Genomic DNA, 57671 nt, shown 5'->3' with positions numbered 1-57671 from the left:
GCCCGGAAGCCCAGATCGCATACTTGTCGTGACGACGAAATCACATGGCGTACACAGAACCACGGAGGGTCGATCGCGGTGCTAGGGTCCGTCAACTAGTCCGGTTTGCACCACCTCCCAGGCATCGTGGCGTTACTTCGCCGTCCGGCACGGTCGCCTGCCCGCAGCCGGCAGCCCATCGGCACGACGGCACACGAAGGACACATCCACAACATGATCTTGAACGGGTCATGACCCGCACCCTCATCGTCACCGCGGTGAACGCCGAGGCGGACGCGGTGTGCGCCGGTCTGATGGGGAGCTGGTCGCGCAGCCGCGCACGCACCCCGTCCGGCCCCGGGGGGCTCGTCTCTCCGGACTGGGACCGGCAGCTGCTGACCACCTCGACCCTCGGCCCGTATGTCGGCCGGCGGCGTGGCCCGGTGACCGTGCTCGCGGCCGGTCCGGCCGGTGCGGCGGCCGCCGCCGGAACCGCGGTGGCGCTGTCCGTCGCGAGCGCGGCGGGCGAGCCGTTCGGGCTGGTCATCGCGATGGGGGTCGCGGGCGGGTTCCGCGGCTGGGCCGAGATCGGCGACCTGGTCATCGCCGACCAGATGGTCGCGGCCGACCTGGGCGCCGAGTCCGGGCTCGACGAGCCGGCCGAAGTCATCCCCCCGGTCAGGATCAGTGAGATGGACCGCAACCTGGGATTCCATCCCGCCGGAGCACCGGCGGCCCAGCCGGGTCCACCGGCCAGCTCGGCTCCGACCGGCGCGTTCCTGACCATGGATGACCTGGGGCTGGGATCGTCGACGGTGCGGCCCGACCCGGGCCTGGTGCGGCGGATGACATCGGTGCTGGGCGTCACTGGGCGCAGAATTGTCAGCGGCACCGTCATCACCGTGTCGACCGTCACCGGAACCGAGCGGCGGGCCGCCACCTTCACGGCGCGGCTGGATCCGATCGCGGAGGCGATGGAAGGCCACGCTGTGGGCGTCGCGGCCGGGGCCTTCGGAGTGCCGGTGATCGAGATCCGGGCGATCAGCAATCTGGTCGGGCGGCGGGACCGGGCGTCCTGGAACATGCAGGCGGCGCTGGGCAGCCTTCGCACAGCGGCCGCGGCGCTCGTCGCGCACCCGGAGGGCCTGGTGCCCGTCGTGGACGCCGAGTAGGACGGACCCAGCAGCGCTGGACCCGTCGGCGACGGGTCCAGCGGCCCGACGGGCCTGACGGACCCGGCAGGGGAACAACGGGGCAGGGGAACAACGGGCAGGACGGATCGAGGAGGCTCGGCATGGGTACGTCATCCGCCGCGGCAACGGCCAGTTCCGCGGGCAGCTCACCGGCCGCCGACACGCTGGCCCTCGCGATCTCCCCCTGCCCGAACGACACCTTCGCCTTCCACGCGCTGATCCACGGCCTGGTGCCCGCGGCGCCCGCGGTGTCGACGACCTTCGCCGACATCGATGTGCTGAACGCCCGCGCCGCCCAGGGCCTGGACGACCTGGTCAAGGTGTCGTACGCGGCGCTGCCGTGGCTGCTCGACAAGTACAGCCTGCTCAGGGCGGGCAGCGCGCTGGGCCGCGGGTGTGGTCCGCTCGTCCTGACCGCGGGGCGGACGGACCTGCGCGGCGCCTCGGTCGTCATCCCGGGCACCCGCACCACGGCCTACCTGCTGTTCCGGCTGTGGGCGGAGAAGCTCGGCGTCGGCTCGATCGAGGTCCTGCCCTTCGATCAGATCATGCCCGCGGTGCGCGACGGTCGGTTCGACGCGGGGCTCGTCATCCACGAGTCTCGTTTCACCTACCCGTCCTACGGTCTGACGGCGGTGGCCGATCTCGGCGACTGGTGGGAGGGCCACACCGGGCTGCCGATTCCGCTCGGCGGCATCCTGGGCCGCCGCGGGCTGGACCCGGCCGCGCTCTCGGAGCTGGTCCGGGCGAGCGTCGCGGCCGCCTTCGCCGACCGGTCCGCGAGCGCCTCCTTCGTGATCGAACACGCGCAGGAGATGGCACCGGACGTCGTCAACGCGCACATCGAGCTCTATGTGAACGACTTCTCGCTCGATCTCGGTGACGAGGGCATGGCCGCGGTCGGTGAGCTTCTCGGGCGGGCGGTGGCCGCCGGCCTCGTGCCCGCGCTCCCGCCCGGGTCCCTCGACACGTGGCCCCCGCGAATCTGACCCGGCTGTCCGCTCCGGTGCGACACTGGCGTTCATGCCGGAGCTTCCCGAGGTCGAGGCGTTGGCGGCCTTCCTGCGGGAGACCGCTGCCGACCTGACCGTGGCTCGCGTCGAGCCGGTCGCGGTGAACGCCCTGAAGACGTTCGACCCACCCTTCTCCACGCTGGTCGGCGCGGCGCTGGTGACCGTGCAGCGGCACGGCAAGTTCCTCGACCTCGTGTTCGCCGCGGCCGACGGCGAGCGGCTCGACCTGGTCACCCATCTCGCCCGCGCCGGGTGGCTGCAGTGGAAGGCGAAGCAGCCGCGGACCCCGGCCAGGCCCGGCCGGGGTCCGCTGGCACTGCGCGTGGTCTTCACCGACGGTTCCGGTTTCGACCTCACCGAGGCCGGCACGCAGAAGCGGCTGGCCGTCTACCTGGTGCGCGACCCCGCGCAGGTCGACGGCATCAGCCGGCTCGGCGTCGATCCGCTCTCCCCCGAGTTCACCCGGGACGTCCTCGCCGCGTTGCTCGCCGAGTCGGGGCGGGCGCAGATCAAGGGCGTCATCACCGACCAGTCGAAGATCGCCGGGGTGGGCAACGCCTACTCGGACGAGGCCCTCTGGGTCGCCCGGCTCTCGCCGTTCCGGCCCGCCACGGCGCTGACCGCCACGGAGGTCGACCAGCTGCACGCGGCCGTCACCGGGATGCTGCGCGACGCAGCGGACGCCGCCCGCGGCCTCGCCGCCGCCGACCTCAAGGCGGAGAAGAAGCTGGGGCTGAAGGTGCATGGCCAGACCGGGCTACCCTGCCCGCGGTGCGCGGACACCATCCGGGAGGTCTCCTTCTCCGACCGCTCGCTGCAGTACTGCCCGACCTGCCAGACAGATGGACGTCCGCTGGCCGACCGGCGGTTGTCGAAGCTGCTCAAGTAGCGTGACGGCCCATCAACTGTTCGCCGCGACGGGTGGCAGGATGGCGCTGTGAGTCCCCAGCAGATACCAACTGTCACCGTGCCGGAGCTTCCCGTCCAGCTGCCCGCCGAGGGTGGCCCGCTGCTCGTCGACGTGCGTGAGCCGGACGAATGGGCCGCCGGTCACATCGACGGCGCGATCCACATCCCCATGGGCGACTTCCTGGCTCGTATCAACGAGGTCCCCCAGGATCGGGATGTCGTCGTCGTCTGCCGCTCCGGGCGGCGGTCCGCCGAGGTCACCGCTTACCTGGCCCGTGGCGGGTGGCAGGCGCGCAACCTCGAGGACGGAATGCTCGCCTGGCAGGCCGCCGGGCGCCCGATGATCAGTGAGACATCCCTCGCGCCCACCGTTCGCTAGCACCGGGGGCCGGCCACCCCACACGGGGCGGCCGGCGACCGGCGACCGGCGTGGGCGACGACGTCCGTTATGCAGCCAGCCGTCCGTTCTGCGCAACGACGTTCGTTCCCGGCCACGACGTTCGTTCCCGGGCTATGACGTCTGTTCCACCCGGACGACGTAGTCCTCGATCACCGGATTGGCGAGCAGCGTCGACGCGAGGTGCTCGATGCGGGCGAGCACCTCGGCGTCGGCCTCACCGTCCAGGTCGAGCTCGAACCGCTTGCCCTGGCGAACCCCGCTGATCCCGCTCACGCCGAGCCGGGGCAGCGCGGTAAGCACCGCCTGGCCCTGCGGGTCAAGGATCTCCGGCTTGAGCATCACATCCACCACAACCCTGGTCACACTCGCGGACCCTACCGGCTTCGGGCGGTGCGCCCATGACGCTGGTTAGGCTCACCGAGTGTCCCCCTGGAGAACATCCACCCTGGTCGTCGGCTTCGACCTGGACATGACGCTGCTGGACGCCCGGCGCGGGATCGTCGCGGCCTTCGCCGCGCTGGCCGCCGAGACCGGCGTCACGATCGACGGCGAGGCCGCGGTCCGGCGGCTCGGCCCACCGCTCGAAGAGGAGCTCGCCCGCTGGTTCCCCGCGGACGAGGTGGCGCGTCAGGCGGTCCGCTATCGCGAGCTTTATCCGGTGCACGCGGTCCCGGTATCCGTCGCGATGCCGCACGCGGCGGCGGCCGTCGCGGCCGTGCGGGCGGCCGGCGGGCGGGCCGTGGTGGTCACCGCCAAGAGCGGTCCGCTGGCCGAGGCCAGCCTGGCGCACATCGGGCTCACCGTGGACGACGTCGCGGGGTGGCTGTTCGCGGAGGCCAAGGGCGAGGCGATCCGCGAGCACGGAGTCGACGTCTTCGTCGGCGACCACGTCGGGGACGTCCGCGGGGCACACAGCGGCGGTGCGACGGCGGTGGCGGTCGCAACCGGCCCCTGCCCGCCCGACGAGCTCTCCGCGGCCGGCGCGCACGTCGTGCTGGACGACCTGGCCACCTTCCCGGCCTGGCTCGACGGCGAGATCCTGCAGCGACGTCTGGAAGCGCTGCGGACGCGGCTGGAGGAGCTCGGCTCGGTGCTGGTCGCCTTCTCCGGCGGCGCCGACTCGGCGCTGCTGCTGGCCGCGGCGGTGCGTGCGCTGGGGCCCGCCTCGGTGGTCGCCGCCACCGCCGTCTCCGCTTCGCTGCCGGCGAACGAGCTGTCCGCGGCCCGCCGGTTCGCCGCCGACCTCGGCGTTCGCCACCTCCTGCCGCGAACCGACGAGATGAGCAACCCGGCGTACCGGGCCAACGACGCCAACCGCTGCTATTTCTGCAAGTCTGAGCTGATTGCCACGCTCGCCCCGCTGGCCACCGAGCTGGGTCTGGCACACGTGGTGACCGGCACGAACGCCGATGACGCGGTCGCCGGGTTCCGTCCCGGTATCAGCGCCGCCGCGAGCCGGGGAGCGCGTACCCCGCTGCTCGACGCCGGCCTGACGAAGGCCCAGGTCCGTGCGGCGTCCCGGCAGTGGGAGCTGCCCACCTGGGACAAGCCGGCGGCGGCCTGCCTGGCAAGCCGGATCGCCTACGGGGTGCAGGTCAGCCCGGCCCGGTTGGCAAGAGTCGAGCGGGCCGAGTCGGCCCTGCGCCTGGCCATCGCCGAGGCGGGCCTGAAGATCCGCGACCTGCGGGTGCGTGATCTGGGTGAGCTGGCCCGGATCGAGGTCGATCCCGAGCGCACCGCCGAGTTGGCGGCCCACCCCGAGCTGCTGGCCCTGGTGGTCGACGCCGGGTTCGCTCGCGCGGAGGTGGATCCGCGCGGATTCCGCTCCGGTTCGATGAACGAGCTGCTCTCGCCGGGCGGATAGTCCGCGCCCGGACTGCCGGGCGCCGTGGAGACTGTGCGGTGCTGTGCACCGGCTGTGCGGTGCTGCCCGGCGGCTGTGCGCCGGCTGCACGGCGGCTGTGCGGCGCAGGCGCCTCGTGAGGTCAGAAGATCGGCGCGCCCTCGCCCTTCTGGCGGGCGCCCCGTTCCACGTGCTCCCGATAGGCGGCCGCCTCCTCGGCGGAAACGGTGAGACCGTCGGCGTGCCGCATCGCCTCGGGATCAACGGGACCGCCACTGGCGTGCGCCTTCGCATCCCGACGACGGCTGTCCTCGGCCTCGGAGAATGCGCCGGCGTCACGGAAGTCGAGGTCGTGGCCAAGCTTCGGCATCACAATCACACTCCTCAAAAAGATCGGACGGATCCAGCCCGCCCTACGCCCGGCGTCCTGCCCCGGGCACGCCTTCCGTAACGTCGACAGGGGCAGGAAGAACCGATTAATGCGGTCAATTCGTCGGTATTCCGCGATCCCACACACGTCGGACCTGCAGGTACGTCCCAGTGCCTCCAGCAGGGGCGGCCCGGCCGCTCCGACCACGCAGTGTCATCGTCCGCGAAGCGACTACACCTGGCGCAGAGGCCCGATAGCCTGGGACTTCGTCACCGCGCGTCAACCCACCGATCCGCAACGCAGAACGAGGTCGCCCGTGCCCACCGGCAAAGTCAAGTGGTTCGACGTTGACAGGGGTTTCGGTTTTCTCAGCCGTGACGACGGCGACGATGTCTTCGTCCACAAGGCGGCCCTGCCAGCCGGCGTCGACCGGCTCAAGCCCGGCGACCGGGTCGAGTTCGGCGTGGCCGCCGGGCGCCGCGGGGACCAGGCCCTGTCGGTACGGATTCTGGCCGCTCCCCCGTCCGTCGCCAAGGCCGCCGCGAACGCGGCTCGGCGCAGCCCGGACGAACTGCACAGCATGGTCGAAGACATGATCAAGATCCTGGACGACGTCCAGCGCGATCTCCGCCGGGGCCGCTATCCGGACCGGAGGGCGGCGCAGAAGGTCGCCAAGGTCGTCCACGCGGTGGCCAACGAGCTCGAACGCTGACAACCTGCCGACTGGCCGGCCAGGCACGTAACCTGCCGGCTGGCCGGCCAGGCACGCCAGGCACGCCAGGCCGTCGAGGCCGACCTGGCCGCCACGCTGGGTCAGGTGCGGGGGCCTGGCCCAGCCCGAATGCTCCGGCCGGTTCATCGGCTCCGGGCGCGGACGTCAGCGCGCCGGGGCGAAGGGGTCGTCCGGCGGCGTGATGGTCACCCGCCGCCGGCATTCCGTGCAGACCCCGGCAGCGGCGCCGGGCTCCTCGTCCGACGGGGCGAGGTAGGCCAGCGGCACCCGGCCGCCGCACCACGGGCAGTCAAGCCACGGGCCGTGGGTGTCGATCATCCGCACGCTCTCCCACTTCCGGGGCCTGGCCGGCCGCCAACGGCATCGGCTTCCGGGACGGACCGCCCCGAGCAGTCAGCCGCGGTCCGGATCGTCCCGAACCGGGCTGCCCATGGTTTCACGCCCGCGCACCGTTGATCACGCCCTGCCCCGCAGGACACCGTGGTCTCCCGCAGGACACCGCGGTCCGCCACGGCGGACGATCCGTCACAGCGCGGCCGTGCGGCACAGATACGCCCTGGCAGGCGGCGCGCGCGACGGGGCACCGGCGAACCTGTCGGATCAACGACTACGAGATTCCGGCAGACCGCCCATCTGGTCGTGTATCGACGACAGTGACGGCAGTTCCGTCCACTCCACGCGGACGGTGCCCCGCCGCGTAGTCGGAAAATCCGGCCATAGCTTCGGGCCGGCCGGAGCCGCCCACGTGTTGGTGCAGACTGCGGACAGACCATAGACGCCGCTACCCCGGCACCGAAGGTGGAACGTCATAGTGGATCACAACGGGGAACACGCCCCGGCGGCGCGCGGACAACCGGAAGGCCTGACGCCTCCCGGCGAGACCCTGCACCCGCACGAGCCCCGAGTGATCGGCCCGTACCGCCTGCTGCGCCGCCTCGGCGCGGGTGGCATGGGCACGGTCTACCTCTCCGAGACCGCGGGCAGGCGGGTCGCCGTCAAGATTGTCCGACCTGACCTCGCGGCCGACGAGGAGTTCCGTCGACGGTTCCGCCAGGAGGTCGACGCCGCCCGCCGAGTCGCGCCATTCTGCACCGCCGAGGTGCTCGACGCTGATCCCGACGCCGCAGCCCCCTACCTGGTGACCGAGTTCATCGACGGTGTCCGGCTGGACCACGCCGTGGAGAACGGCCCGATCAGCGGGTCGACCCTCACCGGGCTCGCCGTCGGCGTGGCGACGGCGCTCACCGCCATTCACAGCGCCGGCCTCGTGCATCGCGACCTCAAGCCGAGCAACGTCCTGCTGTCGATGTCCGGCCCACGGGTCATCGACTTCGGCATCGCGCAGGCCTTGGAGGGGGCGAAGGCCAAGCCGACCGCCTGGGGCTTCGGCTCCGCTGGCTGGATGGCACCCGAGCAGGTCAACGGTCAGCCGATCGGGCCGGAGGCGGACGTCTTCACCTGGGGCATCCTGGTGGCCTTCGCGGGCACCGGCCGCCATCCGTTCGGTACCGGAACCGACCTCGAGCTGAGCACCCGCATCGTCGGCCGGGAGCCGGATCTCGTCGGGCTCTCACCGAGCCTGAAACCCCTGGTGGCCGCCGCCCTCGCCAAGAACCCCGACGCCCGGCCGAGCGCGCGCGACCTGCTGTTGAGCCTCATCGCGCTACCGCCCACGCAGCCTTCGGAGAGCGGCGAGGACCGGGCGTGGCGGCCGAGCCCCACCGCCGTCGACGAGGCCGAGGAACTGCTGCACCTGACGCAGGGCGTGAGCCTGCCGAACGTGTCGCTGCGCCGGGCCGAACCGGCGGAGTCCATCGACAGGCGGATCGGGGTGGGCCCGGGTGCCCCGCCCCCACCGCCACCGCCACGCGGTCGAGGGGACCGCTGGCGGGCCGCGCGCCCGGGCAGGTGGCAACCACCCGTGGCCCGGCCACCCAGCCAGTTGGGACCGCATGGCCGACCGAGCGGCGCGGCCGCCGGCGCCGCTCGTCCGAACGCCGGCGCGGCGCCGGCCGGCCCGCCGCAGCCGGGGGGGCTGCCGGTTCCCGTCCCGGCCGGGGCGCCGTCGTTCTCCGGAGCCGCAGGCGCGGGGCAGCCCGCCGGAGGCTGGCCCGCGGCACGCTCACCGGGCGGTGGTCCACACCATCCTCCCGGCCTTGACGCGTTTCCTGATCAGTCACGTCCGCCGCGCTTCACCCCGCAGCGCATCCTCGGGTTCGCCGCCGTAGCCCTCGTCGTGGTCCTCGCGGCGTGGTTCATCAGCTCGATCACCGGTGCCGACTCCGACGGCGGGGCGAATGACCTCCGGTCCGGAGACCGGAGCGAGTCCGCCCAGGCGCCGACCGCGCCCAGGACGGCGAAGGTGGGTTCACCGGTCCGCGACGACCAGCTGGAATTTCGCGCAAACAAGATCAAATGTGGTGAACATCAGATCGGCGAATCGTTTCTCGCGCGCCGAGCCACTGGGCAGTTCTGCCTGGTGGATATCACGGTCACAAACAGGGGAACGACCGCCCGTCTGTTGGAAAGCTCGAAGCAGTATCTGACAACATCGGCCGGTGAACGCCATTCCGCCGATTTTGTTGCGCGGTTCTACCCGAGCCTGAACGGCGGTATCTGGGACACCATCAAACCCGGCGACACGGTCACCGGCACGTTTGTCTTCGACATCCCGGCCGACGAGAAGGCGAAGTCGCTGGAGCTACACGAACGGCCCGAGAGCCTCGGCGTCGTGATCACCCCCTGACGCCACCGCCGCCGGCTGGCCCAAGCACCTCCCTGTCCGGCTTCAGGTCCGTCCGGCCGTGGGGTCTGCCACACCGCAGGTTACGGTGATCTCCGCGAGGGAAAGTCGACCATCACGTCCCGCAGACGGGCGCAGCAGGCATACCGCCGGGCCAGGCAGATCGGGGACATGAGTGGAAACGCAGCCAACCGCTGCTGTGCAGGGCAGCCGATCGGCATCCGGCCCGCTGCCACGGGGAGCCGGCGTCCTGGTCGCGGTTCTCCTCGCGTTTCTGGCCAGCGGCTGCGGCGAGGTACTCGACGTCGCCTCGGGAACACCCACCACCTCCGCCACCCCAGGCACGGCCGGCTTCGGTGACGAAAACGCACCGGGGGCGGGGGCCGGATCGGCGCTGGAACTGCTCGGCACACTGTCCGTCCGAGCGGCCGACAACTCGCCCGCCTATCGGCGCGACAAGTTCGGTACCGCCTGGTCAGACGTCGATCAGAACGGGTGCGACACCCGCAACGACATCCTTCACCGCGATCTTCGCAGCATCACCACCCGCCGGTCGGATGACTGCATCGTCCTGACTGGCGAGCTCAGGGATCCGTATACAACTCGCACGATACGTTTCAACCGCGAACGCAACGCTTCGGCGGTGCAGATCGATCATGTCGTAGCGCTGGCCGACGCCTGGCGCACGGGGGCGCTGGAATGGTCCGACCAGGAACGGCTGGCCTTCGCGAACGACCCGGAGAACCTGTTGGCGGTCGACGGCCCGACCAACCAGGCCAAGAGCGACCAGGACGCATCCGAGTGGCTGCCGCCGAGCCCGGGGGCGCGCTGCGCATATGTGGCCCGCCAGGTCGGGCTGAAGGCCCGTTACGGTCTCTGGGTCGAGCAGCCTGAGGCCACCGCGATGCGCGGGGTCCTGCAGTCCTGCCCCGACCAGCCACCTCTCGGCCTGACCACGACAACCGCCCGCTGACCCGACCGACACCCGCCGATTCGACGAAGGTCTCCACCCGGCCCTTCACGCACTACGGGACGGACGTGTCCAGGACGGCAGCGGCAGCCCGGTCCGCGTCGGTGAGATCGCTCGCCCGGACCGGGCTGACAAACGTCCAGTGGTGGCCCACCGGGCAATGCTGGTACCGCAGCCAACCGAGACGAATCGCCTTCAGTGACACTCCGGGGATCCACACGGTTGTGAAGAGGTGGCCCTGACGGCAGCGGACGATCGTCCGGCCACCGACGGCATATCCGCGGCGGCGTGCGATCACGGTTCCGCCGACGGAAACGGCAACAGCGAGAGCGACCAGCACGCTACTGCGCGGAGACACCGATGCTCTCATGACGTTCCCCCCAGGCCTCCGCCATCATCGCGCAGAAAAGGCCCGCCGGCACACCCACCAAAAATCGCCGATCAACACCAACGAGCCACCGGAGCACCGCACTGCTCGGACGCCTGGGGTGGAAGGCTCTGGGAGGCCTCAGGCAACCAGCCCCCGACAGACATCACGCCTACTGGGAAACCGCCCAAAGACCCGCAACCACAACGACCCCCGCAAGACCGCGGGGGGTCTCGGGGGGTCGCCCCCCGAAAAAATCGCGGCCCGCCGGGAAGCCGAACAAAGTTCGACGACCACGACGAGCCAGTTCGACGACCACGACGAGCCCAAAACCGCCGCCGCTCACCCGAACCAGGTGGTCAGCCCCACCACACCGACCCCGAACCGCACGCTGGTCGAGCGAAGCGAGACACTCGGGGGGTCGCCCCCCCGAAAAAATCGCGGCCCGCCGGGAAGCCGAACAAAGTTCGACGACCACGACGAGCCAGCTCGTGGGCGAGGGGGGAGTTGAACCCCCACGTCCTTTCGGACACACGGACCTGAACCGTGCGCGTCTGCCATTCCGCCACTCGCCCGAGTGGGACTATCAACTTGTCGTGGCACACGCTATCACGTGGGCGGTGCACTCGGGCAACGCCCCCCGGCTGACCGGGTTGCCATGTCAAGCTGCCGAGCCGTGGGACGGACCCGTCGGTGGGCATACGATCTCACAGACCGGGAGAAGGGAGGTCGGGCATGGGCGTGCTCCAGCGCTTCGAGCGGCGCCTGGGCGGCCTCGTCGAGGGTGCGTTCGCGAAGGTCTTCAAGGGCGGGGTCGAACCTGTCGAGATCGCCAGCGCGCTCGCTCGGGAGACCGACGATCGGCGCGCGCAGAGCTCCAACCGGGTTCTGGTCCCGAACGAGTTCGCCGTCGAGCTGGCGGGGGGCGACTTCGCCCGGCTGGCCCCTTATACCCGCGAGCTTTGCGACGGGCTGGCCGAGATGGTCCGCGAGCACGCCGCGGAGCAGCGCTACACCTTCGTCGGCCCGGTGACCGTTCGGCTCGCGGAGGCCGACGATCTCGACATCGGCGTCTTCCGTATCCGCAGCAGCGTCGCCTCGGCCGATCCGGCGGTGGTCAGTGGTCGCCGGGCAGGTCCCCGCCGCCCCGCCGCGCCGGGCACTCCGCATCTGCTGATCACGACGCGGGCTGCCGGTGGCGCCAGCGGCGAGCGGGAGTATCCGCTGGACGCGGAGATCACAGTGATCGGCCGCAGCGTCGAGTGCGACATCCGGCTCAACGACACCGGGGTGTCCCGCCGGCACGGCGAGATCCGCCGGCTGCCGGACGGGCAGTTCCTCTACGTGGACGCGGGCTCCACCAACGGCAGCCTCGTGAACGGGCGCGCGGCGACCCAGGTGAAGCTGATGAACGGCGACCGCGTCGAGCTCGGCACCGCGATCGTGGAGTTTCGCCGGGAGGAGTCCCGCGGCGGCGGCCCACGGGGTGCGCGCACACCGCCACCGGCCGCCCGTGCGTCCAACCCGCCGGGCCGCCCCGGGCTCGCGCCGGCCGACCAGCGGACGCCGCCGCCGTTCGATCCGCACCAGCCGACCTCGCCAGGTCGGCGCAGTCCGACTCCACCGCCCGGTGGCCGTGGGCCGGGGTTCGCCGACCGTCCGGGGCGTGGTGGGGACGAGTACCGCGAAGGCCCGTCCGCCCGATTCCGCGACGACTCCGGCCCTCGACCGGCCCGACGCGACGGCGGCCCACGCCCCGACAGCTACGGAGCCGACGAGTACCGCGAAGGCCCATCGGCCCGATTCCGCGACGACTCCGGCCCTCGACCGGCCCGACGCGACGGCGGCCCACGCCCCGACAGCTACGGAGCCGACGAGTACCGCGAAGGCCCGTCCGCCCGATTCCGCGACAACGGTCCGCCGCCGCCGCGCGGCGGTGACCGTGGTGGCTGGCCGGGTGCCGGGTCGGATCGGGGCCCGGGTCATGGGCGTGATCCGCAGCGTGAACGCGGTCGCGGCTATCGTGCCGAGTCATCCGTTGGCGGCGCGAGAGACGCGGGTGGTGATGAGATGTACCGCTCCCAGCCGGATCCCCGGCAGCGTCCGGCCGCTCGATCCGACGACGGCCTGGAGGCCCTGGAGCCGGTCGACGACGCCGGTTCCCACGGTTCCCGCCGCGCTGGCGGGCCGGCAGAGCGTTACGGTGACGACGGCCGCCGTGGGGGCTGGTAGCTGTGGACCCCACCGAGCCCAGCGAGCTTGTCCTCCTGCTGGTGAAGATCGGCTTCCTGGCTCTGCTCTGGGGCTTCGTCCTGGTCGCGGTTCGTGCTGTGCGGCTGGACATGTTCGGCCCGACGCAACGCCAGCGCCGCCGCCAGCCGGTCGCGGCCCGTGCACCGGCGCCGGCGGGGCGGCCACCGGCCCGCGTCCGGCCGCCCCGGCAGGACCCGCGGCCGCCACCGCCCGCGCCGCCGGCCGCCGATGCGACCCCGACCCGCCTCGTGGTCACAAAGGGACACCTTGCAGGCACAACAATCCCACTGGGTCCCGAGGGAATCACCATCGGACGGGCACCGGACTCGACTCTGGTCCTCGAGGATGACTTCGCGTCAGGACGGCATGCGAGACTCGTTCCTCACGACGGGCAGTGGTTCGTCGAGGATCTTGGCTCCACCAATGGCACATTCCTCAACCGCACGAAGGTGACGAGTCCCATGCCGGTACCTCTCGGCGCGCCGGTCAGGATCGGGAAGACCGTCCTGGAGCTTCACCGGTGAGCCTCAGGCTTCACTTCGCCGTCCGCTCGGACATCGGGCATGTCCGAGAAGGGAACGAGGACTCCGCCTATGCGGGAGTCCGCCTGCTCGCGGTTGCCGACGGCATGGGTGGTCATGCCGCGGGTGAGGTCGCGAGCTCGACCGTCATCTCCCGGCTGGCCGAGCTCGACGGGTACGTCGAGCCCGCGAGCCTGCTCGAGGAGCTGTCCGAGGCGGTCCGGGACGCCAACAGGCGTCTGCGTGACATGGCGATCGAGAACAGTGCTCTCGACGGGATGGGCACGACGGTGACGGCGATGCTCTCCTCCGGAGACCATCTCGGGCTGCTGCACGTCGGCGACTCCCGTGCCTACCTGCTGCGCGACGGAGAGCTCTCGCAGATCACCCATGACCACACCCTTGTCCAGGATCTGGTCGACCAGGGCCGCATCACCCCGGAGCAGGCGAACACCCATCCACAGCGGTCCCTGTTGATGCGGGCGCTTGACGGCCGCGAGGTCGATCCGGACCTCTCCATCCGCCAGGCGGTCGCCGGGGACAGGTACCTGCTGTGCACCGACGGGCTCTCCGGTGTGGTCAGCGAGGAGACCATCCTGGAGGCGCTGCTGCTCCCCGAGCCGCAGGACGCGGTGGACCGGCTGGTCGAGCTGGCGCTCAAGGGCGGCGGGCCGGACAACATCACCGTGGTCGTCGCGGACGTCCTGGACGACACGCTGGCGGACGACTCACCGCTCGTGGCGGGCGCGGCGGCGGAGAAGCGGGTGGTGCCTGGCGCCGCGGCGGCCCGGTCCGGCCCGAACCCGCGTAACGCCGACGGTGAGTCGGCGGCGGCGAAGGCTGCCCGCATCGGCCGCACCGGCTTCCACCGGCGTGGTTCCGACGACGGCGGCGACGAGGCCGACGAGGACCCTGAACGAGCCCTGGCGAGCGGTGGGGGCCGGCGCCGGCTGTTCGTGTCGACGGTGGTGCTGGTGCTGGTGGTCGCGGGAGCGGCCGCCGGCTGGACCTATGTGCGGGGCCAGTACTACGTCGGCGTCGATGACGACCGCGTGGCGGTGTTCCAGGGGCTCAAGGGCAGCATCGTCGGCATCTCGCTGTCGACGGTGCGGTCCCACCACCAGCCGCTGTCCGAGGTCTCCGCACCGTTTCAGGAAGAGCTGCGCCACGGCATAGCCGCCGACGACCTCGACGATGCCGAAAAGATCGTCTCCGAGCTGGCCAGGCCGGCCAGCGCGGAGGAGGACGGGAACTCGGCCGTGAAGCCGTCCCCGTCCCCGACCGCGACGCCCGAGACGAAGAACGCCGGGCCCAATCCGTCACCCACTGTGGTCCTCACCTGCCCGTCCGCGGTTACCCAGGCCCTGGCGAGCTGCCCGTCGCTGGCCGTGCCCACCTCCCCGTGAGCACGCATACGCGATGACCCTCCCCCCACTCCGCAGGCCCAGGTCGGCTGACCTGACAGCCACGTTCGCCGGGTTCCCGCTACCGAGTGGGCTCGAACTTCCGCCGTACCGCCGCCGCGAGCTGTTTCTGCTCGGCTACGCGGGGATCCTCGCCACCGCGGCGTTAGCGGCGCTGACGCTCGCCCGGGACGGGACGATCGGCTTCCAGGTCTTCACCTACGGCCTCGGCTTCTTCTCGCTGTGGGCGCTGGCGCATCTCGCCGTCCGCCGCTTCGCGCCCGCCGCCGACCCCGTGTTGCTGCCGGTGGTCGCCGCGCTCAACGGCATCGGCCTGGTCATGATCTACCGGCTCGATCTGGCGAAGGCCGACGCCGCCCGGCGGGCGGGCGGCGAGGTACCCACCGGGGCGGCGCAGACCCAGCTCGTGTGGACGCTGCTCGCGGTCGTGGTGTTCATCCTGGTCCTGGCGGTCGTGCGGGACCACCGAAGCCTCGCCCGGTACGGGTACACCGCGGGGCTGGTCGGTCTGGTCTTCCTCGTGCTACCGATCGCGCCCGGCATCGGCGCCACGATCAACGGCGCCCGGCTGTGGCTGAAGGTCGGCCCGTTCTCGTTCCAGCCCAGCGAGGTCTCGAAGATCATTCTTATGATCTTCTTCGCCGCCTATCTCGTGAACAAGCGGGACGTGCTGTCGGTGGCGTCGCGGTCCTTCCTCGGCATGAAGGTCCCGCGCGCCCGCGATCTGGGGCCCGTCCTCGTCGCCTGGGCGGCCAGCCTCGGCGTCCTGGTTGTCCAGAAGGACCTCGGCTCGTCGCTGCTGTTCTTCGGGATGTTCCTGGTGATCCTGTATGTGGCGACCCAGCGGGCGTCCTGGGTGGCCATCGGGCTCGCGCTGTTCATGCTCGGCGCGGTGGTGGCGCACAGCCTGTTCGGCCATGTCCAGATCCGCGTCGACGGCTGGCTGCACGCCTTCGACGGGGACAACCCGTCCAGCACGTCGTACCAGCTCGTCCAGGGCCTGTACGGCTTCGCGGCGGGTGGCATCACCGGCACCGGTATCGGCCAGGGAAGCCCGCAGCGGGTGCCCTTCGCAAACACCGACTTCATCATGGCCAGCCTGGGCGAGGAGCTCGGGCTGACCGGTGTGATGGCGATCCTGCTGCTGTACGCGCTCGTCGCGGCGCGTGGGATCCGGGCCGCGCTCGGGGCCAAGGACCCGTTCGGCAAGCTGCTGGCCACCGGCCTGTCCGCGACCCTGGCACTTCAGGTGTTCGTGCAGGTCGGCGGCGTGATGCGGCTTATCCCACTGACCGGTCTGACGCTGCCGTTCGTCTCCTACGGTGGATCGTCGATAGTCGCCAACGCCGCCATCATCGCGCTGTTGCTGCGGATCAGCGACGCTGCCCGGCGGCTGGAGGAACCCGTCCCGGATGCCCCGCTGTTCGACCCGAGCGCAGTCTCCGAAAGCCCGACGCAGGTGGTGAAGACCACGTGAGCAGCCCTATCCGCCGGGTCGCCATCGCCTGCATGATCTTGTTTGCCGCCCTGCTGGTGAACGCGAACTGGATTCAGGTCGGTCAGGTCAACCGGCTCAAGAAGGAGCCGACCAACGCCCGCCAGATCGCGGATCGCCTCGAACGGCAGCGCGGCGGGATCATCGCCGGTGACACCGAGATCGCACTTTCGGTGCCGGTCGACGACGAGTACAAGTACCAGCGCCAGTACCCGGCCGGCCAGCTCTACGCCAACGTCACCGGCTACTACTCGCTCTTCACAACCGCGGGCCTCGAAGACTCTCAGAACGTGTTCCTCTCCGGCGACGACGACCGTCTGCTCGCCAGCCGGGTCACCGACCTGTTCAGCGGCGAGGACCGGCGCGGCGGCACCGTCGTGACCACGATCGTTCCGCGCCTGCAACAGGTGGCGACCGAGGCGCTGGCGGGGCGCAAGGGCGCCGTCGTCGCGCTTGATCCCCGCACCGGCGCCATCCTGGCCATGGTCACCAGCCCCACCTACGACCCGAACACGGTGGCTTCCCACAGCAGCTCCACCGCGACGGACGCATACCAGGGGCTGTCCACCGACAAGAACCAGCCGCTGCTCAACCGGCCGGCGCAGCAGACCTATCCGCCCGGTTCCACGTTCAAGCTGGTGACCGCTGCCGCGGCGCTGTCGTCAGGTCGGTACGAGCCGGACACCCGGGTTCCCGCGCCCGATGAACTCACACTTCCACAGAGCACCACGGTGCTACCCAACTTCGACGGGGAAACCTGTGGGGACGGCGAGACCGATACTCTGATCCACGCACTGACCATCTCCTGCAACACAGCATTCGGCGAGCTGGGGATCGAACTGGGTGACGACGCGGTGCGGGCCCAGGCCGAGGCCTTCGGCTTCAACTCGACGATCGAGGACTTCCCCCTCCAGCAGGCACGCAGTATCTTCCCGAACGACCTGGACGGGGCCCAGACGGCACAGTCAGCGATCGGCCAGTTCAACGTCCAGGCGACGCCGTTGCAGATGGCGGAGGTGGCCGCGGCGATCGGCAACGGGGGTGTCCGCATGAAGCCGTATCTCGTCTCCGAGCTGCGCGGTCCGGATACGAAACGGATCAGCCGCACCGAGCCGACCGTGCTCAGCAAGCCGATCACTCCCGAGGTCGCGGCCAAGCTCACCACGATGATGCAAAGTGTCGTGACCTCCGGCACCGGGCGGAAGGCCCAGATCAGCGGTGTCAATGTCGCGGGTAAGACAGGTACCGCCGAACACGGTGACGGCGAGGATCCGCACGCCTGGTTCGTCGGTTTCGCCCCGGCCAGCGCGCCGGAGGTCGCCGTAGCGGTGATCGTCGAGGACGGAGGCGGGGAGCTCGGAACCGGCGGCGCTGTCGCAGCGCCCGTTGCCCAGAAAGTCATGCAGGCCGCATTGGACACGCAACGATGAGCACATCTGCCAACAGCCCGTCTCCGTCGCAGCCGTTCGCCGGCGCAGCGTCTCCCAACACCGTGCTCGACAACCGCTACCGGCTCGACGGCCGTATCGCGACCGGCGGCATGGGCGAGGTGTGGCGCGGCCTCGACCAGACGCTGGGCCGGCCCGTGGCCGTGAAGCTGCTGCGCCCCGAGTACGCCAGCGACGAGTCCTTCCTGGTCCGCTTCCGGGGCGAGGCCCGGCACGCGGCCCGGCTCTCCCACCCCGGTGTCGCCTCCGTGTACGACTACGGCGAGGTGTCGACAGCCGACGACTACCCCACCGCCTACCTGGTGATGGAGCTGGTCGAGGGCGAGCCGCTCTCCGCCGTGCTGCACCGGGAGAAGCGCCTCACTCCCGACCGGATGCTCGACATCCTCGGGCAGTCCGCCGACGCGCTGCAGGCGGCGCACGCGCTCGGCGTCGTGCATCGTGACGTCAAGCCCGGCAACCTGCTGATCCGCCATGACGGCGCGGTCAAGGTGACCGACTTCGGGATCGCCCGCGCGGTCGACGCGGCCCCGCTCACCGCGACCGGGATCATGATGGGGACGGCCTACTACGTCTCCCCCGAGCAGGCGTCCGGCCGCCCTGTCACACCGGCGAGTGACGTCTACTCGCTCGGCGTCGTGGCCTACGAGTGTCTGGCCGGGCGGCGGCCCTTCGACGACCGGAACCCGATCGTCGTCGTGATGGCCCACCAGCAGGACACCCCCCCGCCGCTACCCAACGACATCCCTTACCAGGTAAGGGCGCTGGTCGAGTCCGCGATGTCGAAGGACGCCTCGCGGCGGCCGAGCTCCGCGGGCGCGTTCGCCCGCTCCGCGGCGAGCATCCGGCGCAACCTGTGGAACGCCGAGGCCGGGCGGTGGAACGGTGGCCCGAGCGCCCCGGACCTGACCGCTCGCCACCCCGCTCCGTCGGCGCCGCCGGCCTTCGGGCCGGGGCACTCACGCGCTCCGAGCGTGCCGCGGACACCCTCGTGGAACCGGCCCAACAACGGCGCCGCGTGGCCGCAGCAGCCGCCGATGCCGGACCCCGCGGGCGTCGGCCCCGGCGGTATGCCGGCCACGGCGCTGCACCCGAGCCCCGGCCCAGCCGGCCCCGGTCCCGGAACGGGCTATGGGCCCGGACCCGGTGGACCCGGATCCGGTGGACCCGGCGGGTCACGCGGTGGCACCGGGCGCCTGTACAGCCCTGGCGAGTTCGCCGACTACGCGGCCAACTACTCCTCCGGTGGCGACCGTGGCTCGCGGGCTCCGGGCGAACGGGGGGACGGTGGGCGGCCCGACCCGGCGAGCACGCTCTACCAGCCGTCCGCACCGGCCTGGCAGAACGACCCGGGTGATCCGGTGGGTGGCCGCTCAGGCCGGCGGCGCGGCGCAGCCCCGGCGGGCCGGCGCAGGCTCCCGCTGCCCGTCCTCATCGCGCTGCTGATCCTCACCGTGCTGGTGGTCGCCGTTATCACCCGGACCTTCGCGAATGCGGGCAACTCCGATAACGACACGGCGGCAGCCACCCAACATGTGCTATATCTCACACCCGAAGCGGGAAAGATCGCCGCTGCGGGCGGCGAGGCGGCTGGCACCGTGGTGGCCGGCGGTACCCAGCCGACGACGGGTGACAATCTGTGACCGATGTAACTGAGAGATACGACGCTCAGCCGAGACTTGTCGGCGAGCGGTACGAGCTCGGCGGCTGCATCGGTTACGGCGGCATGGCCGAGGTCTACCGGGGGCGCGACATCCGGCTGGGCCGCGAGGTGGCGGTGAAGACGCTGCGCGCCGACCTGGCGCGTGACCCGACCTTCCTCGCCCGCTTCCGCCGCGAGGCCCAGTCGTCGGCCTCACTGAACCACCCGGCGATCGTCTCCGTGTACGACACCGGTGAGGACGTCATCAACGGGACGCAGCTCCCGTACATCGTGATGGAGTTCGTCGAGGGCCAGACCCTGCGAGACCTGCTCCAGGCCCGCGGCCCGTTCGATGAGCGCTACGCCCTGCAGGTCACCGCGGAGGTCTGCGCGGCGCTGGACTACAGCCACCGCATGGGCATCATCCACCGCGACATCAAGCCGGCGAACGTGATGGTTGGCGCGGACGGCGCGGCCAAGGTCATGGACTTCGGCATCGCCCGGGCGACCACCGCGACCTCCTCCACCATGACGGCGACGTCCGCTGTGATCGGGACGGCGCAGTACCTTTCCCCGGAGCAGGCCCGTGGCGCGCGGGTGGACTCGCGCAGCGACGTCTACTCCACCGGGGTGCTCCTCTACGAGCTGCTCACCGGAGAGCCGCCGTTCCGCGGTGACAACCCGGTGGCGGTCGCCTACCAGCACGTGCGGGAGATCCCGCCGCCGCCGTCCAGCCACGACCCGCGCATCTCCCCAGAGGCCGACGCCATCGTGCTCAAGGCCATGGAGAAGGAGCCGGACGACCGGTACGCCACCGCCGGCGAGATGCGCGACGACCTGGAACGGGCGCTGAGCGGGCAGCGGGTACACGCCATGCTGATGGGCGGTGCCGACCAGACGATGCTCGGCGCACAGAGCACGGCGACAGCCGGCACCGCACTGCTCGGCCGGTCGGGCGGCGGCTACGACGACCGCTACGACGACCGCGGCCGTTACCAGGGCGACGACTACGACGACCGTACGCAGGTGGGCCGTGCGCCCTACGACCGTTACGAGCAGACCGGCCCATACGACCGCTACGACCAGCCTGGCCGGTTCGACGACGACGACCGCTACGCCGACCCCGGGCAGGGGAACGGACGCGGGCACCGCGACGACGACCGCTCCGGCGGTTCACCCGTCTGGAAGTTCGTGCTCGCCGGGCTCGGCGCCGTCGTGGTGTTCGTGGTGGTGGCGCTGCTCGCCTCGTCCATGTTCGGGAACAAGAAGAACGATGACAACACGGTCGCCGCAGGTCAGCTCACGATCCCGACCGTCGTCGGCAGCCTCTTCGACGACGCGACGCGCCTCCTGAGGAGCCAGGGCTGGGAAGGGCAGCCTCAGACGACGCCCAAGGAGAGCGATCAGGCGGCCGGCACCGTCCTGGCGGTCGATCCCGACGAGGGCTCGAAGATCGACTCCGATGCCACGATCAACTTCACGGTGGCGGCGGAACCGGGCCAGGTGACCATCCCCACCAATCTGGTCGGGATGACCGAACAGGCGGCGACGGGTGCCCTCACCGAGCTCGGCCTCAAGGTCAACGTCGAGAAGTTCTTCGAGGCCGCCAAGCAGGGTGTGGGCGAGGTCGAGCAGACCAACCCGGCGGCTGGGTCCCCTGTCGACAAGATGTCCACTGTGACGATCTCTGTGGTCAACCAGAACGTCAACGTGCCGGACGTGCGGAACCTGGACGTCCAGACGGCCACCCTGAAGCTCGAGTCCTACGGGCTCAAGGTCGAGAAGGTGCTGCGGCCGGATCCGTCCAGGCAGGCCGGCACGGTCGCCAACCAGAACCCGGTCGGCAGCGCTGTCCCCCGCGGCAGCACGGTGCAGATCATCGTCGTTTCGGCGAGCCAGCAGACGACCTCACCGACCCCGACCAGCGACTCGGGTGAGCCTGAGGAGACGCCGTCTCCCGAGCACACGACTCCCCCAGCGAGCACCACGCCGCCGACGAGCACTACTCCGACGGCGACGGCGACAGCAGGGTCGGGCCTGGGGGGCCTGGGTCTGGGCGGCGGCCGGCCCGGCAGCGGCTGACGGCAGCAACCGTCTGACCTGATCCGATGTCTGACCTGATCCGAGCCGGCGGCCATGCCGCCGGCTCGGCCGTTCTCAGGCGAAGGCGGCCAGGCGCAGCGTCTCGACCTCCGCAGACAGGGCGGGGGCGATCCGCCGGGCCGCGCCGCCGTCACCGCAGGTCTCCAGCCAGCGGGCGAGCATGAGGTGCCCGCCCTGGGTCAGCACCGACTCGGGATGGAACTGGACGCCTTCCAGCGGCAGCTCGCGGTGCCGCATGGCCATGACCACACCGCTTTCGGTGCGCGCCGTCACCTGGATCTGCGCGGGCAGGGTGTGCTCCTCCACCGCCAGCGAGTGGTAGCGCGTCGCGGTGAACGGCGAGGGCAGGTCCGCCAGCACACCGACCTGCTCGTGGTGCACCACCGAGGTCTTGCCGTGCAGCAGCTCCGGCGCCCGGTCGACCGTGGCGCCGTAGGCCACCCCGAGCGCCTGATGCCCCAGGCAGACGCCGAGCAGCGGAAGGCGACGCTCGGCACAGGCGTGCACCATCGGGATGCTGACCCCGGCCGCCTCGGGAGTCCCCGGGCCCGGGGAGAGGAGCACGCCGTCGACGCCGAGCCCGTCGAGGCCGTCCAGCCCGTCGAGGGCGGCCGGGTCGATCTCGTCGTTGCGGCGCACCACGCACTCCGTCTCCAGCTGGCCCAGGTACTGGACCAGGTTGAACACGAACGAGTCGTAGTTGTCGACGACCAGGATCCGCATCGGACCTCCTACAGGCACCGCACCGCGCAAAGACACCGCACCGCGCCGCCAGCCGGCAGGTGCTGGATCCATCCTGCCGCACGCTCGGCGCGTCCAGCCCACGCCGGCGGCTCAGGGTCCGGTCAGTGATCCGCCGGTGTACGCCGGAAGCACCAGATCCGCCTCGGAGGTGACGCGGTAGCCCAGGCCGTAGGCAGCTACGTAGTCCCGGTAGAGCGCCACCCCCGGATCCGTGTCCAGCACGTTCCGCAGGGCGCGCGGATCACCGATCGCGCTGATGCGGAACGGGGGTGAGTAGACCTGGTCCTCCAGCAGGAGGGTGTTCCCCACGCAGCGCACCGCCGTCCGGGGGGTCACCCGCTGGCCCATGATGGCCATCGCCTCCGCACCGCCCGACCACAGCGCGTTCACCACGGCCTGGACGTCCTGCTGATGTACGACGAGATCATTCGGGCCGGGAGAGGGAACACCGGCGGGCAGGGGCCCGCCTCGGCTCTCCCGCGGCGCGTCGTCCAGCTCCACAGTCACCGCCGGCCCACGCACCGCCGTGAGACCGACCTGCGCCGCGAGATCCGCGCGCCGAAACAGCGGGTCCACCGGCGCGGCCGGGGCGGTACCGGGGACGGGAACAGGGGCGGTGACGGAGGGCTCCGGCTGACCCCCGACCGGCGCCGGGGACCGCGTCGGTGCCGGCTCGGACGGCGCCGACGCTAGCGACCCTGGCGCGGGCTCCAGCGCCTCCCGGTCGGCCCGGACCCGTTCGGACTCCTCGTCGAGGCGACGGCGCTCCGCCGCCACGAAGCCAGCGGCGCTCAGCACACCCGTTCCCCCGGCCCGGCCGCTCCGGGGCGCGCTGACCGCCTCCGCGACCACGACGGCGACCACGACGGCGACCAGCGCCGCCGCCAGGACCCGCCACCCGGTCGCGGCGCGCGCGTCCCCACCGCGCTGGCCTGCGCTGCCACTCTCAGCCCGGCCGCCGCTCTCATCCGGGTCGCCGCGTTCGCCCGGGTCGCCGCGCTCGCCCGAGCTGTCACTCTCGCCCGAGCTGCTGGCCTCCCAGGGGTTACTGCTCTCGTCCGCGCCGCCGCTCTCGTCCGCGCCGCCGCTCTCGTCCGCGCCGCCGCTCTCGTCCGCGCCGCCTGTCATGTCGTCCGTCGCGTTTCGGGCCTTTCTGTGTGGCGCAGCCCGGGAACCGGCCGCAGCTGGCAGGACGTCAACCACCACGATTCCCCGCCGCAGGTTACGCCGCGTGCCACACCTCGCACACCGACAGGACCACGCCGGGCATGGCGCTGGATGCTGCGGTGCCAGGGCCTGCCGGGCTACGGCGGCGGCATCATGACATCTGGCGCAGACATGTCGGCCGTGCCCACAGCTTCCGCACGGTCACCCTGTCTACCCTGGTGACGAACTTCGGAGATGACGTCGACCAAGCGACCCGGTCGGCGCGCCGTGTGAACCTGGTCACGAGGAGCTCGCAGTGCCCGAATCCCGATCCCGGAAGCCGAAGAAGTCGACGGCGACTGCCCCCGGGGGCAGTACGCGCGCGCCCAAGCGCAAGCCGCCGTCGCCGCCCTGGTTCGGCGCGATGATTCTGGCGTTCTTCCTGATCGGGATCGCCTACCTGCTCGTCTACTACTTCTCCAACGGCGGCGTGCTGGGGATGGAGAGCCTCGGCGGCTGGAACATCCTCATCGGGTTCGGGTTCGTGGTCATCGGCCTCGCCGTGTCGACCCAGTGGCGTTGACCACCCGACGACTGCCCACTGTGCCAACGGTGTGACTTCCACGCGTGTTGTTCGTCCACAACCGTTGTCCACAATGTGGATATCCAGTGCCTCGAGCTCTTATGCCCGATGTGCCAGCCCCTTCCGGCGCCCGGACCCGCTGCGTCCGGACCGGCTGATGGTCATCCGGCGGAGGACGGCCGTGTGTACGAATCGCCGTCCTCCGCCCTGATCACATACATGACAGCGTTGATCAACGCCAGATGGGTGAAGGCCTGCGGGAAGTTTCCCAGGTGCCGGCCGTCGGCCGGGTCGATCTCCTCGGCGTAGAGATCCAGCGGGCTCGCCAGGCTCAGCAGCCGTTCGCAGAGCTGGCGGGCCCGGGTCACCTCGCCGATCTCCACCAGGGCCGAGACCAGCCAGAACGAGCAGATGAGGAACGCGCCTTCCTCGCCTGCGACGCCGTCGTCGGTCTGGTCCGTCCGGTAGCGCAGCACCAGGCCGTCGACGGTCAGCTCGTCCGCGATGGCGAGCACGGTCGCCTTGACCCGGTCGTCCGTCGGCGGCAGGAAGCCCAGCAGGGGCATCAGCAGCACGGAGGCGTCCAGCGCGGCCGAACCGTAGTACTGGGTGAACACGCCGCGGTCGTCGACGCCCTTGGCCAGCACGTCCGCGTGGATCTCCGCGGCGATCTCGCTCCAGCGCTCGGCGGTGGCGTAGTCGCCGCGCATCTGGGCGAGGCGCCGTCCACGGTCCAACGCCACCCAGCACAGCATCTTGGACACGGTGAAGTGCTGCGGTTTGCCGCGGACCTCCCACATGCCCCGATCGGGCTCCCGCCAGTGCTCCGCGGCAGCCTCGACCAGCCGGACGAGCACCGGCCACAGCCGCTCCGACAGGTAGTCCCGCGAGCGGGTGTGCAGGTAGACCGAATCGAGGATGACGCCCCACACGTCGTGCTGGCGCTGCTTCGCCGCCTCGTTGCCGATCCGGACGGGCGTGGCACCGTCATACCCGGACAGATGTCCGAGGATCTCCTCGTCGATCCGGGGCTCCCCACCCACCCGGTACATCACCTGGATGTCGTCGGCGTTCTCGGCGACGTCCGCGATGAAGGAGAAGAAGTCGTTGGCCTCGGAGTCGAGCCCGAGGGTGTAGAGACCCCACAGCGCGAACGTCGAGTCCCGGATCCAGCTGTACCGGTAGTCCCAGTTCCGTTCTCCCTGCGGGGTCTCCGGCAGCGACGTCGTCGCGGCGGCGAGCAGCGCGCCGGTGGGGGCGTAGGTGAGGCCCTTGAGCGCCAGGGCGCTGCGCTGCAGGTGCTGGCGCCACGGGTGATCCGGGAACGTCCCGCGCGAGAGCCACTGCCGCCAGAACTCGGTGGTGCGCTCGACGGCCGCGCAGGCCTGCTGGTAGCTGTCGGGCAGCATCGGGTCCTCCGCGCGCCAGGTCAGCGCGACGAAGGCGGTGTCCCCCTCCCGCAGGGTCGTCCTGGCCAGGGCCCGCCGGCCGTCGAAGCCCAGCCGCAGGTCGGTGCGCAGCCGCAGGGAGAGCAGCGAGGACGGACCGGGGTCCGAACCGGCGTGGGAGATGACCCCTGTGGAGTAGTCATTTCCTTCGTAGCGCCATGATTCGGGGCTTCTGCCGTAGTCGAAGTTGGGTTCGCAGACGAGGCTCAGATCGACCTCCCCGTGCTCGCAGCGGGCCAGCCGCAGCAGGACGTGGGCGGCGTCCCAGTCACCCGGTGTGCGGCGGTGCGTCTTGGAGCGCCGGTGGGTTCGATGCCACCGATCGACCACCAGGCAGTCCGTGACGATGAGCCAGCCGGTCGGTGTCTGCCATGTGGTCTCCAGGACGTTGGTGCCCGGCAGGTACCGCCGCCCGGCCGGGATGAACGTCCGATCCGGACCGAAGCGAAAACCGCCCGCGGCACGGTCCAGCACGGCACCGAACATGCTCGGCGCGTCCGGTCTGGGCACGCACATCCACTCGACGTTGCCGCTCGGGGCTACCAGGCAGTTCGACTCGCAGTCGGAGAGGAACCCGTACTCGGCGATCGGCGGGAAGGGACTGCCCCCACCTCGTCGCATCGGTATCTTCGCCACCGTTCCCCCTTCACCGGTCCGGACACCCGGAACGACCGCCACAAAACGGCCGCAACTTTCAGTAAGGCTAAGAACGCGAATGGTAATCACGGCGTCATGCGGCGCAAGCGCACGTGCCGGGACGTCGGCAAACTGACACCGTCACCGGGCATCCTGAGCGAAGGGCACTGAGCGAAGGGCACCCGGGCGAAGGGCACCGGCGAAGGGAGCGATCGATGACGCCGGCCGAGCTGTCCTGGTCCCCTCCGCTGCTGCGCTGCGCCGGGTACGCCGTGGGAGGCCTCGTGCTGCTTGTCGTGGCGGCGGTGGCCGACCTCGCCTGGCGGGTCGCGTCGCTGGACAACGCGGGGCGCCTGCTCGTCGGCCTGGTGGGCCTGGGCCTGGTGGGCCTGGCCGTGCGCGACGCGGTGGCGCGGCCGGCGCTGCGGCTGACATCCGGCGGCCTCGACCTCGTGGACGGGCTACGCCGGCGGCACCTGCCCTGGGCGGCGATCATCGGTGTGCACGCGTCGGCCCTGAGTCACGGCCGGCGCCTCGTGCACGTGCGCACGCTGGAGATCGAGACGCTTGACGGCCCGGTGTTCCTCAGCCGCCGCCAGCTCGGCACGGACCCCGCGCCGATCGCGACCATCATCGAGGAGCACCGCGCGCGCCTCGGCTGACCTCCACCGCGCACGCGGCGAGCGTCCCGGGCGCACGCGGCGAGTGCCCTAGACCGGCAGCCCCAGCGAGGACGTCTTCACGACCGCCGCCGCGAAGAGAACACCGATGAGTGTCAGCACCGCGGCCGCCTGGGCACCCCCGCGGCGCGCTGGCATGTAGGCGTAGATCGCGCCGACGATGGTCCCGGCCACCAGCCCACCGATGTGGCCCCAGCGGTCGATGCTGCTGAGCGAGAACGTGATCGCGAAGTTCAGCACGATAAGGATCAGGATCTGGGTGGTGTCGGCCCGCATCCGGCGGGCGATCACATAGAACGCGCCGAAGAAACCGAAGATCGCGGTCGATGCGCCGAGCGAGCTCGTCTCCAGGCCGTTCACGACATAGCTCAGGACGTTTCCCCCGACCGCGCCGGCGAGAAACAGCCCGATCAGCCGAAGTCGCCCGACGACCGCCTCCAGCTGGTGACCCATGATGAACAGCGCGTACAGGTTCACCAGGATGTGCAGGAAGTTCCCGTGCAGGAAGGCGGCCGTGACAATCCGGTAGTACTGGTCGTCGAAGGCGATGTCGACGCCGCTGAGCAGGAAGTCCTGGCTGAACTGGTTGAGGTTGTTCCCGCTCCGGTCGAGCCCGGGCAGGCCCTGCAGGACGTAGGCGACCGCGCACAGGCCCATGAGCACCTGGGTGACCAGCCCCTGCCGGCCACGCCCGACCCGGCTCCCGAAGCCCGGCCTGCTCCGGCTGCCGGACCGAGCCGTGCCAGCGCGCCCGGAGCCGCCGGATTCCTCCGGGCAGTGAAAGCCGACGGCCGCCGGCCGCATGCAGTCCGGGCAGATCGGTCGCCCGCATCGCTGGCAGGAGACGTACGTCTCGCGCTCCGGATGCCGGTAGCAGTGCGGCTGCTCCAAGGAGCCGGGCTGACCAGCCTGACCTGGCTGACCTGGCTGACCGGGCTGACCGGGCTGGCTCCAGGAGCTGGGCTGACCAGGTTGGCCCGCGGGGCCGGGCTGGCCCCAGGGCCCAGGCTGACCGGACTGACCGGACTCGTTCGGGGGAGTCGGCTGGCCAGGCAGAACGGCGCCCCCGGGCGTGATCGGCCCACCCCACCGACCCGGCTGATCAGGCGCGGGAACAGCGCCGGGCGAGACCTCCCCGGAGGATCCCGCCGTGACCGGGCCCGACTCGACACCGCCACCGCCGGGCGGCGACGGCGTCACATCCCGCGGGCCAGCCGGGGCACGGCCGCCGTCACCCGCCGACGGTTCGGTCACGGCCCGACTCTCAGACGGGCCGACGGTCGATGACGATCTCCTGGATCACGACGTCCGTCTTCGGACGGTCCTGCGCGCCCGTCTCCACCTTGCCGATCGCGTCGACGACCTCGGTGCCCCGGGTGACCTCGCCGAAGATCGTGTGCTTGCGGTTCAGCCAGTCGGTGGCGACCGTCGTGATGAAGAACTGGGAGCCGTTGGTGCCGGGCCCGGCGTTCGCCATCGCGAGCAGGTAGGGCTTGTTGAACTGCAGGTCGGGGTGGAATTCGTCCGCGAACTTGTAGCCGGGGCCGCCGCGGCCGCTGCCCAGCGGGTCCCCGCCCTGGATCATGAAGTTCGGGATCACGCGGTGGAAGATGGTCCCGCTGTACAGCGGAACTCCGTTCTTCTTCTCACCGGTGTTCGGGTCGGTCCACTCCCGGCTTCCGGTGGCGAGCCCGACGAAGTTCTTGACCGTCTTCGGCGCGTGATCGGGGAACAACCTGATCTCGATGTCGCCCTGAGTCGTGCGCAGCGTCGCGTACAGCTCCTCGGCCATGGCCTGCCTTCTCTCCGTCTTCGTCTTTCATCACGTACCGCTTGTCTCGCCCGATCGTATGCCGCCCCACCGAGCCGCATCGGTCACGTGGCGTGCCAGCTCCGGGCAGGGAGGCACCATCCCGCCCGACGGGTCCGCCGGGGACAGCACCGGGCATGTGTCGCAAGCGTAGGTGACACGGCACTGTGGGCCGCCGCGGTTGTAAGAGCCGGCGCACGGGGTACGGGAGACTGCACAGATCTTGACGGAGCGCTTCACCGGTGGGGCTCCCATCACGCGCACGCCCTCACCTCCGATCGCGACACCCGACGACGCAGTCAGACGACGCAGTCAGCGGAAGGGAACCCATGAGCACAACACTCAAGGACAGACTGGCGCACGTGACGGACAGTGCGCCGGCGAGCGGGCTCCCGGGCGCCGCGCGCACCGTGGCCGACCGCGCCGGTGTCGCCGCGACGAAGGCCGCTTTCAAGGCAGGCAGCACAGCCGGTTCCGCGGCGCAGGCGACTCGCGGTGTGGGCAGCACCCTCGCGCACCGGGTCACCGACGTCTCCGCCACCGGCGGCGCGGCGGCCAGCAAGGCGGCGGGGCTCGCGGCCGGCAAGGCCTCGGACGTCTCGGGGCGGACCTCGCGGCGCATCGAGAAGGCACGCACCAGCGCGGAGATCTCCGCGGAGCGCGCCCGGATGGCCACCGAGCTGCGGCTCGAGAAGTCGCGCTCACGCCGCGCGATCCGCTCGGAGTCGAAGGCCCGCGAGCGGGCCGACCGTGCGCAGGAGCTGCTCGAGAAGCGGCTGGAGAAGGCGGAGGCACGGCTCGCGCGGGTGCACCGGCGGCGGCGGCGCGAGTTCGTCGCCCTGTTCCTGCTCGCCGGGGGTGCGGTCGCCGCTGTCGCGGCGCGCCGCTACCTTTCGTCCGGCGACGAGGCGACGATCACCGCCGAGCCCGTTCCGCCGGTGCGCAGCAACATCACGGACGGGGTCGGGCCCGAGGCGACCTCCGGGCTGGAGGAGATGCCAGGTGTGGACGCGATGACCGAAGCCGGCCGCCGCATCTGAGCCTTTTCCCTCTCCACGGCACAGAAGCCGCAGGTCTGAGCCGACGATGGAAAAGGCTCACTGATCACCCGACGTCGTAGCGTCCTGGCGCGCCCGCCGGGACAGCCGGGTTGGCCGGTGCGACCGGGGCGATCCGCCGATATGGTGCGCCCAGCTCCGGGCGCGGGTCGGGTTCGCCCCGGTTCGGCCAGCAGGCCATGGCCCGCTCGGCCATGGCCGTGATGGTCAGGGACGGGTTGACCCCCAGGTTTGCCGGCACCGCGGCACCGTCCACCACGTGCAGGCCCGGATAGCCGAACACTCGGTGGTATGGATCGACCACGCCACGTGAGGGATCGGTGGAAAGTACCGCGCCACCGAGAATGTGCGCGGTGATGGGGATGTCCGCGAGTTCGGTGATCGCGGTGCCGGGCTGGCCGCCCATCCGCTCGGCGACCAGCCGGGTGGCGCGGTTGCCCTCCGGAATCCAGGTCGGGCTCGGCTCGCCGTGCCCCGGCCGGCTGGTAAGCCATGAGATCCCGAACGGACCACGGCGCCGGCGGACCGTCAACGAGTTGTCCCGTGACTGCATGACAAGAGCGATCATGGTTCGCTCCGACCAGCGCCAGGGCAGGGTGAGCAGAAGCCGCTGGGGGCGGCGAGCCACGGTCAGCAGGAACTTCACCCAGCGGGGCGTCCGCCCACCGCCGTCGGTCATGGCAGTGGACAGCAGCGCCATGAGGTTGCTGCCCCGGCCGTAGCGCACCGGCTCCACATGGGTGTGATCGTTGGGATAGAAGGACGAGGTGATCGCGACACCGCGGGGAATCCGGCTGTCCGGCCGCATCTTGCTCGCGCCCAGGATGGCCTCGGAGTTCGTCCTGGTCAGATAGCCCAACCGCGCGGAGAGCGCAGGCAGTTGCCCCTCGTCCCGCATGGCCAGCAACAGCCGTTGGGTGCCCAGGGCGCCGGCGGCGAACACCACCTGCCGAGCTCTGAAGCGGCGGATGTCGTCCCGGCGACGACCGCCGCCGGTGCGCACGGCCTCGATCTCGTAGCCACCGTGGCCGTCCGGACAAACGGCGCGCACGGTCGTGTCGGGCACGATCCGAGCGCCGAGACGCTCGGCGAGGTACAGGTAGTTGTGGTCCAAGGTGTTCTTGGCGCCGCGGCGGCACCCGGTCATGCACTCGCCGCACTCGACGCAGCCTGTGCGGCTCGGCCCGGCGCCACCGAAGTAGGGATCGGGGACTGTCACCCCCGGCTCACGCCGGCCATCTCGCCCGAAGAACACACCGACGTCGGTCAGACGGAAGGTGTCCGCGACGCCCAGATCACCCGCGACCGCCCGGAACACCTCGTCCGCCAGGGTCGTCGACGGGTTCCGGGTGGCACCGAGCATCCGCTCGGCCTGGTCGTAGTACGGCGCGAGCTCTGACCGCCAGTCAGTGACGTCGGCCCACTGTGGATCGCGGTAGAAGGCCTCCAGCGGGCGGTAGAGCGTGTTCGCGTAGACAACGGAACCGCCGCCGACAGCCGCCCCGGACAGCACCAGCACCTTGCCGAGCAGTGTGATCCTCTGGATGCCGCGGCATCCGAGCCGGGGCATCCACAGGTAGCTGCGGAGGTCCCAACTCGTCTTCGGCAGGGTCGTGGGGCTGAACCGCTGACCGGCCTCGACCACGGTGACCTGGTAGCCCTTTTCCGCGAGCCGAAGCGCGGCGACGCTGCCCCCGAAGCCGCTTCCGATCACCAGGACATCGCAGTCAGCCGATCCCGCGACGCCGCCCGGCCCCTCGACGGCCGCCCCTGCACGTTCGGTCCCGTCACCGCCCATGTGCCCCATCATGCCGCCGGAGTGCTGAACGTCGCTGGGAACCCGCCGAGGATGCCCGCGCCGCCCTCAGCGCCGCGGCGCCCTCAGCTGCGCGACGTCACGGGGACCGCCGGCCTCGACAGCCATCCGCTCAGGGTTCCTGAGCGGGGTCCTCCAGCGGCTCCATCGCCGACTCAGGATCGAGCATCGGTTGTTCCTGCCGCTCCTCTACCTCCCACTTCTCCTGCGCCTGCTGTTGCTCCTGCTTCTCGCGCTGCTCCTGTGCCTGCTGTTTTTCCAGCGCTTCCTGCGCCCCGGCCTCCGCCGCGGCCACGATCGCCGCCAGATCTGGCGGTGGCGGCAACGCCTGTGGCGTCGGTAACGGAAGCGGATCCGCGGGGGCGCTGGAGTTCGCCGCCGTCGACGCGGGTGGGGCACCCGAGCCCCGCGCACCCGTCCGGCGCGTGCCCGCCTGGCCACCTTGGGCCGAGGGTCGACGAGACGGTGCGGCGGAGCCGGGAGAGCCTCCGGTCGGGCTGCCGGCGGACGCCGCCGCCGGCCTGGTGGTCGCCGAGGTCGTGACCGCTCGCACCGGACCAGGCGGTGAGCCGGTACCACTTCCTCCGCTTCCGCCCGCCGCGGACGCACCTGCGGAACGTGACGCGGGCCGAGCCGCCGACTTCGACTTCGATGGCCGGTCCGGCATGGCTCGCCAGCCGAGGCACGACTTGCAACTGCATTCGGTCACGCCCAGCGGCAGGCGGTCCATGCGCCACCGAATGTTGTCCACAACCCCGCCGTCGTTCACCCAGACACCGTTGGCGACGAAGTTCACCAGGTGGGTGGCCAACTCGACCGGCGCCCAGTTGCTCTCGCAGAGCACGTCGAACACTTTCTTGTGCAGCTCGGCGAAGTCCTCTGCCGGGCAGCGCAGCATGTTCGCGAGGATGTCGATCACCTGGCGGGTGGCCGTACGGATCTCCTCCATGGCGGGATCCGGTTCGGGCTCCGGCTCACGCTCGGCCTCGGCCTTCGGCTCGGGCGCGGGAGTCGGCTCCTCGGGAGTCGGCTCCTCGGGAGTCGGCTCGGGGTCCAGCTCCAGCCGGCCTTCCGACCCGGGCGGCTGCCCGCCCGACTCGATCGACGACCCGAGTGCTACCGGGCCGGATACCAGCGCTGCGCTGTCACCGTCTTCGGTTCGCCGGGTCTCCGCCGCTCTCGGCACGTCGGCCAACAGCGACGTCGGACCGGCGAGGGGCGGACCAGCATTGGTTCGTGGCTCGGTGTCTGCTCCCGCGCCGAACGTCACCGCGCCGGCCGACGAACCGCCGGCCGTGACCGCCGGCGTTGTGTCCCCCACGACTGGCGAACCACCGGTCGACGCCGCATACCCGGCCAGGCCGGCCGAGCCGGAGACCGCGTGCAGGTGCCCGGCCGCAGCGGGCCCGGGCTGGCTCCCCGGCGCCGGGACCACAGTGGAGCCCGCCGAGCCGAAGGGCACGTAGGCGGTCTCGCCGACAGCGGCGGCGCGCTCGTCGTAGTTGGTCTCGGGCCCCGCCGCCGAACCGGTGGGAGCGGCAGCACCGCGCCCCACGGCGGCGGGCGACTGTATGGCCGCCGCACGCGGGTCCGTCACAGCCGCCGGCTCGAGGTTTCGCGGCTTGCGACGGACCCGGACGACCCCACGGCCAGCCGAACTGTACGTCGCACGCTTGCGACGCCGTAGCAGCGCCGGCCGCTCGGCCGCCGTGCCCGTGGGGAAGTCATCCTCCAGGGGCGGCGCAGCCTGGATCGAAGCCCGAGGCGACGCCGCAGCCTGGCCCGACGACATGGCCGACTCCGCCCGGCCGGGATCCGCGACGCCCTCGGCCGGACCGGGCTCGCCAGCCGCGCCGAGGTCGGCACCCGAACCGGATCCGACAGCCGGACCGGCGAGGGCGATCTCCCCTGCCTGCGCGACCGTGCTGGGCACGCTCAGCAGGTACCGTGCCGGCCGGCCCGCCGCAGGACGGATGATCGTCACCAGCCAGCCCTTGGCACGCAGGGCCGACAACTGGCGCTGGGAGTGGGTGCGGCTGAAGTTGGTCATCCCGCAGAGGTCCGGCAGGCCCGGCGAGGCGATGTAGGACCCGCTGGGCGCGGGTGGACCCGCCGGGCTGGCGAGGTTGGCGACCAAGGTGGCGACGAGCCGCATCGCCGGTGTCACGCCCGAGTTGGCCTGGATGACAGCGTCGTGCCAGGCCTTCACATCCGCGACGGGTACTCCTCGGTCGGGAGTGCAGACCATCACTAGCGCGCCGGGAATGAGCAACTGGGTCGTGGCGTCGGATTCCACGGTTCCTCCTTCCTCCTTCCTGGTGGCCTGTGGTCGCCTGGTGCGCGGGGCACTGAGCCCCGTCAACTCCCGTGCCCGCGACCGGGTGGTCACGCAGCGACGACTGCCGGTCGGCGCGTTCGATGGTCTTTGCTATCAGTCGCGGAGGGCCTCCATGGCGGCTAGATCGCGTTGTTCTGAGGTCTCACCGTTGTCCGATCGAATTTTCGAGCAATTGACTGTCGCGTGCGTATGACTCCGGGCACGCAACACCATCACCCGAGAGCGGGTCTCGTCGAATGCAGCATTGTCATCCGTAACCAGCCGGGGCTTCTCAGTCAGCCCCGAGGGAAGAGACAACGATACGCGGGCCCTCGGCCGGACCCGCACGCTACTCCGCCGCACCACGGGACACGCCGGCCGCAGTCACCCCCCGCCCACACGGGGAACACAGTCTGTTCATCACACTCACGGCCAGCCACGATCCCAGCGCGCCCATTAGCCGGGCCGGCAGCCTGAGAAGGCAACTGGAAGTACACAATGAGCACACAGCCGCCGGCATCCCAATGGACGCGGATGGCCCGGAAAGCTGCACCCCGGATGACTCCCGCGCAGCACACCGGTGCGGAACGCGCAGTGCGCGCGGACACAGAGAGATCACAAAGCGGAGCGCGCACGGCCGCACACGCCCGGCGGCGGTACGCCTGATCCGAGGCGATTTTCTCCGAAAATCGCCACTCGAGAGTACACACGCAACACAACGATGAAGATCTAAATACGCAATCATCGACATACACCCGTGGCGCCACTCACCACAAAAGCGACAACCGATTGACACTCGGCCCGGTGGCTGCGCCCAGGCTGAGACGTCGCTGGCCACAGCCACCGGCCAGAGCGGCCAGAGCTCAGCATCGCCCGTAGGTTCCACTCAGGCAGGCCGGGTAGGTCCGCCACAGGGACCGTGCCGGCTCGGGGTCAGCCCTGTGTGCCGGCCCCCGTCATGCCATCGCGGGAGGGAGCTCCATGACCGACGACATCCGAAGCAGCCGTGGCGTCGGCGGCGTCGCCTCCACCCGTGGCAGCAGCGCTTCCAGCGGTACCGCCAAGACCGACATCGTCGTCGGGATCGACGGTTCACCGGGATCCGAGTCCGCGCTGCGGTGGGCGATCGACGAGGCCGTCCGGCGGGGCGCGCGGATCCGTGCGGTTCTCGGGTCATGCGCCGGGGAGCAGCCACCCACGGTTCGCCGCTCTGCCGAGGCAGTCGCCGGTCCGCATGACGAGGAGGCGCTGGCCTGGGCCGCCAGCCAGATCCTGCATGAGGAACTCGACGCCGTGCCGATTCCGACGGGACTCGACATCGTCGAGGAGGTCGTCGACGCTTCGGGCACCGAGGCGCTGCTCACCTCCGGCCGGGACGCCGCGATGATCGTCGTCGGTACGCGAGGCCGTGGACTGCTTCATCGCCTCCGGATCGGGTCGGTGAGCGCCTCCGTCGCCGTGCACTCACCGGTGCCTGTCGTCGTCGCCCGCACACGCCGGCCGTCGGATGACGCCGAAGCGGGCCGCGTAGACTCCTCCGACAGCGAGCCCACCGGATCAGCCGGCCAAGCGCCAACCGGCTCAGCACCCGAGACCGAGGCGGACGCCGTGCACCCGGTGGTCGTCGGGGTCGACGGCTCGCCGAACTCACTCGCGGCGCTGCGTTGGGCGGCGAGCGAGGCAGCGCTGCGCGGCGCACCGCTGCATGTCGTGCACGCCTGGCTCGCGGCGATCCCGCTTCCGTTCGCCGAGAGCTCGGCCGAGATCCTGCCGGCGCTCGAGGATCAGGCTCGGCATGTACTGGACGAATCGATCGAGGCAGCCCTCGGTACCAGCGAGACCACGGACACGCGGAAGGTACGGGAGATCGACGTTCACAAGCTGCTGGTGGCAGCCTCCGCGACTCGAGCCCTGCTTGATGCGAGCCGGGACGCCGATCTGCTGGTCGTCGGGGCACGTGGCAAGGGCGGGTTCGCCGAGCTCCTCCTGGGCTCGGTCAGCCATCAGACGATGCTGCACTCGGCCGCGCCGGTCGCCATCGTCCGGGACGTCTGACCTACCCGCCGGCCTACCCGCGGCCGGTCGCGCCGAGCTGGACTGTTCGGACGTCCGGGCGCAGGCTCGCCCACTGGCGCCAGACCGGCCGGTCGTCGGAGGCGGTCTGATCCCACGGACTCCGGACGAGGACCCGCCCCGTGGGAGGGTCCGAGGCGAGGATCGCGTAGGCGTGCCCAGGGACAAGACCCGACGAGCCGGTCGCACGAGCGCGGGTCGACAAGGTAACCACGTCACCTGCCGCAAGCCTCGCGGATATGCCCTCGACCGAGATCTGGTCCGGATCGACCCGATCCGCCTCCACTCCGGTCAGCTGTCGCATCGCGACCGCCGGATCACCGCCGTCGGTGCCCGCGTAGCTTCCGGCCAGCCGCGCGTAGGCCTTTTCGTACAGGGCGACCCACAGCTCCGGATCACCGTCGGCGTTCTCCGCACCCGCGCCGATCTCCCGCTGAGTCTCCGCCTCCTCCGGCAGGCTCCTGGTGATCGTCACCGCGATTGGGCCCGGGGTTGAGCCCGCCCCGCCCGGAAAGGTGACGGTGACCGTGCCGTTCGGGTTCTCGCGAAGATTGCGGCGCAGGAGCCCTGGATCCGCGCGAACGATGCCGATGAGAGCGGCGAGCAGGTAGCAGTCACCCACTCGGCCCTGCCGGACGTCCGACGGGGTCGCGCCCCGGACCCAGACCGGCTCGCCGGTGTGGTCGTGGAGGACGAGCCCGGCGGCGGCGCTGCGGGCCGAGCTCCCCGCCCGGTGCCAAGGCCCGTAGCCAGCACCCGGGGGCGGGTCGAGCCACGGGAACAGCTGCACGATCTCGCCGAGCATCGACGACGGCGCGACCCGAAGGATCACGTCAGCGATCGAGACAACTGCCGGTAGGAGGTTCAGCGTGCCGAGATCGAGCCGGGCGGGCGCCAGGGCCACTGCGGTGGCCAGCACCTGGAGCGGACGCCCCCGCAACCCGCTGATCACCTGCGACGCGACGCCCGCCTCCAGCCGTGCCAGCTGCTCGGCGATGGCCCGCAGCTCACGAACACCCAGTTCCAACGGGTTGGTGCCGATGGCCGTGACCAGCTCGGCGACGGCGGAACTCGCTTTCTCGGCACGCGGACGGGCCGGCGGCGCATGCGGCCGGACCAGGATGCTCCCAGCCCCACCCCAGCCAGGCGACGAGGCCTCCGCAGCAGCGGAGGCGGCGAGTCGGCGGTCGATCGCCGCAGCCATGACCCCAGCCTCGGCACGCACCAGGTCGAGGCCCTGGCAGGCTCCGGCGGCCCGACCCAGCGGGCCCACGTCGCCGGCGAGACGGGCCGCCTGACGCTCGGCGACCCGTAATCGGCGAGCCAGCTCCGCGAGCCGCTCCGGTTCGAAACAGACGGCGTCATCAACGGCGACAGCCGCCCCCGGGCCGCCACCCAGGCCGGCGGCTGCAGCCACACCAGCCGCGGCGACACCGGCACCGGCCACACCGGAAGCCTGCTCCCCCATGCCAGCAGGAAAGGGCTCCGGGCGGGAATCCAGCGCGTCGGCCCGCTCCCGGGCCCGGCGGGCACCGATGACCAGTGCCAGCCACCAGGCACCGATGCGGGCGTGGCACCGCCGCTGCCAGGGCGACCGCCAGGTGCTGTCGTTGTCGAGAGCGATCACCGGCACGAGCAGCAGGAGGCTCTCCGCTGCCGCGCGACGCAGGGCAGCGGCGAGGCCGCGGCGCGACGCAGATTCTCCCTCACCGACAGCAGCCACGTTCGTCACGCTAGATGGTCATCAGCCCACCGTGACGGGGCGTTCAGCAAGAGACAACAACGAGTTCCGGATCGCCCGCCCCCGTCCCGGGCCGGCCCGGAGCCGCCGATGCTGATCAGAGTCCGGCTGCCGCCATCACCTGGAGGCAGCGGGTCTCCAGGTGGCAGACCATCTTCCAGTAGTCACGGAACGCCGGGTTCGTGGTCTGTCCGTGGTGGTAGCGGAAGTAGATCTGTTGCGCGATCACCGCCAGCCGGAACAGCCCGAACACCTGGTAGAAGGGCCACCGGCCGATGTCGACGCCGCGGCGCGCCCCGTAGTACTCGACTATCTCGGCCCGGGTGGGCATCCCGGGGCTGTGGCTGGGCTGGCGCCGGGTGAGGCGGTAGATCTCGTCGTCGTCCGCCTGGACCCAGTAGGCGAGCGCGCCCCCGAGATCCATCAGTGGATCGCCGATCGTCGCCATCTCCCAGTCCAGCACTCCGCTGATCCGCGGTAGGCCGTCTGCGGTCGGATGGGACACATCGAAGACCACGTTGTCCAGCCGGAAGTCGTTGTGAATCAGACAGGAGGCGACGTCCTCCGGCGCGTACTCGGCGAGCCAGCTCATGATCGCCTCGTAGGACGGGACGTTCGGCGTACGCGCATCCCGGTAGCGACGCGTCCATCCGCGGATCTGCCTGTCCACGTAGCCGACGCCACGCCCGAGGTCCGAGAGCCCGTGGGCGGCCGGGTCGATGTCGTGCAGCTCGACCAGCAGATCCACAACCTTGAAGGCGAGCCGGCGGGTCCGGACAGGATCCAGCGTGAGCGAGCGCGGGAACTCCGATCGGGGGATGACGCCGGGCACCTTCTCCATGACGTAGAAGTCCGAGCCGATCACCGTCGGGTCATCACAGAAGGCGACCATACGGGGCACGTACCGGAACGCCGGCCGCAGCCGGGTCTGCACCCGGAACTCACGTGCCATGTCGTGCGCGCCGGTCGCCTTCCGCCCCTGCGGCGGACGACGCAGAACAAGATCCCGATCCTGGTAGCGAAGCAGATAGGTGAGGTTGGAGGCGCCGCCCGAGAACTGCCGGACCTCGGGACGGCCAGCAGGCGGAACAGTCTGGACCTCGCTCGCGACCGCATCGCCCGCCCGTGTGCCGAGGCCCTCTGCAACGACGGCCGGCGTCGCGGCGCCCGAAGTCACTGGATCGGTCTGTTTCCGAAGGTACTGGCGCAACCAGTCGTCCACTGCGGGTATGTCGAGCGCGTCCTCGTCCCGCACCGGGCGTGACCCCGCCAGATCATCCACGGCCATCGGTAGAGCCTAGTGCTCAGGCTGCCGTTCGGGGAGCCCGGACGGCCCCGGGAACAATCAAGAATCCCTTGTACGACAGACGATTGTCGGGTGCGGCGGGCGGATGGTCAGCCAGCCAGCCCGCTGGCAGGCTCCGCGCCCGGCGGCTCCACCAGGTCGAGGGACGGGCCGCTCAGGTCGGCAGACGGGCTGCCGTCCACGAGCGCTCGCTGATCGGGCAGGCCGATGGACGTCGCCTCGGTTCCGCCAGGCTTGTTCCGAGCGGCCGGAACCGAAAGTGGGCTTTCCGTCGCCACCGCCGCAGCACTCCGGTCAGGCTGTCCCTCCGGCCCTGCCTGGGCCCCCACCTGCAGCTGTGCTGCCCCTGCCGGCGACTGAGCCCCTGCCGGCGACTGAGCCACGACCGGCACCTGAACCGCCACCGGGACCTGAGCGCCGGACCGTACCCCGGCCCAGGCCGTCCGGGACACGGAGCGCAGCCGGGTCTGCACTTCCGGCCTGGTCATGAGGACCGCGATCGCGACCAGGCCACCACCGATGACGCCGTCCATCCAGTAGTGGTTCGCCGTGATCACGACAACGATGACGGTCAGTACCGGATGCAGGATCATCAACCAGCGCGCCCGGGCCCGCAGGATGGTGACCGTCCCCCACGCAACGATGATCGACCAGCCGACGTGCAGGCTCGGCATCGCGGCGTACTGGTTCGCCACCTTGTCGCCGCCCGAGTAGGGCGACGGACCGAAGACCGCGCCGGTGTCGACGAGCGACACGTGCGGCAGCACCTGCGGCAGGAAACGCGGCGGCGCCAGCGGGTACAGCATGTGGATCACCAGCGCGGCGCCTGTCGAGGCGAGGATGACCATCCGCACCCGCGGCCACGCGTCCCGATGCCGGAGCATGACCCACAGCAGGAACGCGATGGAGGCCGGGAAGTGCACGCCGATGTAGAAACGGTTCGCCAGCTCCAGCAACTCCGTCGAGTGCAGTGCGAGGCGTTGCAGCGCGGATTCGTCGGGAAGGTCGATGAGCCGCTCAAAGCTCCAGACGTCCCGGGCGTTGGCCAGCGCCTGCGGCTCCCGGCCGACGGCGAGCTGGCGGCCGAGCCGGTAGACCATGAACAACGCGGCCATGAGCAGCACCTGACCGCTGTAGAACAGCGCCGAGGATGTTGCCCGACCCAGCCGGGTGGCGTGCAGCCAGGACGTCCGCCAGGTCACCGCCAGCGGCGGCACCGCCACCGGCCCGGTCGCGGACCGTGCCTGGTCACGCGAAGGAATCGGAATGCTCACCATGAGCCCTCCCGGCGCGTCTCACGCCCTCCCGACGACATGCCCTGTTAACCCTCCCGTTCCTACCGGCCGATCGGTAAGCAGAGCAAGGATCGAATCCCTGTGATGCCCCACTCATCCCACAACACGGCCGGGTACTGACACTCCGTCACCACCCCCGGCGGATCGCCCGGTCAGGGTCACCGCGGTGACTCGCCGACATGTCGCACCGGTCGGCGGTGAAGTGACAGTGAGATAAACCAACAGCGAACAACCCTCGGCTATTTCCACCACATGGGCGCGCTTGTCCCGTCGCTCTGTCAGGCGGGCGACACCGAACGGTCACCCCCACGCAAGGCCTGCACTGTCGCCAGCGGCTGCCAACGTGCCACTCCGCGCCTTCCCTGGCAACAGGCACACCCCGGCGCAGCCACCGCCGCCCCATCCGAAGCCGCAGGAGACGTCGCTCTCACGACCCACACCAACCGGGCCGATCGTGGCCTATATCACATGGGTTGCCAGCAGCAGGGACGCAGGAACATCCCTCGATCAACCCACACGCCCGGCGAAGCACGCAAAATTGATGAAGCGGACCTTTACGGCATGCGTCCCTTCCGACCTGCCGGTGGCCGCGAACCGTGTTACCCCGGAACTACCGCTCCGCCCGAACGGCCCAGGGCGCCACGTCCCAGGACGCCATGACCCCGGAGGCCGCGACCGGCGGAGCCGCCGGGCGATGGTGGCGGGACGGCTGCTCCGGGCGTGCCACCTCGATCGCTGGCATCGCGCACCGAGGCCGAAGGGAGAAACATCATGTACGCATCGGTAGGCGACCGCTTCGTCGTCCACGGCCGGACGGTAGGGGACCCCGAGCGTCACGGCGTGATCATCGAGGTCCGCGGGGCAGCCGGCGGGCCGCCGTTCATGGTCCGCTGGGACGACGGCCACGAGGGCCTTTTCTTCCCTGGCGCCGACTCGAACATCGAACTGCGGCCGGCACGTGAGCATGTGACCGTCTGAGAACTGGCCCCGGCGCCCCACGGCCCACTTCCCCAGCACCCGCTCATGGCCTCTGGGGCGCCGGAGGCCCACCCACGCGCAGTCCGCCACGGGCTGGACGTCCACCCGCCTCCGGGCGGCCCGGACGTCGGTTCAGCCAGATCAATCGCCCGATCGGGGCACCGACCCCACCACCGCCAAGGTAATTGTGCCGACCCGGACCAAATCACCACGGTGCGCGACAGAAACGACTACCTGTTGGCACGTACGGTCTGTCCGGGTCCCGGTTCGACTCCGGTCCGGAAAGATTGCCGTACGCCAGGGGTCGGCTCCTGGATGTGATGTGCGTTATACACCATGGAAACCGTCTCGGGTGTGCCCCTGTGGGGGTGCACCGAGCGCAACGCTGATCCCGGAGCAACTTGATGCCAAGTTCGTCAGTGCCGTCTGACAGGTCTTCCCGACCAGGCGGCACGGCCCGTTTCTGGTTCGGCGTCGGGCGGGTGGTCGGTAGCCGAACCGGCCTGGTCGCAGCCGTCACCGCGATCGTCACGGTGGCACTCGGACTTGGCCTGACCAGGCTGGAGTTCACCACCGGTCAGGAGAACTACCTCAACGCGGACTCGCAGGTCGCGAAGGACAACGTCGCCTACCAGGACCTCTTCGGCGGCCAGGCGATGATCACGCTCTTCACGACGAAGCCCGACGCCGACCTGGTCGATCTCTTCACCGCCGCCAACGTCAAGAAGTTCCGGGATCTGTCGGCCACCCTGGAGAAGGACCCTCGCATCGAGAGCGTGATCACGCCGCTCACGGCGCTCCAGTTCACCGCGAATCTCGTGACGAGCTCGGACGGTCAAATCATCAACAGCGCGGCCGGGAAGATCCTGCTGGCGGCGCAGCAGCGTGATCCCGACCCGAAGTCCCAGGCAGTTCGGCTCGCGGACTCGCTGCGGACGCTGGAGCGGGCGAACGCGATTCCCCAGGATCAGCGCACGTTCGATGATCCGGCGTGGGTTGATTTCTTGCTGCATGACAACTCCGGGGGCATCCGCAAGTCACTGCAGTCGTTCTTCCCGACGGACAAGAACGCGCAGATGATCGTGCGGCTGACCGGAAACGCCTCGATCAAGGACGAGGGCAAGGGCGCCACCGCGGTCGAGAACGCCATGAACGGGCTGACCTTCGACAACGCCGACGTCATGACCACCGGCGCGGCGGTCCTGCTCCGTGACATCAACGACTACCTGCGCGGCGGCTTCCTCACTCTGGGTGGAATTTCGCTGCTCATCATGGCCGCGCTGCTGCTGATCGCGTTCGCCGTCCGCTGGCGGCTGCTGCCCCTGGCGGTCGTGGGCATCGGGCTGGTGTGGGCCTTCGGGCTGGCCGGCTACCTGGACATCCCGCTCTCGGTGGTCACCATCGCCGGCATGCCCGTCCTGCTCGGCGTCGGCATCGACTTCGCCGTGCAGCTACACAGCCGGGTACAGGAGGAAGCGCAGCTCGACCGGGCCCGGGAACCCGTCGCGGCGGCGCTGGGCCACCTCATGCCGGCGCTGGCGCTGGCCACCGTCGCCGGTGTCGTCGCGTTCCTCGCGCTGGAGTTCAGCGAGGTCCCGATGATCCGTGACTTCGGCGTCCTGCTCGCCATCGGACTGCCGGTCATCGTCCTCGCGACCGTGCTGCTCAGCACCGCCTCACTCGGCTTCCGGGAGCGCCGCTCCCCCACCGCGCCGAAGGACGCCTCACGCGGCGCGCTCGGCCACACCGTCGTCTGGCTCGGATCCCTGCCCCGGCTGGCCGCGATCCCGCTCGTCGTCATCGCCGCCGGCATCTTCGCCGGCGGGCTCGTCGTCGAAGGTGACCTCAAGGTCCAGACGGACCCGGAGAAGTGGGTCAACCAGAACTCCCAGGTCGTGCACGACATCCAGTACCTCAAGGCGCAGACCGGTTCCAGCAGCGAGCTGGGCATCTTCATCCAGTCGGACGACATCTTCGACGACAGGACCGTCAAGTTCGTCCACGACCTCGCCTACCAGCAGCTCGACGAGCACCCCAACGAGCTGCTGACGGCTTCGAGCCTGGTGACCACGGTCAGCTTCCTCATGGAGGTGCCGAACACCACCCTGCTCGCGCCGACCGGCAAAGACATCCGGCTGGCGTATGACGTCACACCGGAACCGATCAGGAAGAGCACCGTCGACATCGACGGGAAGGCACTCAACCTGATCTTCCGCACCGGGCCGGGAGCGCTGGAGGAACGCGCCGTCGTCGTGAACGACATCCGGGACACGGTCACTCCCCCGGAGGGAATCCGCGCGACACCATCGGGTCTCGCCGTCGTCGGCACCGGGCTGCTGGAGAACTTCGAGAAGAACCGCGTCGAGCTGACCTACTTCGCGTTGATCGGCGTTTTCATCATCCTGCTGCTGCGCCACCTGAACATCGTCCGCGCGGTGGTGTCGGTGGTTCCCGTGCTGATCGCGGTGGGTCTGACGGCCATCATCTCCCGTCTCGCGGGCTTCGAGCTCAGCCCGCTCACCGCGGTCGGCGGACCACTCGTGATCGCGCTCTGCACCGAGTTCACCACGCTGATCGTCATGCGGCACGTCGAAGAACGACAGCGTGGACGGGACCCGCTGGCAGCCACCGAGGAGGCGGCGGCCCGGACCGGAGTCGCCTTCATGGTCTCGGCGCTCGCCGCCGTGATCGGAATCGTGGTCCTGGCGTTCAGCTCGCTGCCGCTGCTGCGCGACTTCGGCCTCGTGGTGGCCCTCAACGTCGGGGTGGCCCTGCTCTCGGCACTGATCGTGCTGCCGCCGCTGCTGCTGTGGGCGGACGAACGCGGCTGGGTCTACCGCGGCCCGCAGCTGGTGCCCGCGGGCACCAGCCCCGCCGCGCCGGTGCCGGCCTCCGCGGTGCCGAACGCCCCCGCACCGGCCTCCGCGGCACCCGCCTCCGCGGCACCGGCGGCCGTGGTGCCGTCGGCCGTGGTGCCGTCGGCCGTGGTGCCGTCGGCCGTGGTGCCGTCGGCCGTGGTGCCGTCGGCCGTGGTGCCGTCGGCCGCCGCGCCGGCCGACGACGTGGCCGGCCCCAGCGCCGGCCCCAGCGCCGACGCCAGTGCTGGTGGCACGGCCGAGCCCACGGCTGGTGACACAGCCAGGCCCACGGCTGGTGACACGGCCGAGAGCTGAGACATTCGAGCGCTCGAAACAGTGCGGTGGCTCGCTCCGCGTGACGCGGGACAACGCGCTATCCGGTGAAGACCCGGCCCGATGTGACGCGACCGGGCCGGGTCTTCGCGGTTCCTCACGCCTATGGCACGCTCAAAGCTCACACCGCCGTCTGCCAATGACGGTCACAGAGCCGGCCGGCAGCGGAACGTGACACCGCCACAGAGGCTCGGCAGCCATCCGAGCGCAACGAGGAGAAGGCATGACTTTCGACTTCAAGGTCGCGGATCTCGCGCTGGCCGAGTTCGGCCGCAAGGAGATCCGGCTTGCCGAGCACGAGATGCCCGGGCTGATGGCTACCCGCGCGGAGTACGCCGCCAGCCAGCCCCTGAAGGGCGCCCGGATCATGGGTTCCCTGCACATGACCATCCAGACCGCCGTGCTGATCGAGACGCTGGTCGCGCTTGGCGCCGACGTCCGCTGGGTTTCCTGCAACATCTTCTCCACCCAGGACCACGCGGCCGCTGCGATCGTCGTCGGGCCGAACGGCACCAAGGACGACCCGCAGGGCGTGCCCGTCTTCGCCTGGAAGGGCGAGACCCTCGAGGAGTACTGGTGGTGCACCGACCAGGCGCTGGCCTGGCCGGACGGCGGCGCCCCGAACATGATCCTCGACGACGGCGGTGACGCGACCCTGCTCGTCCACAAGGGCGCCGAGTTCGAGCTGGCGGGCGCCGTGCCGGCGACCGACACCGCGGACTCCGAGGAGTACGCGATCATCCTTGAGACGCTGCGCCAGACGATCGCCGCGAAGCCGGGCCGCTGGACCGCGGCCGCCGCCTCGATCAAGGGCGTCACCGAGGAGACCACGACCGGCGTCCACCGGCTGTACGAGATGGCGAAGGCGGGCACGCTGGCCTTCCCCGCGATCAACGTGAACGACTCGGTCACCAAGTCGAAGTTCGACAACAAGTACGGCTGCCGCCACTCCGTCATCGACGGCCTGAACCGGGCGACCGACGTGCTCATCGGCGGCAAGGTCGCGGTCGTCGCCGGCTACGGCGACGTCGGCAAGGGCTGCGCGGACGCGCTGCGCGGCCAGGGCGCCCGCGTCATCGTCACCGAGATCGACCCGATCTGCGCCCTGCAGGCCGCGATGGACGGCTTCCAGGTCGCCACCCTCGAGGACGTCGTCTCGATCGCCGACATCTTCGTGACGACCACCGGAAACTTCAACATCATCATGGCCAGCCACATGGCCGCGATGAAGCACCAGGCGATCGTCTCCAACATCGGCCACTTCGACAACGAGATCGACATGGCCGGCCTGGCGAAGGTCGAAGGCATCGAGAAGGTCAACATCAAGCCGCAGGTCGACGAGTGGGTGTTCCCGGACGGGCACTCGATCATCGTGCTGGCCGAGGGCCGGCTGATGAACCTCGGCTGCGCCACCGGCCACCCGAGCTTCGTGATGTCGAACAGCTTCACCAACCAGGTGATCGCGCAGATCGAGCTGTTCACCAAGACCGACCAGTACCCGGTCGGGGTCTACATCCTGCCCAAGCACCTCGACGAGAAGGTCGCCCGGTTGCACCTGGACGCACTCGGCGTCAAGCTCACGACGCTGACAAAGCAGCAGGCGGACTACATCGGCGTCCCGGTGGAGGGCCCGTACAAGGCGGACCACTACCGCTACTGATCTTCCAGGTTCGACGACGAGGGCCGTCCCCGTTCCCGGGGGGCGGCCCTCGTCGCGTCACCCCACGTCAGGCTGCACGGCGTCAGGCTTCGCCGACTCCGGCTTCACCACGTCAGGCTTCACCACGTCAGGCTTCGCGGGGTCAGGCGTAGCGGCGGGCGGGGCCGTGCGGTACCAGCACACCGCCGTCCAGGTGATCTTCGTGTGTGGATGTGACGGTGCGTGCGCCGACCGCGCGGTGCCGGCACTGCCAGCGGCCTGCGCGTCCAGCTCCGACGCGTCCAGCTCTGCGGCAAGCGTGTACCAGCCCGCGGGCAGGTAGGCCCCGGAGCGCGCCACCTCCGCGGACTCGAAGCCGGCCGGAATCTCGTCGGGTACCAGCAGTTCGCGGGCCCCAGTGCCGCAGCCCACGTCGTTGGACGCGGCCACCCCTGCGCTCGGCTGGGCTCGGCCCGAGCCCGTCTCGCACAGGATGGCGGACCGCGGCGGCCAGAAGGACGCTGTCTGCGCGTAGTACCCGGCGGCGAGTTGCACCGGTGTGCCGGCATCCGGCTCGTCGCCCGGGGCGCTCACCGTGTACTCCCGCCCGCTGGGGCATTCGGCTGCCGGCGTACCACCCGCCTGGGCGGCCGGCTGACCGGCCACCGCGAGCCCGCCCACGACGGTCAGAACAGCGGCGAGCCCCATCCTGCCGATCCGAACTGATCGCATGACTGTCACCGTGAACACCTCCCCCTGCACAGGTAGTCAGACAAACATGTCGGACGGACGTCGACGCCCAGCTGCCGGGCAACACACGCGCTGTCGTCTTGACGACACCAGCCCCGTCACACCGTCACGCGGCTCCGCCGCCGACACACGCCGCGGAACCGCGTGACAACCATGACAATCTTCATACACCGCCAGAAATGGGATGTCGGTGCTCACTTACCGGCGGCATCCACCCCATGACATGAATGACCCAGATGCGGCGCGCCTGAAGCGTAGCGGTAGGAATCCCTCAGCGAGGCAGGCCAGGCCGGGCCGGGCAGGCGCCATGCGTGCCGGCGGACATCTGTGGAACAAGAGGAAAATGGCGACCACTCTCTACCCACCTGCGACCTACCGCCCGGTCCGGAACACCTCGGGCACTACGACGCAGCCGACCCGCGGTCTGATTCCGCACGTCCAGGTCGGCAACGGATCGTTGTTCGGATGGTTCGACAACCCGGCCAGCGAGGTGAGCGCACATCTGTGGCTGGCGAAGACGGGCGAGTTCGAGCAGTACGTCCCGTTCGACCGTCGAGCCTGGGCGCAGGCCGCGGGAAACTCGTTCTGGATCAGTGTCGAGTGCGAGGGGTACGACACCGAGGACTACACACCGATCCAGATCACCCGGCTCGGCGAGTTCTTCGCGTGGGGAATCCGCGAATTCGGCTGGCGGGCTGAGATCACCGATTCGGTGAACGGCTACGGGCTCGGCACCCACCGCATGGGTGGCGCGGCGTGGGGAGCGCATTCCTGCCCCGGGGAGATCCGGGCCAACCGCAGAGGAGACATCCTTGCGGCCGCGCTGGGCCCCGCCACGCTGGCGGACCCCCGCCAGCGCTACGCGGGCATGCCAACCCTGCGGGAGAAGTCCCGCGGGCTCGAGGTCGTCACCCTCCAGAACGCACTGAACATCATCTTCGGTCACGAGGCGACATCCGGCGACCCTTACCGGCTCGTCCCCGACGGGGTGTACGGGCCGCTGACGACCACGCGGGTGGCGGCCGTGCAGCGCTATGCCACGCCATGGTTCGGACGCATTCCCGACGACGGCGTCTGCGGCCCCAACACCTGGCGCAAGATCGGATATGTGCTCACCGGCATGAACCGGCAGGTTTAGCGCGGGCGGCGGGAAGACGAGAATCCTCTCCTCTTCGAACGGCCTGGGGAACCCCGGGAACACGGCGGACTCCGGGAACACGGCGGACCCCGGGACACAGGCCGCTCAGGCCCGGCGCACGGCCTCCTTGAACGCGACACGGGCACCGGTTCGGAGGACCGCGTTGTGGTAGATCCGGCCGGTGATCCGGATGAGCAGGCCGATCAGGGCCAGGGCCAGGAGCACGGACAGGACGAGCTGCCAGAGCGGCGCCACCCCGAGCGCGATACGCATCGGCATGAGCAGCGGAGAGAACAACGGAACCAGGGAGAGGATCTCGACCAGGCCGTTGTCGGGATCACCGGGCACGATCGAGACCCCGACCACCCAGGGGACGATGAGCGCCAGCACGATGGGGCTGGAGATCCCGCCGAGATCCTCCTGCCTGGACACCATCGCGCCGACCGCCGCGAACGGCAGCGCGTACAGGAAGAATCCGATCACGTACCAGGCCACGGACCAGACGACGGTGCCGGTCGCCTCGCTGGACGGCAGCTCGAGCGCGCCGGTGGTCAGCGCGGCGACCAGCCCACCGCCGGCGATCACGACCATCTGGATCAGCGCGACCAGCCCGATGCCCAGGACCTTGCCCGCCATGAGCGTCCACGGCCGGACCGTCGACAACAGCAGCTCCACGACCCGGCTCGACTTCTCCTCGACCACGCCCTGCGAGACCGCCGGTCCGAAGAGCATCAGGCCCATGTAGATCAGGAAGGCCGATGCCAGCCCCAGGAAGAGCCGTTCGTCCTGGTCATCCGGTACGGGGTCGAGCTCCGCGACGTCCAGGCCGGCGGCGGCGACGGTCTCGTTGACCCGGGCCGGATCCCCGCCGAGCACGCTGATCTCGTTGTCGAGCACCTGTTGCCGGGCCAGCACCGCGAGGACCCCACGCAGGTCTTCGCCCAGCTCCTCCTTGACCGCGACCCGCAGACCGCTCGGAGCGGCGGTCACCAGCACATCGAGATCACCGTCGGAGACCTCGCGCAGACCGGTGGCCTCGTCGGGCACCTCACGGGTCGCGACGTCAACCCCCAGGCCACCGGCGACGGCCTCAAGCGGATCGGCGAGCACGGACTCCGCCGCGAGGAGACCGACCGACTTCGCGGACTCGTGCCCACCCAGCATGCTGATCACCACCGAAGCTCCGACCAGCAGCACCAGGAACGCGGCCGTCGTGATCACGAAGACCTTCGAACGCAGCCGGATGGCCAGCTCCCGCCCGGCGACGAGGCGCACCACCACCCAGGCGGCCAGGGGCGGGAACCCGCCGTGCTCGGGCGTCCCGGCGGCCGCCCGTCCGGACGCCGAGGCGGCCGGCGGCCCGGTCACCCACGCCCCACGGTCGTCCGGCGGCGTGCCACCCTGCGTCGGGACGCTGGGGAGCTGTCCCTTGTCTCCGCCGGACCCGCCGTCGGCTCCGGTGCTCATACCGCCGTCTCCTCATCTGCCGCCCGCACGTCGTCATTGCCGGAGCTCCCCAGCCCGGCAGACGCAGTAAGCCCGGCAGGCCCAGCTAGCCCGGCTGGCCCCGTCCGCCCAGCAGGGCTCGGGACGTCACCCGGCCCGCCGGCGGAGCCACCGGCCGCAGCGGGGACGGTGGCCACGGCGGAGACAGTGGTCACCGAGCGGAACAGCTCCGCCAGCGTCGGCCTGCGGCGGCGGAACTCGCGCACCGGCCCGGCCGCCAGCGCCCGGCGCAACAGATCCTGATCGTCCGCTCCCGGGGCGAGATCGACGGTCGTCCGGTCCCCCTCGGTGTGGCGGACGGTGATTCCGGGCAGGTCGAGCGCCCACCCGGCGGGCGCGCCGGGCACCTCCACCACGATCTGCTCGGTCCCGGCCCTGCGCAGCTCATCCACCGTGCCGCAGGCGACCATGCGGCCCGAGGCGACGATGCCGACCCGGTCACAGAGCCGCTCGACGAGCTCCAGCTGGTGGCTGGAGAACACCACGGGGACCCCGGCCGCGCTGCGTTCGCGCAGCACCTGGCTCATCACGTCGACCGCGACCGGGTCCAGGCCGGAGAACGGCTCGTCGAGCACGAGGACCTCCGGGTCGTGGACGAGCGCCGCGGCGAGCTGAACGCGCTGCTGGTTGCCGAGGCTGAGGTTCTGGACCTCGTCGTCGCGCCGTGCCGCCACACCGAGCCGCTCCAGCCACGCCTCGGCGCTGCGTCGGGCGGCCCCGGACGGCATCCCGTGCAGCCGGGCCAGGTAGACGATCTGGTCCCGGACCTTCATCTTGGGGTAAAGACCCCGCTCTTCCGGCATGTAGCCGATCCGGCGACGGACGGCGAGGTCGACCGGCCGACCGGCCCAGCGGACCTCACCCGCGTCGGCCGCGAGCACCCCGAGCACGATCCGCATCGTCGTCGTCTTGCCAGCGCCGTTACTGCCGACGAAACCGAAAAGCTCCCCGGCGCGCACGTCAAACGTCATGCCGTCGAGAGCGGTCACCTCGCCGTAGCGTTTGCGAACGCCGTCGATCTCCAGACGCCTGTTCGCCATCAGCCACCTCCGGATCGCCCCCGACGCGCGGTCGATGACATCGTAACGGCAGAAAGTTCTGCCACTTTGATGTCGAATCGCCGCTCGACCAGCCATGCACCGGGACGCAGCTGGCCACCGGGAGAGCGTAGAACTGGTCGTTTTCGCTCATTCATGCATCCACCGGCTGGATCCTGTCTCATTCAGGGGCGCGCCGACCCGAAGAGTGGAGGATTTTGGTCGTCCTGACGACCAAAATCCTCCACTCTTGTCCGTTGACAACGCCGGCCGCGGCGGCGGCGGGGAGCCTGCGCACCCGCCAGGAGCCGACCGGGCCTCATCGGCGCACAGCGCTGCCCACGCGGCCAGCGCCGTCAGCGCGGCCCTACATCCTGGCGGTAAACCGGCACTGGAGGTGCGGCGGGTTACCGAAGACGGAGCGCCTGTATGCGGCCGGCGGGCCGCTGGCCGCGCTCCGGTCGCCGAGACGTCCCGGTGACCGAGACGGTCCGATGGCCGAGATCAGGTGGCCGAAATGAGGCCGGTTCCCAGCAGGAAGAGCAGCACGCTGCCGAGGGCGAGCCGGTAGATGATGAAGACGCTGTAGCTGTGCCGCGCGACGAACTTGAGCAGCCAGGAGATGGCGAAATAGGCGGTCACGAAACTCACCGCCGTCGCGGTGATGGTCATGGTCCAGCCGACACCGTTCGAGATGTTGGCCGACTCTGTGACGACCTGGAGCAGCGCCGCGGCGAAAAGCGCGGGGATGGAGAGGAAGAACGACAGCCGGGTCACCGTGACGCGGTCGATCCCGCGCAGCAGACCGGCCGACATCGTCGAGCCGGAACGTGAGATCCCGGGAATCAGGGCCATGCACTGGACGACCCCGATGACCAGGGTGTCCTTCCAGGTGACGTCATCCTCGTGGCGCTTCTGGGTGGCAACGCGGTCGGCATAGGCCATGACCCCGCTCCACCCGACCAGCGCGAGGCTGACGAACCACAGACTCCGCAGGGTCGTCTCGATCTGGTCCTTGAACAGAAGCCCGACGATCCCGATCGGGATTGACCCGACGATCACGGCCACACCGAACCGGAAGTCCGGATGATCCCGGTATGCCGGGCGCGTCGCCCCGCGACCCAGGGCCGCGATGATGCGCCGGAAATCGTGCCGGAGATACAGCAGCGTGGCAAAGACCGCACCAACCTGGATGATCGCTGTGAAGGCGGTGATGTCCGGGCTGTCGATCTCGTAACCGAGGGCCTTCTCCATGATCGTCAGATGACCGGTGCTGGAGATCGGGAGAAACTCGGTCAGCCCTTCGACCGCACCGAAGAAAACCGCTTCGACGATATTCATCCAAGTCCTTCCTCGGTGCCCACCTCCGGCCAGCGGACGGCAGAAGTGTATGCCGGGAAAGATCAGCTATTCGCACCGGGTCCGCCACGGGCCGCTTCCGCGGGCTGGTCTCAGCGGACGGCCAGGCCGACGACCAGGCCGACGACCAGCCACGACAAGCAGCAGACGCCCGCGAGCAGCGACATCAGCGCGGACAGCGACCACCACAGCCGGCAACGCCGCGGCCTGTCGTGCGGCCTGCGCCCGCCTGCTGCTCCCCACCCGCGGGAGGCCCTCCGCCGGCGCGGCGCAGAATATACTTCTGCGCGGAACAGAAGAAAATTCCGCGCCTGTTCCATCCCGCATCCAAAGGACGGCGACGTGAGCGACACTACCGGAGTGGAATGGCACGATGTGCCGACGTCGGTGCGTGCCGCGGTCGACCGTGCACTGAACCGCCACCAGCGGGATGCGTTGAGCGAGGTCGAACAGATCCTCAACGCCGCGCTGCGGGTCGCGGTACGTGTTTCGCCCGCCGAGCCGAAAGTCGCCGACATCGTCGCCGAGGCCGGCACGTCCAACCAGACCTTCTACCGGTACTTCGCCGGCAAGAACGAGCTGATGCACGCCGTGCTGGAGCGCGGGATCATGCTCGTGAACTCCTATCTGCGCCACCAGATGGCGAAGCATTCCGAGCCGGTCGACCAGCTGACCGCGTGGGTCGAAGGCATGATCGCGCAGATCACCCGGCCGACCGTGGCCCAGCAGGGCACCACGGTGAACCGGCTGCTCGCCCGCGCCGGCGAGTCCGCTCCGGGGCGCGCCACCCTGGACGGGCAGCTCGGCGACCTGCTCATCGCTCCGCTGACCGCGGCCGGCCGCCCACGGCCGGACCTCGACGCCCGGGTGATCCAGGACGCGGTGCTCGGCACGATGCAGCGACATGTGGAGCCCGGCACGATCCCCGACGAGGACGAGCAGCGCCACCTCGTCGACTTCTGCGTCGCGGTCATCGAACACCCACCGGCAGCCCGCGGCGAGTGATGTCCGCGCCAGGGCGGTTCCGCTGGCGCTGACCCCGGCCGTTACCGGGGCCAGCGCCGTTGGAGCCGGTCAGCCCTGATCAGCCCCAGCCGTTGTTGCCGGCGATGCGGAGAACCGTCTTTCCGATCGCGTGGCCGTCGGCCACATAGCGCAGGGCGGCCGCGCTTTCCTCGAAGGCGAAGGTCGCGCCGATGTGCGGACTGACCTTGCCGGCGGCGAAGAGCTCGATGAGCTCCCGCTCGTTGCGCCGCATCTCCTCCGGAGCGTGGGTTCCGAAGTCACGCAGCTGCATCCCGGTGACCTGGATGCCCTTGAGCAGCACCAGATTGAGCGGAATCCGCGGAATCGTGCCCGCCGCGAAGCCGACCGTGACGAACCGGCCGCGCCACCGCAGGCAACGCAGCGCCGGCTCGGCCAGGTCGCCTCCGACCGGGTCGATCACGACGTCGGCCCCGTCGGGAAGCGTCTTCTTCAGCGCCGCGCGCAGGTCCGTCGAACGATGATCGATGAGGTTGGTGGCTCCGTTGGCCGCGGCGACCTCCAGCTTCCGCGCCGAGGACGCCACCGCCGTCACCGTCGCTCCCAGCGCCACGCCGAGCTGCACCGCGGCCAGCCCCACACCACCACCGGCGCCGAGCACGACGAGGTGCTCGCCCGGCGCCAGGGCGGCCGCCGACCGGAGCATGTGGTACGAGGTGCGGTGCGCGACCCCGAAGGCGGCGGCGACATCATCGGAGATCGCGTCCGGGGTGCGGGTGACACCCTCGGCGCGGCCGATGGCCACCTCGCCGAACCCGCCGACGATGCCGGAACCGAAGACGCGGTCGCCGACGGCCAGGCCGGTGACGCCCTCCCCGACCGTTTCGACCACTCCGGCGAACTCACTGCCCGGCACGAACGGCGGCGGCACCTTGATCTGGTATTCACCGGCGACCAGCAGCACGTCGGAGAAGTTCACGGCCGCCGCGTGCACCCGCACGGCGACCTGGCCCGCCTCGGGAACCGGGGTCGGGAACTCCTCGACCCGAACGACGTCCGGTGGGCCGTACTCACGGCAGACAGCGGCCCGCATCTCAGCGGCCCCGGCCCCAGCCCCGGCCCCGGCCGCTGGCGGCGGGGGCTGGGGCGACGACGGGGGCGGCTGCGATGCGTGGGATGCGGGCGAAGGCCTCCGGCAAGGTCAGCGTCCCTTCCACTGGGGCTCACGCTTCTCGATGAACGCCATCGCGCCCTCCTTGGCGTCCTCGCTGGCGAAGACGGCCGGTGAGAGCTGCGCCATCCGCTCCTGGCCACGGGCCGGATCGGCCGCGGCGGCCCGGACGATCTCCTTCGTCGCCGCGACGGCCAGCGGACCGTTGGCGGCGACGCGCCCCGCGAGCGCGAGCGCCGCCTCGAGCACCTGCGCCGGCTCTACCACCGTGTTGACGAGCCCGAGCTGCTGCGCGCGGGCCGCGTCGAACAGGTCCCCGGTGAGGGTCAGCTCGAGCGCGAGTGCCAACGGCAGCCGGCTGCCGATCGCGACGGCACCGCCACCGGCGGCCAGCAGCCCCCGCTTCACCTCGGGCAGGCCGAACTTCGCCGCGGATGAGGCCACAACCAGGTCACAGGAGAGCAGCAGTTCGAAGCCGCCACCGACCGCGGTTCCGTTCGCCGCGCCGATGAGGGGGACGGTCACCTCCCCCTTCGTCAGCCGCCCGAAGGCCTCGAGGCCCTTCTTGTCCTCCTCCGAGCCGCCGCCGTAGCTGGCGCCCTTGGTGAAGGCCTTGAGGTCCATGCCCACGCAGAACGCCCGATCGCCGGTGGCGGTGAGGATCGCCGCCCGGATCTCGGGATCGGACTCCGCCTCGATGACCGCCAGGCCGATCGCGCTCAGGAGCGAGGGCGTCAGCGCGTTGCGCGCCTCCGGCCGGTTCAGCCGGATGACCAGGGTGGCGCCGACGCGCTCCAGCAGGATTTCGGATGTATCGCTCATGACCGGTAGTCTGTCGTCTCGGCCAGGTCTGCCGCCTCTTTCATCGCGCCCAGCACGACAGGCCCGAACGACTGCAGCTTGACGTCGTCACCCGCCCGCTGGAAGCCCTGCTCCAGCACGATGGCGATCTTGAACTTGGCGAGGATCAGGTAGTAGTCGAAGTCGTCGACCTGCCGGCCGGAAACCTCCGCGTAGTGCGCGAGAAGCTGGGACCTCGTCGGCATGGCGTAGAGATCCGCGTAGCCCTTGCCGGTCAGCTCGCGTGAGCTGGTGTCCTCCGGCCAGCTCTGCAGCATCCAGGCCAGGTCGAGCTTGGGGTCGCCGACGGTCCCCATCTCCCAGTCGACGATCGCGGCCAGCTTCGCCGGCGCGCCGTGCCGGAACATGACGTTCGCGAACTGGTAGTCGCCGTGCATGAGCCCGGGGACGAAGTCGATCGGCCGGTGGGTGCGCAGCCAGTTCGCGGCGACGTCGAAGCCGGGCAGCTCCCGCTTCTTGATCCGATCGAGGAAGGCCGTCCAGCGGTCGACCTGCCGCTCGTGGAATCCGTCGGGCCGGCCGAGGTCGTGCAGGCCCTTGGCCTGCCAGTCCACCTTCGACAGCAGCGCGATGCCCTCGGCGAGCTGGTAGGACAGCCCCTTGCGGGCCTCCAGGTCGGACGCGAACGGCTCCGGCCAGGCGCCGCGGGTGTCCATCGGCGACCAGCCGTCGACGAAGCCCATCAGGTAGAAGGTGCGGCCGAGAACCGCGGGATCGTCGCACATGCCGAGGGCTTCGGTGTGCGGGACGTCCGTCCCGTCGAGGGCCTCGATGATGCGCCACTCCCGCAGGATGCCGGCGTCGCGGCTGGCGGGCGCCGTCGCCGGCGGGATCCGCAGCGCGCCGTGCAGCTCACCGCGCCGGATCTCGTAGATCTCGTTCTGGGTGCCGCCGGAGACGTACCGGGCCTCGATCGGCTCGCCCTTGCCGGGCAGGCCGGTCTCGTCGAGCCAGGTCGCAAGGCGATCGATGTCGATCACAGGTTCCCCACTTCGTGGTCCAGGAACTCGGCGTACTTCTCCTTGGCCGCGGCGAGGCGCTTCGGCAGGTGCTGCGTGGGCCAGATGTCGTCGCTGGGCTTGTAGTCCCGCAGGACCTGCTTGGCGACAGTGACCTTGTGCACCTCGGTGGGCCCGTCGGCGAGGCCCATGACGTACGAGCCCATCACCATCTGGTGGAACGGCATCTCGTTGCTGGCACCCAGCGCGCCGTGGACCTGCAGCGAACGCGACGCGATGTCGTGCAGGACCGCGGGCATCACGACCTTCACGGCGGCGATGTCCTTGCGGACCTTGCGGTAGTCGTTGTGCTTGTCGATCGCCCACGCGGTGTGGATCACGAGCAGCCGGAACTGCTTGAGCTGCGCGTACGAGTCGGCGATGAAGCCCTGGACGAACTGCTTGTCGGCCAGCAGGCTGCCCTGGGTACGCCGGCTCAGCGCCCGCTCGCACATCATGTCCAGCGCCTTCTGCGCCAGGCCGATCGTGCGCATGGCGTGATGGATCCGCCCGCCACCGAGGCGGGTCTGGGCGATCGCGAACGCCTGGCCCTCGCCACCGAGCAGCGCGTCGTCGGGAACCCGCACGTTCTCGTAGTGGATGAGGGCGTGATGCCCCTCGCCCAGCGGCTCGCCCGGCAGCCCGACGTTGCGGACGATGTTGATGCCCGGCGTGTCCGTCGGGATCAGGAACATCGACATGCCCCGGTACGCGCCTGCGTCGGGGTTGGTGACCACCATGACGATGACGAACCGCGCCGTGCTGGCGTTCGAGGAGAAGAACTTCCAGCCGTTGATGACCCAGCCGTCGCCGTCCTTCTCCGCCCGGCAGGTGAACTGGGTCGGGTCCGAACCGGCCTGCGGCTCGGTCATCGAGTAGGACGAGAAGCACTCGCCGTCCAGCAGGGGCTGCAGGTACTGCTTCTTCTGCGCCTCCGTGCCGTAGTGCGCGATGATCTCGGCGTTGCCGGTGTCCGGCGCCTGGCAGCCGAAGATCAGCGGCGCCCAGCTCGAGCGGCCCAGGATCTCGTTGAGCAGCGACAGCTTCAGCTGCCCATGCCCCTGACCGCCCAGCGCGGGGCCGAGATGCGTGGCCCACAGCCCACGCTCCCTGACCTGCGCCCGCAGTGGATCGATGACCCGCCGCAGGTTCTCGTCCGGCGGGACGAACTGCAGGTTCGGCCAGGCAAGATCCAGGGGCTCGACCTCCTCGCGGACGAACTCGTCCGCCCAGTCGAGCTGGGCCTGGTACTCGGGCTCCGTCTCGAAATCCCACGCCATCGTCGGCACTCCTCTCGGCCCGCTCAGAATAGCGTTCTCGCAGTACAGAACACAACTTCCGAGGTTCTGGAACTTCGATCCTCGCCGACGTCCCGCCAGCCGGCTCGCCGGCACGCCGGCACCGCCTGCACGCCGGCGATCGGGCATGCGGGTGGCCGGGCATGCAAAAGGGGGCCGCCGGTCAACCGGCGGCCCCCTGCACTCGCTGCCTCGCCAGGGCGCTGGGCGCTTACCTCGCCCAGGCACTCCGGCCCTGACTCAGGCGCTCTGGCCCTGCTTCTCCGCGAAGAGGCGTGCCCATTCCTTGCGGGAGCGGATGGCGGTGTCGACATCCGTCGCGATGGCGCGCCGGGCGCCGACGGTGGCCCGCTCGCGGGGGATCTCGGCGAACGGGTCCCAGTTGAAGAACCGGCAGGCGTTCTCCCAGGTGATCTTGTTGATCTCCTCGTCGGTCGCTCCGGCGCCGTTCAGCTCGTTGAGGACGAACTCGGGCGCGTCCGGCCAGATCGAGTCGGCGTGGGGGTAGTCGCATTCCCAGGCGATGTTGTCGATGCCGATCTCGCGGCGCAGCTTCAGCGAGGTCGGGTCGGTGACGTAGCAGGCCAGGGAGTGCTCGCGGAACACCTCGCTGGGCAGCCGGCCACCGAAGTCGCGGCGTAGCCACTTCTGGTTGGTGTAGTGCCGGTCGCAGCGGTCGAGGTAGAACGGGATCCAGCCGAT

General features: G+C 70.4%; 46 protein-coding genes and 1 tRNA gene. 24 read left to right on the top strand and 23 right to left on the bottom strand.

What is annotated here, in order from left to right; translation table 11 throughout:
* Positions 1-230: 230 nt before the first annotated feature.
* The 4 genes from mqnB (at position 231) to AWX74_RS20990 (ending at position 3473) form a co-directional block, all read left to right on the top strand.
* Entirely contained in the window at positions 231-1151 is a 921-nt protein-coding gene (gene mqnB / locus AWX74_RS21005; RefSeq protein WP_054568911.1) for a futalosine hydrolase, read from the top strand.
* A gap of 122 nt (positions 1152-1273) precedes the next feature.
* The gene (locus AWX74_RS21000; RefSeq protein ID WP_091279598.1) at positions 1274-2161 is read left to right on the top strand and encodes a 1,4-dihydroxy-6-naphtoate synthase; all 888 of its coding nucleotides are present in this window, start codon (positions 1274-1276) and stop codon (positions 2159-2161) included.
* A 34-nt stretch (positions 2162-2195) separates the two neighbouring features.
* Positions 2196-3074: an Fpg/Nei family DNA glycosylase gene (locus tag AWX74_RS20995; protein WP_091279594.1), complete on the top strand. Its 879-nt coding sequence runs from the start codon at positions 2196-2198 to the stop codon at positions 3072-3074.
* A 48-nt stretch (positions 3075-3122) separates the two neighbouring features.
* Entirely contained in the window at positions 3123-3473 is a 351-nt protein-coding gene (locus AWX74_RS20990; protein ID WP_091279591.1) for a rhodanese-like domain-containing protein, read from the top strand.
* Between the two features lie 132 nt (positions 3474-3605).
* Here AWX74_RS20990 and purS read toward each other — a convergent pair whose 3' ends face one another.
* Complete coding sequence (gene purS, locus AWX74_RS20985) at positions 3606-3857, bottom strand: phosphoribosylformylglycinamidine synthase subunit PurS (RefSeq protein WP_035954139.1); 252 nt, start codon at positions 3855-3857, stop codon at positions 3606-3608.
* 58 nt (positions 3858-3915) lie between these two features.
* Between purS and larE the strand changes: the two genes are divergently transcribed.
* Entirely contained in the window at positions 3916-5358 is a 1443-nt protein-coding gene (gene larE, locus AWX74_RS20980) for an ATP-dependent sacrificial sulfur transferase LarE (protein WP_278184644.1), read from the top strand.
* A 121-nt stretch (positions 5359-5479) separates the two neighbouring features.
* On the opposite strand, the gene AWX74_RS20975 is transcribed toward larE, so the two are convergent.
* Positions 5480-5707 (bottom strand): hypothetical protein, encoded by a 228-nt coding sequence (locus tag AWX74_RS20975; RefSeq protein ID WP_091279588.1) that lies wholly within the window; start codon positions 5705-5707, stop codon positions 5480-5482.
* A 316-nt stretch (positions 5708-6023) separates the two neighbouring features.
* Here AWX74_RS20975 and AWX74_RS20970 point away from each other — a divergent pair, with 316 nt between their 5' ends.
* Positions 6024-6419 carry a cold-shock protein gene (locus tag AWX74_RS20970; RefSeq protein WP_006543787.1) on the top strand — a complete coding sequence of 132 codons (396 nt, stop codon included), beginning with the start codon at positions 6024-6026 and terminating at the stop codon, positions 6417-6419.
* A 165-nt stretch (positions 6420-6584) separates the two neighbouring features.
* On the opposite strand, the gene AWX74_RS40110 is transcribed toward AWX74_RS20970, so the two are convergent.
* Complete coding sequence (locus AWX74_RS40110; protein WP_006543788.1) at positions 6585-6758, bottom strand: hypothetical protein; 174 nt, start codon at positions 6756-6758, stop codon at positions 6585-6587.
* A gap of 493 nt (positions 6759-7251) precedes the next feature.
* Between AWX74_RS40110 and AWX74_RS20965 the strand changes: the two genes are divergently transcribed.
* Together AWX74_RS20965 and AWX74_RS20960 are read left to right on the top strand one after the other, a co-directional pair.
* Positions 7252-9186, top strand: coding sequence for a protein kinase domain-containing protein (locus AWX74_RS20965; protein WP_091279585.1), 1935 nt, complete (start codon positions 7252-7254; stop codon positions 9184-9186).
* Between the two features lie 172 nt (positions 9187-9358).
* Positions 9359-10156 (top strand): HNH endonuclease family protein, encoded by a 798-nt coding sequence (locus AWX74_RS20960; protein ID WP_091279583.1) that lies wholly within the window; start codon positions 9359-9361, stop codon positions 10154-10156.
* A gap of 856 nt (positions 10157-11012) precedes the next feature.
* On the opposite strand, the gene AWX74_RS20950 is transcribed toward AWX74_RS20960, so the two are convergent.
* A tRNA-Leu gene (locus tag AWX74_RS20950) sits at positions 11013-11095 on the bottom strand.
* A 160-nt stretch (positions 11096-11255) separates the two neighbouring features.
* Here AWX74_RS20950 and AWX74_RS20945 point away from each other — a divergent pair.
* The 7 genes from AWX74_RS20945 to pknB are packed head-to-tail and all read left to right on the top strand — an operon-like array spanning position 11256 to position 21385.
* Positions 11256-12752: an FhaA domain-containing protein gene (locus tag AWX74_RS20945; protein ID WP_091279577.1), complete on the top strand. Its 1497-nt coding sequence runs from the start codon at positions 11256-11258 to the stop codon at positions 12750-12752.
* 2 nt (positions 12753-12754) lie between these two features.
* Positions 12755-13297 (top strand): FHA domain-containing protein FhaB/FipA, encoded by a 543-nt coding sequence (locus AWX74_RS20940; protein WP_006543793.1) that lies wholly within the window; start codon positions 12755-12757, stop codon positions 13295-13297.
* Positions 13294-14700 carry a PP2C family protein-serine/threonine phosphatase gene (locus tag AWX74_RS20935; protein WP_091279574.1) on the top strand — a complete coding sequence of 469 codons (1407 nt, stop codon included), beginning with the start codon at positions 13294-13296 and terminating at the stop codon, positions 14698-14700. Before AWX74_RS20940 ends, AWX74_RS20935 begins: the two co-directional genes overlap by 4 nt.
* 13 nt (positions 14701-14713) lie before the next feature.
* The gene (locus AWX74_RS20930; protein WP_054568902.1) at positions 14714-16195 is read left to right on the top strand and encodes an FtsW/RodA/SpoVE family cell cycle protein; all 1482 of its coding nucleotides are present in this window, start codon (positions 14714-14716) and stop codon (positions 16193-16195) included.
* 32 nt (positions 16196-16227) lie between these two features.
* Positions 16228-17643, top strand: coding sequence for a peptidoglycan D,D-transpeptidase FtsI family protein (locus AWX74_RS20925; RefSeq protein WP_226932599.1), 1416 nt, complete (start codon positions 16228-16230; stop codon positions 17641-17643).
* Positions 17640-19304, top strand: a complete 1665-nt coding sequence (locus AWX74_RS20920) for a serine/threonine-protein kinase (RefSeq protein ID WP_091279567.1) — start codon at positions 17640-17642, stop codon at positions 19302-19304. The genes AWX74_RS20925 and AWX74_RS20920 overlap by 4 nt, the downstream gene beginning before the upstream one ends.
* Entirely contained in the window at positions 19301-21385 is a 2085-nt protein-coding gene (pknB, locus tag AWX74_RS20915; RefSeq protein ID WP_091279562.1) for a Stk1 family PASTA domain-containing Ser/Thr kinase, read from the top strand. The genes AWX74_RS20920 and pknB overlap by 4 nt, the downstream gene beginning before the upstream one ends.
* A 75-nt stretch (positions 21386-21460) precedes the next feature.
* Here pknB and AWX74_RS20910 read toward each other — a convergent pair whose 3' ends face one another.
* Both AWX74_RS20910 and AWX74_RS20905 read right to left on the bottom strand, forming a co-directional pair.
* Positions 21461-22129 (bottom strand): aminodeoxychorismate/anthranilate synthase component II, encoded by a 669-nt coding sequence (locus tag AWX74_RS20910; protein ID WP_091279560.1) that lies wholly within the window; start codon positions 22127-22129, stop codon positions 21461-21463.
* A 111-nt stretch (positions 22130-22240) separates the two neighbouring features.
* Positions 22241-23278, bottom strand: coding sequence for a DUF881 domain-containing protein (locus AWX74_RS20905; RefSeq protein WP_091279557.1), 1038 nt, complete (start codon positions 23276-23278; stop codon positions 22241-22243).
* Positions 23279-23612: 334 nt separating this feature from the next.
* Between AWX74_RS20905 and AWX74_RS20900 the strand changes: the two genes are divergently transcribed.
* The gene (locus AWX74_RS20900) at positions 23613-23879 is read left to right on the top strand and encodes a cell division protein CrgA (protein ID WP_006538545.1); all 267 of its coding nucleotides are present in this window, start codon (positions 23613-23615) and stop codon (positions 23877-23879) included.
* 161 nt (positions 23880-24040) lie between these two features.
* On the opposite strand, the gene AWX74_RS20895 is transcribed toward AWX74_RS20900, so the two are convergent.
* The gene (locus tag AWX74_RS20895; RefSeq protein WP_091279854.1) at positions 24041-25963 is read right to left on the bottom strand and encodes a glycoside hydrolase family 15 protein; all 1923 of its coding nucleotides are present in this window, start codon (positions 25961-25963) and stop codon (positions 24041-24043) included.
* 215 nt (positions 25964-26178) lie between these two features.
* Here AWX74_RS20895 and AWX74_RS20890 point away from each other — a divergent pair, with 215 nt between their 5' ends.
* Positions 26179-26625, top strand: a complete 447-nt coding sequence (locus AWX74_RS20890) for a PH domain-containing protein (RefSeq protein ID WP_091279554.1) — start codon at positions 26179-26181, stop codon at positions 26623-26625.
* A 48-nt stretch (positions 26626-26673) separates the two neighbouring features.
* Here the strand turns inward: AWX74_RS20890 and AWX74_RS20885 are convergent, their stop codons facing one another.
* The gene (locus tag AWX74_RS20885) at positions 26674-27447 is read right to left on the bottom strand and encodes a rhomboid family intramembrane serine protease (RefSeq protein WP_165615712.1); all 774 of its coding nucleotides are present in this window, start codon (positions 27445-27447) and stop codon (positions 26674-26676) included.
* Between the two features lie 460 nt (positions 27448-27907).
* Positions 27908-28435, bottom strand: coding sequence for a peptidylprolyl isomerase (locus tag AWX74_RS20880; RefSeq protein ID WP_091279551.1), 528 nt, complete (start codon positions 28433-28435; stop codon positions 27908-27910).
* A 347-nt stretch (positions 28436-28782) separates the two neighbouring features.
* Here AWX74_RS20880 and AWX74_RS20875 point away from each other — a divergent pair, with 347 nt between their 5' ends.
* Complete coding sequence (locus tag AWX74_RS20875) at positions 28783-29493, top strand: hypothetical protein (protein WP_091279548.1); 711 nt, start codon at positions 28783-28785, stop codon at positions 29491-29493.
* Positions 29494-29557: 64 nt separating this feature from the next.
* On the opposite strand, the gene AWX74_RS20870 is transcribed toward AWX74_RS20875, so the two are convergent.
* Positions 29558-31309 (bottom strand): FAD-dependent oxidoreductase, encoded by a 1752-nt coding sequence (locus AWX74_RS20870; protein ID WP_226931169.1) that lies wholly within the window; start codon positions 31307-31309, stop codon positions 29558-29560.
* Between the two features lie 130 nt (positions 31310-31439).
* Entirely contained in the window at positions 31440-33623 is a 2184-nt protein-coding gene (locus tag AWX74_RS40105; protein ID WP_165615708.1) for a hypothetical protein, read from the bottom strand.
* A gap of 1002 nt (positions 33624-34625) precedes the next feature.
* On the opposite strand from AWX74_RS40105, the gene AWX74_RS20860 reads away from it, so the two are divergent.
* Positions 34626-35699, top strand: a complete 1074-nt coding sequence (locus AWX74_RS20860) for a universal stress protein (protein ID WP_091279543.1) — start codon at positions 34626-34628, stop codon at positions 35697-35699.
* A 13-nt stretch (positions 35700-35712) separates the two neighbouring features.
* Here AWX74_RS20860 and AWX74_RS20855 read toward each other — a convergent pair whose 3' ends face one another.
* From AWX74_RS20855 to AWX74_RS20845, 3 genes are all read right to left on the bottom strand, one after another.
* Positions 35713-37449, bottom strand: coding sequence for a C2 family cysteine protease (locus AWX74_RS20855; RefSeq protein WP_091279540.1), 1737 nt, complete (start codon positions 37447-37449; stop codon positions 35713-35715).
* A 106-nt stretch (positions 37450-37555) separates the two neighbouring features.
* On the bottom strand, positions 37556-38746 hold the full coding sequence (locus AWX74_RS20850; RefSeq protein WP_226931168.1) for a phosphotransferase family protein: 1191 nt from the start codon (positions 38744-38746) through the stop codon (positions 37556-37558).
* 107 nt (positions 38747-38853) lie between these two features.
* Positions 38854-40041 (bottom strand): phosphatase PAP2 family protein, encoded by a 1188-nt coding sequence (locus AWX74_RS20845; protein ID WP_091279539.1) that lies wholly within the window; start codon positions 40039-40041, stop codon positions 38854-38856.
* A gap of 789 nt (positions 40042-40830) precedes the next feature.
* Here AWX74_RS20845 and AWX74_RS20840 point away from each other — a divergent pair.
* From AWX74_RS20840 to ahcY, 3 genes are all read left to right on the top strand, one after another.
* Positions 40831-41037 carry a DUF1918 domain-containing protein gene (locus tag AWX74_RS20840; protein ID WP_054568886.1) on the top strand — a complete coding sequence of 69 codons (207 nt, stop codon included), beginning with the start codon at positions 40831-40833 and terminating at the stop codon, positions 41035-41037.
* Positions 41038-41441: 404 nt separating this feature from the next.
* Positions 41442-44210 (top strand): efflux RND transporter permease subunit, encoded by a 2769-nt coding sequence (locus AWX74_RS20835; RefSeq protein ID WP_091279535.1) that lies wholly within the window; start codon positions 41442-41444, stop codon positions 44208-44210.
* Positions 44211-44451: 241 nt separating this feature from the next.
* Complete coding sequence (gene ahcY / locus AWX74_RS20830) at positions 44452-45888, top strand: adenosylhomocysteinase (RefSeq protein ID WP_076828969.1); 1437 nt, start codon at positions 44452-44454, stop codon at positions 45886-45888.
* A gap of 57 nt (positions 45889-45945) precedes the next feature.
* On the opposite strand, the gene AWX74_RS20825 is transcribed toward ahcY, so the two are convergent.
* Positions 45946-46599, bottom strand: a complete 654-nt coding sequence (locus AWX74_RS20825; RefSeq protein WP_226931167.1) for a hypothetical protein — start codon at positions 46597-46599, stop codon at positions 45946-45948.
* A gap of 361 nt (positions 46600-46960) precedes the next feature.
* Here AWX74_RS20825 and AWX74_RS20820 point away from each other — a divergent pair, with 361 nt between their 5' ends.
* Entirely contained in the window at positions 46961-47755 is a 795-nt protein-coding gene (locus AWX74_RS20820) for a peptidoglycan recognition protein family protein (protein WP_091279533.1), read from the top strand.
* A 105-nt stretch (positions 47756-47860) separates the two neighbouring features.
* On the opposite strand, the gene AWX74_RS20815 is transcribed toward AWX74_RS20820, so the two are convergent.
* From AWX74_RS20815 to AWX74_RS20805, 3 genes are all read right to left on the bottom strand, one after another.
* Entirely contained in the window at positions 47861-49222 is a 1362-nt protein-coding gene (locus AWX74_RS20815; protein WP_091279530.1) for an ABC transporter permease, read from the bottom strand.
* Positions 49219-50301: an ABC transporter ATP-binding protein gene (locus AWX74_RS20810; RefSeq protein WP_091279527.1), complete on the bottom strand. Its 1083-nt coding sequence runs from the start codon at positions 50299-50301 to the stop codon at positions 49219-49221. Before AWX74_RS20810 ends, AWX74_RS20815 begins: the two co-directional genes overlap by 4 nt.
* A 501-nt stretch (positions 50302-50802) precedes the next feature.
* Positions 50803-51639, bottom strand: a complete 837-nt coding sequence (locus tag AWX74_RS20805; RefSeq protein WP_054568881.1) for an undecaprenyl-diphosphate phosphatase — start codon at positions 51637-51639, stop codon at positions 50803-50805.
* Positions 51640-51999: 360 nt separating this feature from the next.
* Here AWX74_RS20805 and AWX74_RS20800 point away from each other — a divergent pair, with 360 nt between their 5' ends.
* Entirely contained in the window at positions 52000-52662 is a 663-nt protein-coding gene (locus AWX74_RS20800; protein WP_054568880.1) for a TetR/AcrR family transcriptional regulator, read from the top strand.
* A 79-nt stretch (positions 52663-52741) separates the two neighbouring features.
* Here AWX74_RS20800 and AWX74_RS20795 read toward each other — a convergent pair whose 3' ends face one another.
* The 5 genes from AWX74_RS20795 to AWX74_RS20775 all read right to left on the bottom strand — a co-directional run.
* On the bottom strand, positions 52742-53734 hold the full coding sequence (locus AWX74_RS20795; RefSeq protein ID WP_091279524.1) for an NADPH:quinone oxidoreductase family protein: 993 nt from the start codon (positions 53732-53734) through the stop codon (positions 52742-52744).
* A 108-nt stretch (positions 53735-53842) separates the two neighbouring features.
* Positions 53843-54634, bottom strand: a complete 792-nt coding sequence (locus AWX74_RS20790) for an enoyl-CoA hydratase-related protein (protein ID WP_091279520.1) — start codon at positions 54632-54634, stop codon at positions 53843-53845.
* A complete protein-coding gene (locus AWX74_RS20785) occupies positions 54631-55653 on the bottom strand; it encodes a phosphotransferase family protein (protein WP_091279516.1) in 1023 nt (340 codons plus the stop codon). The genes AWX74_RS20790 and AWX74_RS20785 overlap by 4 nt, the downstream gene beginning before the upstream one ends.
* A complete protein-coding gene (locus tag AWX74_RS20780) occupies positions 55650-56951 on the bottom strand; it encodes an acyl-CoA dehydrogenase family protein (RefSeq protein WP_054568876.1) in 1302 nt (433 codons plus the stop codon). The genes AWX74_RS20785 and AWX74_RS20780 overlap by 4 nt, the downstream gene beginning before the upstream one ends.
* Before the next feature lie 258 nt (positions 56952-57209).
* The coding region (locus tag AWX74_RS20775) for an amidohydrolase family protein (RefSeq protein WP_165615707.1) at positions 57210-57671 on the bottom strand (462 nt) is incomplete at its 5' end.

This window comes from Parafrankia irregularis (assembly GCF_001536285.1).
GTDB classification, from domain to species: Bacteria; Actinomycetota; Actinomycetes; order Frankiales; family Frankiaceae; genus Parafrankia; species Parafrankia irregularis.
This window is presented reverse-complemented; position numbering and strand designations above follow the sequence as displayed.

Excerpts from the sequence above, each read along its gene's own strand:
- mqnB (WP_054568911.1), top strand. The coding sequence starts at position 231 with ATGACCCGCACCCTCATCGTCACCGCGGTGAACGCCGAGGCGGACGCG.
- AWX74_RS21000 (WP_091279598.1), top strand. The coding sequence starts at position 1,274 with ATGGGTACGTCATCCGCCGCGGCAACGGCCAGTTCCGCGGGCAGCTCA.
- AWX74_RS20995 (WP_091279594.1), top strand. The coding sequence starts at position 2,196 with ATGCCGGAGCTTCCCGAGGTCGAGGCGTTGGCGGCCTTCCTGCGGGAG.
- AWX74_RS20975 (WP_091279588.1), bottom strand. The coding sequence starts at position 5,707 with ATGCCGAAGCTTGGCCACGACCTCGACTTCCGTGACGCCGGCGCATTC.
- AWX74_RS40110 (WP_006543788.1), bottom strand. The coding sequence starts at position 6,758 with ATGATCGACACCCACGGCCCGTGGCTTGACTGCCCGTGGTGCGGCGGC.
- AWX74_RS20945 (WP_091279577.1), top strand. The coding sequence starts at position 11,256 with ATGGGCGTGCTCCAGCGCTTCGAGCGGCGCCTGGGCGGCCTCGTCGAG.
- AWX74_RS20930 (WP_054568902.1), top strand. The coding sequence starts at position 14,714 with ATGACCCTCCCCCCACTCCGCAGGCCCAGGTCGGCTGACCTGACAGCC.
- AWX74_RS20925 (WP_226932599.1), top strand. The coding sequence starts at position 16,228 with ATGATCTTGTTTGCCGCCCTGCTGGTGAACGCGAACTGGATTCAGGTC.
- AWX74_RS20920 (WP_091279567.1), top strand. The coding sequence starts at position 17,640 with ATGAGCACATCTGCCAACAGCCCGTCTCCGTCGCAGCCGTTCGCCGGC.
- AWX74_RS20910 (WP_091279560.1), bottom strand. The coding sequence starts at position 22,129 with ATGCGGATCCTGGTCGTCGACAACTACGACTCGTTCGTGTTCAACCTG.
- AWX74_RS20905 (WP_091279557.1), bottom strand. The coding sequence starts at position 23,278 with ATGACAGGCGGCGCGGACGAGAGCGGCGGCGCGGACGAGAGCGGCGGC.
- AWX74_RS20890 (WP_091279554.1), top strand. The coding sequence starts at position 26,179 with ATGACGCCGGCCGAGCTGTCCTGGTCCCCTCCGCTGCTGCGCTGCGCC.
- AWX74_RS20885 (WP_165615712.1), bottom strand. The coding sequence starts at position 27,447 with ATGCGGCCGGCGGCCGTCGGCTTTCACTGCCCGGAGGAATCCGGCGGC.
- AWX74_RS20880 (WP_091279551.1), bottom strand. The coding sequence starts at position 28,435 with ATGGCCGAGGAGCTGTACGCGACGCTGCGCACGACTCAGGGCGACATC.
- AWX74_RS20875 (WP_091279548.1), top strand. The coding sequence starts at position 28,783 with ATGAGCACAACACTCAAGGACAGACTGGCGCACGTGACGGACAGTGCG.
- AWX74_RS20870 (WP_226931169.1), bottom strand. The coding sequence starts at position 31,309 with ATGGGCGGTGACGGGACCGAACGTGCAGGGGCGGCCGTCGAGGGGCCG.
- AWX74_RS20860 (WP_091279543.1), top strand. The coding sequence starts at position 34,626 with ATGACCGACGACATCCGAAGCAGCCGTGGCGTCGGCGGCGTCGCCTCC.
- AWX74_RS20850 (WP_226931168.1), bottom strand. The coding sequence starts at position 38,746 with ATGGCCGTGGATGATCTGGCGGGGTCACGCCCGGTGCGGGACGAGGAC.
- AWX74_RS20845 (WP_091279539.1), bottom strand. The coding sequence starts at position 40,041 with ATGGTGAGCATTCCGATTCCTTCGCGTGACCAGGCACGGTCCGCGACC.
- AWX74_RS20840 (WP_054568886.1), top strand. The coding sequence starts at position 40,831 with ATGTACGCATCGGTAGGCGACCGCTTCGTCGTCCACGGCCGGACGGTA.
- AWX74_RS20835 (WP_091279535.1), top strand. The coding sequence starts at position 41,442 with ATGCCAAGTTCGTCAGTGCCGTCTGACAGGTCTTCCCGACCAGGCGGC.
- ahcY (WP_076828969.1), top strand. The coding sequence starts at position 44,452 with ATGACTTTCGACTTCAAGGTCGCGGATCTCGCGCTGGCCGAGTTCGGC.
- AWX74_RS20825 (WP_226931167.1), bottom strand. The coding sequence starts at position 46,599 with ATGCGATCAGTTCGGATCGGCAGGATGGGGCTCGCCGCTGTTCTGACC.
- AWX74_RS20820 (WP_091279533.1), top strand. The coding sequence starts at position 46,961 with ATGGCGACCACTCTCTACCCACCTGCGACCTACCGCCCGGTCCGGAAC.
- AWX74_RS20815 (WP_091279530.1), bottom strand. The coding sequence starts at position 49,222 with ATGAGCACCGGAGCCGACGGCGGGTCCGGCGGAGACAAGGGACAGCTC.
- AWX74_RS20810 (WP_091279527.1), bottom strand. The coding sequence starts at position 50,301 with ATGGCGAACAGGCGTCTGGAGATCGACGGCGTTCGCAAACGCTACGGC.
- AWX74_RS20805 (WP_054568881.1), bottom strand. The coding sequence starts at position 51,639 with ATGAATATCGTCGAAGCGGTTTTCTTCGGTGCGGTCGAAGGGCTGACC.
- AWX74_RS20795 (WP_091279524.1), bottom strand. The coding sequence starts at position 53,734 with ATGCGGGCCGCTGTCTGCCGTGAGTACGGCCCACCGGACGTCGTTCGG.
- AWX74_RS20790 (WP_091279520.1), bottom strand. The coding sequence starts at position 54,634 with ATGAGCGATACATCCGAAATCCTGCTGGAGCGCGTCGGCGCCACCCTG.
- AWX74_RS20780 (WP_054568876.1), bottom strand. The coding sequence starts at position 56,951 with ATGGCGTGGGATTTCGAGACGGAGCCCGAGTACCAGGCCCAGCTCGAC.